Raw genomic sequence first — 55,321 nt, forward strand, 5'->3', positions numbered from 1 at the left:
CCCTGGCCCACCGGACCCACCAGCGTCGGCAACCTCCACGCCAAACACCGCCTCCACCACAACCTCAAGACCGACGACATCTGGACCTCCACCCCGACCCCCGACGACGGCCTCACCTGGACCACCCTCACCGGCCGCACCTACACCACCCACCCCAAGAACTGGCGCGACGGCCTAGCCCCACCGGCAGGACGGGGCAGCCCCACCACGTCAACCGATCACCCACCGTCGCAGGGCGATTCAGGACATCGCCACCTCGGCGCGCACGACCCACCACCCTTCTGAGTGGGCCGCGCCGCGTCAGGAACGCAGGGTCAGGAAGGCAGGGTCAGGAATGCTGGGTCGCGACATGGTCACGCGCCCGCGTGAGCCAGACGTGGCGTTCAGCGGACGGCATGCCTGCGGGGAGGCTGCGGTACGCCTTCATCCGCCGGCTGCCCATCGTCAGGACCTCGGAGCCGGGCAGGGTCTCGAGCTCGGCCCGAGCACCCGGGTCGAGCTTCACCCCGATGACGTCGTCCAGCGCGACGGCGAAGACGTGCCCGTCGACAAGCGCGGCAAGGGTGCCGAACATCGGGCGCAGCTCGACCCCGGAATCGTCACCGAGGAGCGCGCGCAGCTCCGAGCGAGTGGCCGACTCGGCATCGCCGGCATCGCCGGCATCGCCGGAGTGCCTGAAGTCGCTGGAGGCCACCGGGCTACTTCTTCGGCTTCTTGACCTTGGGCGGGAGCGTCGCGACGTGGTCGCGGGCGCGGTCGACCCATGCGGTCAGGGCAACGTCGTCGAGGCCAGGCGGCAGCGAGAGGTAGCCGCCCATGGGACGCCCGGCCGGACCGAACGGTCCGCTGCCCGGCAGCGCCCTCAGCTCCTCGAGCCCGGCCGGATCGAGCTTGACCCCGACGTCCTCGCCGAAGAGCCCGGCGAACATGTTGCCGTTGACGAAGGCCCCGAGGCTGCCGAACATCGGCTTGACCTCGACACCGGGCCCTTCGCTGACGAGACCGCGGAAGAGGGCCTTGGCCTCGTCGCTGTGCTTCGGCATGTCCATGGCTCCCATGACACCACCACCGGGGCCGCGCCGCCGCTGCTTCGGGGAGTGAGATGCGCTGACAGCGGGCGCGTAGAGTTCAGGAGTGGTCGCGGCAGGAGCCTGACCACCACCCCCTCAGAGGAGCGTCTCACCGTGCGTGACACGCCAGGGCACGCCACGGAGTCCAGCCCGGCAAGGCTGGCCTCCGATGACGGATGAGTACGTCGGTCCCGACCCCCGCCACCGCGCCGCCATGCTCGCGGCCCTGACGCGGGGCATCGCGCGCGACGTCGACCGCCTCCCCCTGCCGGCCCGCCTGTGCAACGCCTTCGTCGACGTCTTCGGCGGCGCCGGCGCCGCGATCACGCTGGGCTACCACCAGCCCGACCGCCTGACGCTCTGCGCGACCGACCCCACGGCCGCGCGGCTCGACGGACTCCAGGAGGTCCTGGGCGAGGGCCCCGGGTGGGACGCCTTCACCTCGCGCCGTGTCGTGACCGCCGACCTGCGACAGCCCACGCCGTGGGAGCACTTCTCGGCGACGGCGCGTCAGGAGCTGGGCGAGCTCTGGGTCTGTGCCGCACCGATGCGACCCGACGACCGCTCCCTCGGTGTCGTCATCGTCTACGACGAGTCGCCCGAGGCCGTGGCGGGAGACCCCGTCGTGGCCCAGTTCCTCGCCGACGCCGTGGGTGCCGCCCTGCTCGGCCACAACGCACTGCTCACCGACGACGTCGGGCCGTGGGTCGTCCGCCAGCAGGTGCACCAGGCCGTCGGGATGGTCGTCGCGCAGCTGGGGGTCAAACCGGTGGACGCCATGGCGGTCATCCGGGCCCACGCCTACGCGCAGGACACGACCGTAGAGGCGATCGCAGCGCTCGTGCTCGACCGTACTCTCGACTTCACCGACACGGGCCCGACGACCAAGGACCCCGCATGAACCCGAAATCGACCAGCCAGGTCCTCGCCGAGGCCACGGCCGCCATGGTCGACAGCCACGACGTCACCGACCTGCTGACGCGCCTGCTGCGCGACGGCTCGTCCTCCCTCGGCGTCGATGCGATGGGTCTCATCGTGCAGGCGCCGGACGACTCCCTCGAGCTGCTCGTGTCGACGTCGCACGGGGTGGCCGAGCTCGAGGCCCTGCAGGTGGGTCAGGACGAGGGCCCGTGCGTCGAGTGCCATCGGTCGGCCGCTCCGGTCGTCGCCCTCGGAGCGAGCGTCATCCAGCTGCGCTGGCCGATCGCGGGTGAGGCGATCGTGCGGGCCGGCTTCGCCGCGGTGCACGCCTTCCCCCTCCTGTGGCACGGCCGCGCCCTCGGCGCCCTCAACGTCTTCACCCGCAGCGATGCCGCGCTCGACGACGCGCAACGCGTGATGGCCCAGGCGTTCACCGACATGTCGACGATCGTCATCCTGCAGAGCCAGTCGGTCGACCAGCACCGGATCACCGAGTCGCTGCGCGAAGCCCTCCTCGGGCGGGTCGTCATCGAGCAGGCCAAGGGGGCCCTCGCACACCTGGAGGGGATCGACATGGCGACGGCCTATGAGCTGCTCATCACCGAGGCGGAGCAGCGTGGCGCGCCCGTCACCCAGGTGGCCGGCGACGTGCTCAGCCGGGCGCAGCGACAGCGGACCGGTCGCTGACCGGTCGCACGACGGCCAGGAACACCGCTGCGACGAGGGCCGTGACACCGCAGATCGCCCACACCGTGAGGTAGCCGGACAGTGACGCGTGGGCGGTCGCCTCCGCGTCGACGGTGCCCGTCGAGGCGAGCGCGATCGCGAAGACGCTCGAGGCGAACGCTCCGCCGATCGTCTTGGTCGTGTTCGTCATCCCCGTCGTCAGGCCGGTGTGGGTCGGTGGCGCCTGCGCGGCCGCGGCCGTGGGCAGCCCCGCGACGAGCGCTCCGGACCCGAGTCCCGCGATGACCATGTTCGTCATCGTCTGGGCGAGGGTGTCGTGGAAGGGCAGGAACAGCAGGTAGCCGACCGCGACGAGGACCGCCGCCACGACCATGGCCACCCGCGTCCCCGTCCGGTGCGCGAGCAGGTGGAGCATCAGGGCCCCGACGGCGAGCGACAGGACGTAGCCGCCGATGATGATCGACACCTTGCCCGCCGAGGCACCGAGGCCGTAGCCGGTGACGGCCGGGTCGGTGCGCGCGAAGGTCGACAGCGGGATCTGCGCGCCGAGCACCGAGACGCCGAAGAGGAAGGCCGTCGCCTGGACGGGCCACTGGCCACGCGCCCCGAGGATGCGCAGGTCCACGAGCGGCTCCGGGTGGGCGAGCTCGGCCCGTGCGAACGGCACGAAGGCGGCAGCGCCGAGCAGGACGAGCACCCACGGCCACGGGCTCCCCGGCCCGAGGACGCGCAGCATGACGAGGCCACCCATGACGAGGCCGAGGGCGAGGGTGATGAGCCAGAAGCCGCGCCAGTCGACGGTGCCGTGGGCGAGCACGGGAGACTCCTCGACGCCGAACCAGATCGCGACGAGAGCCAGGGTCACGACGACGGCCGGCAGCGCGAGCAGGGCGGTCATGCCGAGCGACTCGGCGAGGGCGCCACTCGTCAGGGCGCCGGCGATGACCCCGAGCTCGAGCCCGGCCACGAGCAGTCCCGCGGCACCGCGGACGCGCCGCTCGGAGCCGCCGGTCCGGCGGTGGATGATCGCGACCTCCATCGGGAGCCACACGACGTAGAAGCCCTGGATCGCCCACGCCACGAGGAAGAGACCGAAGGTCGGCGCGAAGGCGACGCCCCACGAGGCCACCGCCGTGACGACCGTCGAGAGCAGGAGCACCTTGCGGTGCCCGATGAGGTCGCCGAGCCGCGCGAGGAGCGGCACGACGAGCGCCGACACGATGAGCTGGGCGGCCTCGAACCAGTTGACGTCGGCGTCCTTGATCGACAGGTGCCGCGCGATGTCGGTGAAGATCGGGGTGTAGTAGCCCTGCAGCACGCCGCTCGCGAGCTCGACGCAGATGAGGAAGCCGACGACCTTGGTGATCGGGCTGCGGGCCACGGCCCGGGCGGCGTCGGAGACGGCCGTGCTGTCTGACATACGGATCTCGTTCTCTCTCAAGCTGACTCGACTAGAGCTGTTCGATGAGGCGGCGGTACCACGCGATGCCGTCGTGGAGGTCCGCGACGCCGATGCGCTCGTCGACGCCGTGGATCGAGGAGCGCTGCGCGTCGGTCATCCGGAACGGCGTGAAGCGGTAGACGCGCGGCCAGACGCGGTGGAAGTGGCGTGAGTCCGTGGCCGCGAGCATGACGTACGGCACCGCCACCGTCCCGGGGAACACCTCCCCCACCGTCGACTCGAGGAGGGCGTATGCCGTGTCGTCCGTCGGCGACACCGGGCTCGGCTCGTCGCCGCTGACCAGCGTCACCTCGACGTGGGGGTCCTTGACCGTGCGGCGGATCCGCTCGATGGCGCCGTCGACGGTCTCGCCCACCATGACCCGCATGTTGACGTGGGCCCGGGCGGTCGCGGCTATGACGTTCGCGCCCGGCGAGCCGGAGAGCTGGGTCACGGCGACGGTCGTCCGGGTCAGCGCCGCGGTCTCGTGCCCCAGCCGCGGGAGGACCCGGGAGAGCACCGGCCGCAGCAGGCGCGCCCGACCGAAGACCGCGGCATACGGCATACGCGCATGGGCGCCGGCGCGCTCGAGCATGTCGACGGTGGCGTCGGGCAGGTGGCTCGGGAAGGGCTTCCGCTCGAGGCGCAGGATCGCGCGGGCCAGCCGGCTCGTCGCGCCCATCCGACGCGGCGCGGAGGCGTGGCCCCCGTCGCCCCGCGCGATGAGATCGACGTCGACCGTGCCCTTCTCGGAGACGCCGATGACGGCCATGGGCGCGTCGACCCCCGGGAGCGCGCCCTGCACGATGGCGCCGCCCTCGTCGATGACGAACCACGGCTCGACCCCTCGCCCGCGCAGGATCGCGACGGCGTCCTTGGCGGCGCGCCCCGACACCTCCTCGTTGCAGCCGAACGAGAGCCACACGTCCCGGCCCGGGGTCACCCCTTCGGTGATGAGCTCCTCGATCGACTGACAGGTCGCGACGAGCGACCCCTTGCAGTCGAGCGCCCCACGGCCCCAGACGTGCCCGTCGGCGACCTCTGCCGCAAACGGTGGGTGCGTCCACACCGACGCGTCGTCGACGGGGACGACGTCGAGGTGCGCCATGAGCACGACCGGAGGCTCCCGCGTACGGCCCGGCCAGCGCACGAGCAGGGCGTCGCCGCAGATGCGCTCGACCTCGCACGCGGCGTGCAGCCGCGGGAAGCGCTCGCGCAGCTCGGCGAGGAGCGCCTCGAACACGGCACGGTCCTCGCGCGCCGGGTCCCAGTCGGAGACCGTCGGGATGCGGATCAGCGCCCGCAGCGCCTCGACGGCAGCGTCGTCCCCGTTCATGGCCCGGAGCGTATGCCACCCTGACCCATGGACTACCTGCACGACCTCCACTTCGGGGTGTTCGCGAGCCCCGACGCGTCCCGGGTGCACGAGACGCTCGAGCTGGCGCAGCTGGCCGACGTCGTGGGCCTCGACCTCTTCACGGTGCAGGACCACCCCTACAACGCCAAGCACCTCGACACCTCCACCCTGCTCACGGCGGTCGCGGCGCGCACGAGCTCGATCCGCGTCGCGGCCAACGTCGCCAACCTGCCGCTCCGGCCTCCGGTCGGGCTCGCCAAGCACATCGCGACCCTCGACGTCATCAGCGGCGGCCGTGCCGAGCTCGGTCTCGGCACCGGCGCCTTCTGGGACGCGATCGTCGCGGCCGGCGGCGAGCGCCGCACACCCGGGGAGGCCGTCGACGCGCTCGTCGAGGCGATCCGGATCATCCGCGGCGTCTGGGGCCAGGACCCCGACCAGCCGGGCGCGCGGTCGGTCACCCTGCCTGGCGAGCACTACTCGGTGAGGGGGATGCACGCCGGCCCCTTCCCGGTGCACCCGGTCGAGATCTGGCTCGGTGCCTACAAGCCGCGCATGCTGCGGGTCACCGCCGGCCTCGCCGACGGATGGCTGCCGAGCATGGGCTACGCCGACCCCGAGGCCCTCCCGGGGATGAACGCCGTCATCGACGAGGCCGCCGACCGGGCCGGTCGCGGCCCGCAGGCGATCCGCCGGATGTACAACGTCTTCGGCTCGTTCGGCACGGGCGGTGGTTTCCTCCGGGGCACGGCCGACGACTGGGCCGAGCAGCTGGCGGCTCTCGCCCTTGCTGACGGCATGAGCACGTTCGTCCTCGGCACAGACGACCCCGACGTCGTGCGGCGGTATGCCGTCGAGGTCGCCCCAGCCGTGCGTGACCTCGTCGACGCCGAACGTGCCCGCCGCGCCGCCGGCGCCGGCGTCGGTGGGGTCGGTGCGGCCGAGCCCTCGGCCCCGCCAGCCTCCGCGACCCCGATCGACGGCGCCCCACTCACGGTCCGCGCGACACCGGACGACGGGGTCCGGCTCAGCCCCACGTTCCCCTGGCGGGAGGACGACCGTCCCGTGACCGCCAAGCCCGAGCACGCGGCATACTCCGCCGCCGAGCAGGCCGTCCCGCAGCACCTCGTCGACGTGCACGACCACCTGCGGGGCGAGCTGGCCCAGCTGCGCGACATCGTCGGCCAGGTGCGCCGCGGCGCGATATCGACCGGGGCCGCACGGTCGGTCATCAACACGATGGCGATGCGGCAGAACAACTGGACTCTCGGCGCCTACTGCGAGACGTACTGCCGCCTCGTCACCGGACACCACACCCTCGAGGACCGGAGCATCTTCGTGCACCTGCGCGGCGCCGAGCCCGATCTCGGCCCGGTCATCGACCGGCTCGAGGAGGAGCACCACGTCATCTCGGACGTGCTCGAGCAGGTCGACGACGCCCTCGTCGGGCTCGTCGGGAGCGAGTCCTACGGCCGGGCCGGCCAGGACGCGCTGGACGAGATCCAGCGCGCCCTAGACCTGCTCACCGACACGCTCCTGTCACACCTCGCCTACGAGGAGCGCGAGCTGCTCCACCCGCTGGCCCGCCACGGGTTCGGCTGAGCCCCAGGCTGGGCCCTCAGGCGGAGGGTGCGGCCGTGGCGGCAGCCGAGCCGTGCTCGAGCACCTCGACGACGGCGCCGCAGAAGTCGGGCAGGTCGTCGGGGTTGCGGCTCGTGATGAGGTTGCCGTCGACGACGAGGGACTCGTCGGTCCACTCGCCACCGGCGTTGCGGATGTCGGTCTGCAGGCTCGGCCAGGACGTGAGGCGGCGGCCCTTGACGACGTCGGCCTCGATGAGGGTCCACGGCGCGTGGCAGATCGCGGCGACGGGACGGCCGGACGCGACGAAGTCGCGCACGAGCGCCACGGCGTCGGCGTGCGTGCGCAGGTTGTCGGGGTTGGCGACCCCGCCGGGCAGCACAAGGGCGTCGAAGTCCTCGACCGTCGCGTCGGCGACCGTGACGTCGACGGCCTTGGTGTCCGCCTTGTCGAGGTGGTTGAACATCTGCACCTCACCGGCCTCGGGGCTGACGACGACGGCCTCGTGCCCGGCGTCGGTCACGGCCTTCCACGGCTCGGTCAGCTCGACCTGCTCGATGCCCTCGCTCGCGACGAGGAATGCGACTCGCTTGGCCATGTGGCCCTCCTTTGCTCTGGGTGGCGTCGACCGCCACCCTCGGCTCCTACCCGCAGAGCGGCTGCCTCTCACCCGACGTTCGACAGCCCGGGCGCGCGGCACCGGTCGCCGTTAGGGTCGGCCCATGGCCAAGGACCTCGTGGTTCCCCTCGCGCCGAACGTCTGGCGCATCCCGCTCGTGCGCGACCTCGTCAACGGTTTCATCCTGCGCGACGACGACGGCCAGGTGACGCTCGTCGACATGGGCCTGTCGAGCTCGGGGCCCAAGGTCATCGCGGCCCTGGGCGCCATCGGGGCGGCCCCCGCCGACGTCACCCGCCTGCTGCTGACCCACGCCCACCCCGACCACGCGGGCGGGGCGGCGCACGTGGCCCGCGAGACGGGACGCGGCTTCACGATCCACCACGACGACGCGGCATACGCCGTCGAGGGGTCCTCGCCGCCGCGTGACCGCACCTTCCTGCTCGGTCGCCTCTTCGACCGCTTCTCCCGGCCCGGCCGCGACTTCGAGCCGCTCACCGTCGAGCGAGAGATGACCGACGGTGAGGTGCTCCCCATCGCCGGCGGCCTCCGGGTCGTGCACACTCCCGGGCACTCCCCCGGGCACGTGCCGCTGCTCCACGAGGAGTCGCGCACGCTCATCACGGGCGACGCGATCTTCAACGTCATGGGCCTGCGCTGGCCCGTCAAGTCCTTCTGCACCGACTTCCGCATGACCCAGCAGACCGCTCACCTGCTCGGCGAGCTCGACTACGACGTCGCTGCGTTCACGCACGGCACCGAGCTGCGCGACCGGCCGCGCGAGGCCATCCGCACCTTCCTCGGGAGGCACCGCCCGTCCTGACGCGACGGGCCACGATCCACAGAGCTGTCCACAACTGTGGACAGACCTTGTACACGCAGTGCCTCGAGAATGGGTAGGTCCCCTGCGTGACGAACTTCGGATACACCCTGATGACCGAGCAGAGCGGCCCCAAGGACCTCGTCCGCTGGGCGGTGCGCGCCGAGGAGGTCGGCTTCGACCTCGCGGTCTCGAGCGACCACTACTCCCCCTGGCTCACGGAGCAGGGGCACGCGCCGTACGCGTGGTCGGTGCTCGGCGCCGTGGCGCAGGCCACCGAGCGCCTCGAGCTCATGACCTACGTGACGTGCCCGACGATGCGCTACCACCCGGCCGTCGTCGCGCAGAAGTCGGCGACGATGCAGCTGCTCTCCGACGGCCGCTTCACGCTGGGCCTCGGCAGCGGCGAGAGCCTGAACGAGCACGTCGTCGGCGAGGGCTGGCCCGGCGTCGTGACCCGCCAGGAGATGCTCGTCGAGGCCATCGAGATCATCCGCCAGCTGCACTCCGGCGAGCTCGTGACCCACCACGGCGAGTACTTCGACGTCGACTCGGCGCGCATCTGGGACCTGCCGGACATCCTCGTCCCGGTGGCCGTGGCCGTCAGCGGCGACGCGTCGATCGAGCGGCTCGCCCCGCTCGCCGACCACATGATCGCGGTGCAGCCTGAGGCGGAGCTCGTCGAGACGTGGAACCGCACCGACGGCGCCGAGCGCATCGGCTCCGGCGCCCGCGCCATCGGCCAGATCCCGATCAGCTGGGACCCCGACCGCGACGCGGCGGTGGCCCGGGCCCACGAGCAGTTCCGCTGGTTCGGCGGCGGCTGGTCGGTCAACGCCGACCTGCCCACCCCGGCCGGCTTCGCCGGTGCCACACAGTTCGTGCGCCCCGAGGACGTCGCGGCCTCGATCCCGTGCGGGCCCGACCTCGACGCGATCGTCGAGGCCGTGCGCCCCTACTGGGAGGCGGGCTTCACCGACATCGCCCTGGTCCAGATCGGCGGGGACGCCCAGGCGCGCTTCCTCGACGAGGCCGCCGGGCCGCTGCTCGAGAAGCTGCGGGCCGCCGCCGGCTGACGGTCAGGCCGCCGACTGAGGGTCAGACCGCCTGCTGAGGGTCAGGCCGCCGGCTGGCGGTCAGGCCGCCTGCTGGCCCGCGCGCTCGGCGACGAGGCGCTCACGACGCTTCGTGATGTCGGCGCACTCGAGGCAGACCTCCTCGGGGATGACGCCGAGGCGCATCAGGCCCGAGAAGAGGATGCAGCCGACGCAGATGCCGAGGATCGACTCGAGCGCCGGGAAGAGCACCATGATGGCGCCGATGACGACGACGGCGACGATGACCCCCGTGGAGCCGGTGACGAGGGAGATGACCCAGAGCGCGGTCGCGGCGACCGTCATGACCGCACCGATGGCCGCCGCGAACCGCTTGGGCGGACCAGCCGTCGGTCGCTTCGGCGCGGAGACGGCGGGTCGGATCCACCGCTGCACGAGCCGGGCGATCGGGCTGACCCGGGGTCCGAGCGTGGCCCGCAGGCTGAAGTCCACGGCGAGGCCGGCGTAGAGCCACCACTGCTGGGTCGCGAGGGCGACGACGCCGATGACGAGCACGACGGCGGCGATGAGCCGGACCGTGATCTCGTCGACGACGGCGGGGAAGCGCGAGGAACTCATCCCTGCATTATGCACTACATAAGACGAGGTTATGCAACCCTGGGCGATCAGCGCGGGCGCAGCACCCGCAGGGCGATGACCGCGCAGGCCACGAAGAGGGCGGCGCCCACGCCGGACACGACGGCGAGGCTGGCCGTGAACGCCTCCTGGGCCGCGGTGACGAGGCCGCGGGCGGCCTCGGCCGACAGGGTCGTCGCCGTGCGGACGGCGCCGGCGAGGGAGTCGAGCGCGGCGGCGGCGCTCCCGCCGTGCGCGGCGGCATACGGCGCCAGCTGGTCGCGGTAGACGAACGTCGCGAGGGAGCCCAGCCCGGCGATGCCCACGGCGATCCCGAACTCACCCGACGTCTCGGACATCGAGGCGACCGATCCGGCGCGCTCCGGCGGCGCCGACTGCATCATGACGCCCATCGTCAACGTCGACGGGAGCATGATCCCGAAGGAGGTCAGGCACATGCCGAAGACGAGCAGGCCGAGGCCCTGGGCCGGGCCGACCTGCGTGTAGAGCGCGAGACCCGCGGCGCAGACGAGCAGGCCGGTGGCCATGGTGCGCGCCGTGCCGAGCCGGTGGGCGATCCGCGCCGACGAGGACGCACCGACGAGCAGGGCGATGTTGGCCGGGAGCATCGTGAGGCCGGCGCCCAGCGGGTCGAGGCCCGCGACGAGCTGCAGCCACTGCGAGCTGAGGAACGACACACCGGCCATGACCACGCCACCGACGAGCATCACCGCGAGCGCCGTCGAGAAGGCGCGGCTGCGGAAGAGCGTCAGGTCGACGAGCGGGTTGGCGATGCGCCGCTGACGACGGACGAACACGAGGCCGAGGGCGCACCCGACCGACATCGTCAGGAGGGCCGTCGTCGTGTCGCCGCCGCGGGCGATCTCCTTGAAGCCGTAGATGACCGGCAGGATCGCGGCGAGCGACAGGACCGAGCTGACCACGTCGACCGGGGCGCCGGCGTGCCGGTCGGACTCCGGCAGGACGCGACGGCCGACGACGACGAGCAGCAGCATGAACGGGACGCCGAGCAGGAACGCCGAGCCCCACCAGAAGTGCTGGAGCAGGACACCGCCGACGAGCGGACCCACGGCCATGCCACCCATGAAGCACGAGTACCAGACGCCGATCGCCGTCATCATCGCCTTCTCGTCGGTGAAGATCGTCCGGATCAGGCCCATCGTCGACGGCATGAGCGTGGCGCCGGCGATGCCGAGCATCGCGCGCCAGAAGATCAGCTGACCGGGGCTCGACGCGTAGGCGGCCGCCGCGCTCGCGACGCCGAAGGCCACCGCGCCGATGAGCAGGAGGCGCTTGCGCCCGATGCGGTCACCGACCGCGCCCATCGTCACGAGGAAGCCGGCGAGGACGAAGGAGTAGATGTCGAGCATCCACAGCTGCTGGGTCGTCGTGGCGCCGAGGTCGGCGGACAGCTCGGGCAGCGCGAGGTAGAGGACGCTGACGTCGAGCGAGAGGAGCAGGGCCGTCAGGGCCAGGACCCCGAGGGCGACCCACTGCCGGCGGGTCGGCCGCGAGGTGGACAGGGTCTGGGGCCGCGAAGTCGTCGTCATGCCCTCACGTCGAACGGGCCCGCGCCGTCTCGACACGGCCGCGCGAAATCGGTGTCGGCCGGGCGGCATACGCTGGCGACATGGCTCTACACATCGGTGCGCACGTCGACCAGGAGGACCCGATCGCGGAGGCGAAGGCGCGCGGGGCGTCACTCTCGCAGCTCTTCCTCGGAGACCCGCAGAGCTACAAGGGCCCCGTGATCCGGTATGCCGGTGGCGCGGCAGCGCTCAAGGCCGACGCCGAGGCCGCGGGCATCGACCTCTACGTCCACGCGCCCTATCCGATCAACGTCGCCAGCCTCAACAACCGCATCCGCATCCCAGGCCGCAAGCTGCTCCAGCAGCACCTGACCGCCGCGGCCGAGATCGGCGCCAAGGGCGTCATCGTGCACGGGGGCCACCTCGGCGCCGACGAGGACGCCGCCACGGGCTTCGACAACTGGCGCAAGTGCGTCGACGGCCTCGACCTGCCGGTGCCGCTCCTCATCGAGAACACCGCGGGCGGCGACAACGCCATGGCCCGCCGGCTCGAGGCCATCGCCCGGCTCTGGGACGCCATCGGCTCGGCGTCCGGCAGCGACCAGGTCGGCTTCTGCCTCGACACCTGCCACGCCCACGCCGGCGGCAACGACCTCGGCACCGTCGTCGACGAGGTGCGCGCCATCACCGGGCGCATCGACCTCGTCCACGCCAACGACTCGCGCGACGAGTTCGACTCGGGCGCCGACCGCCACACGAACTTCGGCTCCGGGCACATCGCCGGCGAGGCTCTCGCTGGCGTCATCCGCGCGGCAGGGGCGCCCGTCGTGTGCGAAACACCGGGCGGACTCGAGGGCCAGACGGCCGATATCGCGTGGCTGAGGTCACAGGTCGACTGATTCCGTCGTTTCCCAGCCCGGTCTCAGGAATTCCTGACCGTCTCTTTACCCAACGGACTCGCGCGGGCCCCTAGGTTACTCAGGGGTTGCGAACGGGTCGCCGACGATGCCGGCTCCTCGCCTCCGCACGCTTGCGCCGCGTCCCGCCATCCCCTCCTCGGTGGCGGGCCGCGGCGCTCGTGCGTTCGCCATCCGGTCCGCTAGGAGCACGGCGACCCTCAGCTGCTCCGGGGTGGGCCGCACGACGTGGGTCGACGCGGTCACCCGGAAGTGACCGACGACGTCGGTGCCGCGACGGACGACGACCGCCGTGTAACCGTCGGTGGGCAGCCCGGTGCGCTCGACAGGGAGCCGTCGTCCTCCCGTCGTCACCTGGCCGTCAGCCCCGATGACGGCGTCGTTCCAGCGGGGGTGACCCGTGTCCCACGTGCAGCGGTCGGCACCGAGCACCGTGGTGATCGCGGTCGCGATGGCTGCGGACCGGGCCTGCTCGGTCGTGTCGGGCGGCAGGTCGAGCAGCTGGGTCAAGCCGGAGATGTAGCCGTCCCGGCGCTGGGCGGCGGCCTGCTGGCGACGCCCCCACAGCGCGATCTCGGTGACGGCTAGGCCCACGACGACGAGCGCCAGGGCGAGCTCGAGGTCGTCCCGGTGGTGGATCGAGAGCGAGTAGAACGGCTCCGTGAGGAAGAAGTCGAAGGCACCGGCGGCCGCGAGCGCCGCGGCGACACCGGCGACCCGGTCGCCCGTGGCGGCGGCCGCGACGACCGTGAGGACGAGCACCATGGCGGCGGTGCTCTGGTTCATCCCGTCGCGGAACAGGCCGAGGGCGGCACCCACGACGATCGGCAGGAGCAGGGCCGCCCCTCGCGTCGGCGCGCGGTGCTCGGCGAGCCAGTCAGTGGTCATGACTCCACGCAACACCCGCCGCTCCGGGCGAGAGGCCCGGCACCGGGCGTCCTGACGCGATCTTGACGCCATCCTGACGACGCGGGAGTACAAAGGGTGAGGACGACGACCCCGAGCCAGGAGGATCCCCGTGAGCGGGACCGGAAGCACCGACGACCCATGGGTCCTGCGCACCCCGCCGGGCACCTCGGAGTACACGATGCACCGCGCCGACGACACTGAGCCGCCGCAGCTCGTCTGCCAGGTGGGCTCGACGCGACTGACCTACGACGCTCGGGTCGTCGACGACCTCCACGCGTGGCTGAGGGAGCAGGGTGACTGGGTCCCGCTCGGGGCCGCCGACGAGCAGAAGCCGGCCAAGGAAGGCACGGTGGAGGCCTGGGCGCGGTCGGAGACCAACCCGGTCGGTGGCTGGTACGGCCTGCGCAAGGGCTACCGAGGGCGCGTCGGCATGTACCTGCCTCCCCTGCTCGAGGAACTCGGTCTCGCCGAGGTGGAGCACCAGCCGCGCAACAACCGGATGCGCGCATGCTGAGCAGCTCGACCTTCACGACGTCCGACTTCGACGTCACCGACTACGTCCCGGACGTGACGACGGCCCTGCCCACCGGGCACCTGCGGATGCGCAAGACGTATGCCGGTGACGTCGAGGGGCGCAGCGTCACGCAGTTCACGTCGGCCTTCGACCAGACCTCCGGTGTCGGCACGTACGTCGCCCTCGAGTCCTTCGAGGGCACGGTCGCCGGGCGCCACGGCGCCTTCAACTTCGTGCACGCGGCCTCGACCAGCGGCGCGGACCGCGCGAACGAGTACGGCCTCATCGTCCCCGGAAGCGGGACCGAGGAGCTCGCCGACATCGAGGGCTCGGTGCGCCTCACGGTCGACTCCGACGGCACCCACCGGATGGACTTCGACCACAACCTCGGGTGAGGACGCAGCAGAGCGGCGCGGGGAGGCGTGTTCCCCGCGCCGCTCTGCTGCGGTGCCTCCGGGCTAGCCGACCGTGACGGTGAGCGAGCTCAGCACGTCGGACCGGGAGTCCGAGACGAGGACCCGCACCGTGTAGGTGCCGGCGGCGGCCCACGTGTGGCCGCCCGTGACGGTGGCCGTGCCGTCGGCCGCCGTCGTCACCGTCGCGTCCTCGGTCACGGTGCCGTCGCCCCACTGGACCCGGGCCGTGTAGCCGGTGTCCGCGGGGACGCCGCCCGACGCAGTGCCCAGCGTGACGTCGGTGTCGGCGCCGGTCGCCGCGGTGGCGTCGGAAGCGGCCGCGACGGTGAGGGCCGAGCCGTTGTCGGCGACGGCGAACACGTGGATCCGTCCGGCCGTCGTCGGGTCGCCGGTCTGCGTCGCCAGGGTCACCGACTCGACCGTCTTGCCGGCCGGCACCGTGAGCGGCGCGGTGGCGAACAGCTTGGCGCGGCAGCCGTCGGTGCCCGTGCCGTTGAGGCGGTAGGCCATCTCGATGGCCACGGTGTTGCCGAACTGCGCGGATCCGCACCAGTCGCCGTACTGCACCGGGTAGCTCGTCGTCGAGCCGTCGGTGAAGCGCACCGTGGCGGTCGTGTCCTGGTTGCGCTGCGTGCCCGTGCCGATGAGCGACAGCTTCGTCGCCCCGGGGGCCAGCGTCACGGGCAGGGTCTGACCCGCACCCGTCGCGTTGTCCTTCTCGCCGACCGGGATGCCCGGCATCGAGAACCGGAGGTCGGTCCCCGGCACCGTGAGCAGCTTGCCGGGCACGCCACCTGCGGCAGCGAGAGCTGCACGGGACAGGCCCGCGTCCTTGCCGTCGCAGTGGACGACGTCGCCGACGTTGCCGAAGCACACGGAGTCGAACCCGGCGGCATACGCCGGCGTGGACGCCTGGTGCACGGTCACGGCGCCGAGGGCGGAGCCGCTGTCGTTCGCCGTCGCGACGGTGACCTTCGGCTGGTACGGCCCGGGCTTGGCCCACGTGTGGGTGCCACGGACGGTGTACGAGCCGAGGTCGCCGGGCTCGATGGTGCCCGCCGAGCTCGTGCCGTCACCCCAGGCGATGGTCGCCGTGGCCGAGTCGGCCGGGTAGGTGCCCTGGCCGACGCCACCCGAGAAGGTGGCGACGGTGCCCGACCAGGAGGTGTCCTCCGAGACCTCGAACGGCTCGACCGCCGAGACCTTGAGCCCGGTGTTCTGGGCCTTGGAGCCGTCGGTGAGCAGCTCGAGCTCGGAGAGGTTCGCTGCCGCACCACCCGCGGTCGCCGTGACGACGAGGCGGTAGGTCGTGAACGTCCCCGTGTGCGCGATCTCGAACGGACGCGTCTGCACCCGCCACGGGAAGACCTGCGCCGTCCGCGTGTCGAGCGTCTGCCAGGTCGCGCCGTCGTCCTTGCTGCCCTCGAGGCGCCACGCCGACGGGTCGCCGGCCTTGGGACCCGAGGTGACGGTGTACCAGGTGGCGCGCTGGCCGACGCCGGAGAGGGCGAAGGTCACCGACGGCGTACCCGTGGTGAAGGCCACCGACGTCCGCGACGTGTTGTCGAAGAGCGCCTTGGCGTCGGCACCCGACGCGAGGTCGGTCGCCGTCGCGGTGCCGCGGCCGGGACCGGTCGCGTCCTTGAGCGGCGTCGGCGCCTCGGTGCCCTGCGTCAGCGACGGCGGGGCGTCCTGGGCACGGGAGCCGAAGTCGGACGGCTTGGCACCCATCGCGAAGTCGACCGTGGTCGGGCCGGTGAGCTCGTCCTGGCTGATCGAGACGCTCTTGTGCTTCTTGCCGTCGACGGTGACGCCCTGCACGTAGATGTTGTGCTCGGAGTTGCCGGGCGCGTTGACGACGAGGTCGCCCTGCGTGCGCTTGACCGTCACCTGGTCGAACTTCGGCGAGCCGATGGCCCAGTTGGCCGAGCCGACCTGCAGCGGGTAGATGCCGAGCGAGGAGAGGACGTACCAAGCCGACATCTCGCCGTTGTCCTCGTCGCCCGGGTAGCCCTGGCCGATCTCGCCGCCGACGTAGAGGCGGCGCATGATCTCGCGGACCTTCTCGGCCGTCTTCCACTGCTGGCCGGTCCAGTCGTACATGTAGGCGATGTGGTGGCTCACCTGGTTGCTCTGGCCGAGCTGGCCCATGCGGACGTCGCGAGCCTCGAGCATCTCGTGGATGACGCCGCCGTAGCCGCCGGGCTTCGTCGCCGTCTCCGGCGTCGCGAAGAACGTGTCGAGCTTCTTGGCGAGCGCGTCACGGCCGCCGTAGAGGTTCGCGAGGCCGATGCCGTCGAAGGGCGCGTGGAAGGCGAAGTTCCAGGCGTTCGTCTCGGTGTAGTCGCCGCCCCAGTCCTCGGGGTCGAAGCTCGACGGGAAGGTGCCGTCGGCGCCGCGGCCCTGGAAGAAGCCGACCTTCGGGTTGAAGAGGTTGCCGTAGTGCGTCGCCCGCTCGAGGAAGTACGTCGACTCCTCGGCGAGCTGGGCGCGGCGCGACGTCGGCGTGGCCGGGTCCTTGGCGAGCTTGGCCGCCATGGTGCCGATGCCGAAGTCGTTGACGAGGCCCTCGAGACCCCACGAGACGCTCTCGCCCGTGTCGGTGCTCGTGTAGCCGAGGAAGGTGGACGTGTCGAGACCCTTTCGACCGACCGCGCTCGACGTCGGCAGGACCGTCGCGTTCTTGACGGCGGCGTCGTAGGCCGCGAGCGGGTCGGGCAGCTTGACGCCCTTGGCGTACGCGTCGGCGAACGCCACGTCCGAGCTCGTGCCGGTCATGAGGTCGGCGTAGCCCGGCGAGCTCCACCGCGCGACCCAGCCGCCGTCGCGGTACTGCTGCACGAAGCCGTCGGCGATCTCGGCCGCCACCTCCGGGTAGAGCAGGCTGTAGGCCGGCCACACGGTGCGGTAGGTGTCCCAGAAGCCGTTGTTGACGTAGATCTTGCCGTCCTTGACGGCGGCGTTCGTCGTCGTCGCCGTGGCCGAACCGCTCTTGGCCGCAACGGGGCTCGCGTACTGGTAGCGCGGGGCCGCAGCCGCGCCGGTGTTCTCGAACTGGCTGTTGGGGTAGAGGTTGAGCCGGTAGAGGTTGGAGTAGAGCGTCGTCCGCTCGCTGTCGTTGGCGCCCTTGACGCTGACGACGCCGAGTCGGGCGTTCCAAGCCGTCTTGGCCGCGGCACGCACCGCGTCGAAGTCGCGGGCCGCGAGCTCGAGGGAGTGGTTCTTCTTCGCCTGGTCGAGCGAGATGAACGACGTCGAGAGCTTGAGGACGACCTGCTTGTTCGTGCTCGTGTCGAAGGAGGCGTAGCGGGTGCCCGCGTGACCACCCGGAGCCGTGCCCACCGCCGTGGCAGGCCGGTCGAAGGTGCCGTAGACGAACATCCGGCTCCGGCCCGCGGACAGGCCGCTGCCGTTGTCGACCCAGCCCGTCATGGTGCCGGTCGCCGCGTCGACGGTGAAGGTGCCGTTGTCGTCGATGGTGTCGACGACGAGGCTGCCCTTGCTCGCCGAGGCGGGGAAGGTGAACCGGTAGACGCCGCCGTGGTCGGCCGGGGCCGTCTCGGCGGTGAGGCCGCCGGCGAGGGCCACCTTGTAGTAGTCGGGGTGGGCCACCTCGGTCGCGTGGTCGAAGGCGAGGCCACGGGCGGAGGCGCTGCCCGTCGGGGTACCCGTCGCGATGGACGGCATGACCGACATCTGGTTGCGGTCACCCATCCACGGGCTCGGCTCGTGCGAGACCGCCAGGCCCTGCAGGACAGGGAGGTTCGCCGCGTTGTTGGCCGACTGGTAGTAGTACTCCCACGACTGCGAGTTGGCGCTCGTCACCGGGGTGAAGAAGGTGAAGCCGTTGGGCACCGCGCTGATCGGCAGGTTGTTGCCGCGCGAGAACCCGCCCGACGCGTTGGTGCCGCGCCGCACGTCGACGTAGTTCGTCAGGTCCGAGCCGTCGATGGCCGCCGGGTCGGCCTGGACCGCGACGTCGTCGATCCAGCCACCGAAGCGGGTGTCCTTCGTGGCGCCTCCGACGTTGTCGTAGCCGACGAGGACGCGGTCGATCGTCTTGCCCGCGGCGACCTTGCCGACGTCGAGCGAGACGGCGTTCCACTGGTTGGCGTAGAGGATCTTGCCCTTGCCCTGGCCGCTCGGGCTGCCCGCGACACCGTGCTGGTCGTCGGCGCCGAGGTCGGACAGGTAGGTGCCGTCGGTGAAGCGGACGTCAAGGGCGGCATACGTGGACGGGTACTCGAGGTCGCCCGAGATCATGTCGGGGAAGATCTTGTAGCTCAGCTGGGTCCTCGACGTGACCGGCAGGTCGACGTCGAAGAGCCGGTTCCACGCGTAGCCGCGGCCGTCGGCGGTGTGGCCACCGGAGTAGCGCAGCGCCTTGACACCGGTCCAGCCGACGAGCGGCTTGATGTTGAAGCCCGAGATGGGGCCCGAGCCGACGATCGTCTTCATCGGCGTCGCCGGGCCCGAGCCCGTGCTGCCGTCGGAGAGGTCCCAGTCGGCGAGCTGGACCGTGCCCCCGGAGTGGATCGCCGTGACGTTGAGCCGGTAGTACGCGTACGTCCCCGCCGTCGTGACGTCGAACGTGCGCGTGGCGAAGCGTCCCGAGAAGTCGATGCCCGTGCGGCGGTCGAGGTCGGTCCACGTCGTGCCGTCGGCCGACCCTTGGAGCGTGAAGTCCTTGGGGTCCCGCTCCGGGGAGTCGTTGGCCGACGTCAGCGAGTAGCGGACGGCCTTGGCCGGCGTGCCGAGCTGGTAGCGCACCCAGCCGCTCGAGGCGAAGGCGAGCCACTTGCTGTCGGGGTTGGCGTCGGCGAGGTTGGCCGCGACCTCGCCCGGGGTGTTCTCCGCGCTCGCGGTGACGCCGACGACCGAGCCGAGGAGGCTGCCGTTGGCGCTCGCCGTGCCGGAGACGTTCTGCTGCCGCGGGCCGGCGGGACCGGACTCGACGGTCGAGAGCGCCGGTTGCGCCTGGCCGGTCTCGAACGAGGTCGAGAAGTCACCCGCGCCCGCGACGGCGGTGGGTGCTGAGAGCGGCGCCGCGGCAGGGCTGCCGACGGCGTTCGCTGAAGCAGGACCGGCGACCGCACCCGCGGTCGACGTGGCCAGGACTGCCAGGGCGATGACGCCTCTGTGGATCCCGGATCTCATGGGCATGGGTTCCTCCGTGCTCGTCGTTGAGCCGTGCTGAATGTCAGGTCGGGGCCGGCGACCCCGAGCCGCCTCCGACCCGGCCGAGACTCGCCGTACCCGACAAAGGCCGTCAACAGCCCGAACCGATCTTGTCCGGTCAGGACATCGGATCGGACAGAACGTCACGGGCCCGGCCCTCAACGAGACCCTGGCGTTGCCATTCGAGCGCTCGCTGACCAGACTGCGGGCATGACAGCGTTGTCTGACCACCGGACAGCCACCCGCCCGACCATGGCCGACGTCGCCGCCGAGGCGCACGTCTCGGTCAAGACCGTCTCGCGCGTGGTCAACCACGAGCCGGGCGTGCGTCCTGACACGGCCGAGCGGGTGCGGGCCGTCATCGAGCGACTCGGTTTCCGGCGCCACGACGGCGCCCGCCTCATGCGCCAGGGCCGCACCTTCACCATCGCCCTCGTCGTCGAGGACCTCGCCAACCCCTTCTACTCGCAGGTCGGCGCGGCCGTCGAGCGCGAGGCGCGCATCCGCCAGCACCAGCTCATCACCGCATCGGCCGAGGGCTCGCCCTCGCGAGAGCGCGCCGTCATCGAGGCGCTCGTGAACCGCCGCGTCGACGGCATCGTCGTCGTCCCGGCCGACGAGAGCGCGTCCTCGGACGCCGTGCTCGAGGCGAGCCACACGCCGATCGTCTACATGGATCGTCCCGTCCGGGGCACCCCGCGCGACACGATCCTCAGTGACAACCACGGCGGCATCCGCAGCGCCGTCGAGCACCTCGTCGCGCACGGCCACCGCAACATCGCCTTCTACGGCGACGACCCGGCGTTCTGGACCGCCCGGCAGCGCCGCGACGCCTTCGTCACGACGCAGCAGAGCCTCGGACTGCCCACGACCCCACGCGTCTCGATGGGTCCGCACAGTCCGGCCTCCGTACACGAGTCGCTGAGCCAGTGGACGACGGGCCCGGAGCCGATCACCGCGGTCATCACCGGCAACAACCGCATCACCCTCGCCGCCCTCCTCGCCCTGCGCGAGCTGCGGCTCCCGCTGTCGCTCGTCGGCTACGACGACTTCGAGCTCGCCGCCCTCATCGACCCCCCGGTCACCGTCGTGCACCAGGACCCGGCGGCCATGGGACAGAAGGCTGCCCAGCAGCTCTTCGCCCGCCTGCTCGGCGACGAGTCGCAGGCCCAGACCGTCGTCATGCCGACGCGGCTCATCGTCCGCGCCTCGGGCGTCCGCCGCGGGACCCCCATCCGATGACCGAACCGAGGAGCGCCAGCACCGTGTCACAGACCACCGTGTCCGACCCGACCCGCCTGCCGCCCAACACGCCCCACCGGTTCTACCGGGGCGGCGAGCGCATCCTCGCCTTCCGCGGCCTCGAGGTGCCGGGGGGCTTCGACGACCACCGCCCCGAGGACTGGCTCGCGTCGACGACGCGTCTCTTCGCCGAGGGCGGTGGCGGGCTCACGGTGCTCACCGACGGGACGCCCCTGCCCGACGCCCTGGCGGCCGACCCCGACCACTGGCTCGGGGCCGATCACGTGACCCGCCACGGCATCGAGCCGGGGCTGCTGACGAAGCTGCTCGACGCCGGTGAGCGCCTGCCCGTCCACTCCCACCCCGACCGCGCCTTCGCCGCGGCCCACCTCGACTGCGACCACGGCAAGACGGAGGCCTGGATCGTCCTCGACGCGGAGCCGGGTGCCTGCGTCTGGCTGGGCTTCCGCGACGAGCTGCCTCCCGACGAGCTGGCCGAGCTCGTCGAGGCCCAGGACGATCGTCTCCTCGCCGCGCTCAACCGGATCGAGGTGTCGCCGGGTGACGCCCTGCTCGTGCCCGGCGGCCAGCCGCATGCAATCGGTGAGGGCGTGTTCGTCCTCGAGCTCCAGGAGCCGACCGACCTCTCGGTCATGCTCGAGCACCGGCGCTTCGGGCTCGAGGAGGCGCACGCCTTCCTCGGGCTCACGGTCCCGCGGGCGCTCGAGAGCGTCGACCGCGGGCCCCTGACCACCGACGGACTCGCCTCACTGCGGCGCCGCTGGGTCGACGTGACGGGTGCGGGCCACGCGCTGCCCGAGCAGGCGGCGGAGTTCTTCCGGGCCGAGGTGCTGAGCGCGACGCCGGACACCCCGGCCGGCGGCGACGCGGCGTTCGCCGTCGTCGTCGTGGTCGAGGGCCGTGGCCGCCTGACGACGGGAACGGACGCGCCCCGCACCACCGAGGTGGCACGGGGCGACGTGCTGCTCCTGCCGTACGGGGCCGGGGCCGTGCGCCTCGAGGGCGACGTCACCGTCATCCGCTGCATGCCGGCCGTCTGAACCGACGGCGGAGCCGGCGGGAGATCGCTCCCGCCCTCAGTCGGTCGTGCGGCGGATGAAGGCACGCACCGCCAGCGGGGCGACGACAGCGGTGATCGCGACCGACCAGATCACCGTCGTGAGGACCGGATGGTGGAGGGGCAGGGCGGCGCCGGGCAGCGCCTCGGGCCCGTTGCCCCACAGCTCACGCATCGCCTGGACGAGTGAGCTGATCGGGTTCCACTCGGCGATGGTGCGCAGCCAGCCGGCCATGCCCACGGTCGGGGCGAAGGTGTTGGCCAGGAACGTGATCGGGAAGATCGTCGTGAACATCAGGCCGTTGACGGCCTCGGGCGAGCGCATCGACGAGCCGACGAGGATGCCCACCCAGATCATGGCGAAACCGAAGAGCAGGAGCAGCGCGAAGGCGAGCAGCGCCTTGCCGACGCCGTTGTGGATGCGCCAGCCGATCGCGAGGCCCGTGAGCGACATGACGAAGATGCCGATGCTCGAGTGGATGATGCTGTAGATGCTGCGTCCGACGAGGACCGAGCCCCTCGAGATCGGGAGCGAGCGGAACCGGTCGATGATGCCCTTGCCGAGGTCCATGTTGAGGCCGATCGCCACGATGAACGCCGAGAAGGCCATGGTCTGGGCCATGATCCCCGGCATCAGCCACTCCCGGTAGTTGAAGCCGGGGATGACGATCGAGCCTCCGAAGACGAAGGCGAAGAGCAGCACGAACATCACCGGCTGGATCGTGACGTCGGTGAGCATCTCGGGCTGTCGCTTGATGTGCTTGAGGCTGCGCCACACCATCGTCGTGACCTGACGGACGAAGCCCGGCGGCTGGAAGTCGTGGGGCTCGACGTGGGCCACCCGCGTGGCGTCCTTGACGGCGGAGTCGGTCATCGCTGCTCCTCGATCTGCGTGCTGGGCTCGGTGGAGGACTCGGCGCCGTCGCCGGAGGGCGGCTCGGCGCGGTGGCCGGTGAGGCTGAGGAAGACGTCGTCGAGGCTGGGCCGTTGCAGGCCCAGGTCGTCGAGGACGATCTCGCTGCGCTCGAACACCGTCGCGACGCGCGTCATGTCGGACAGCCCGTCGGCCGGGGCGGTCAGCTGGCGGGCCGCCACGTCGACGTGCACCTCGGGGACGTGGGCGGCGAGCAGCGCGCGTGCTGGCTCGAGCTGGTCGGCGTGGGACACGGTGAGGACGATGGCGGCCTTGCCCGACTGGTCCTTGAGCTCGAGCGGCGTGCCCTGGGCGATGATGCGGCCGTGGTTGATGACGATGATGCGGTCGGCCAGCTGGTCGGCCTCCTCGAGGTACTGCGTCGTGAGGAGCAGCGTCGTGCCGTCGCGCACGAGGCCACGGAGCACGTCCCACAGCTCGACGCGGCTGCGCGGGTCGAGACCCGTGGTCGGCTCGTCGAGGAAGAGGACGGGCGGCGTGGCGATGAGGCTGACCGCGAGGTCGAGCCGGCGTCGCATGCCGCCGCTGTAGTCCTTGACCACCTTGTTGCCGGCGTCGGTGAGCGAGAAGCGCTCGAGCAGCTCGGAGGACAGGCGGCGCACCTCACCCCCCGGCAGGCCGTAGAGCGAGCCCATCATCCGGAGGTTCTCGCGGCCGGTGAGCAGCTCGTCGACCGTGGCGGCCTGGCCCGTGAGACCCATGCTGCGGCGGACCAGCTCGGGATCACGGACGACGTCGTGGCCGGCGACGCGGGCCGAGCCGCTCGTCGGGCGGCTCAGGGTCGTCATCATCCGGACGGTGGTGGTCTTGCCGGCACCGTTGGGGCCGAGCAGACCGAGGACCGTGCCCTGGGGCACGGAGAAGCTGACGTCGTCGACGGCGGTCATGTCGCCGAAGCGTTTGACGAGGTGCTCGGCCTCGATGGCCGGACCTGTGGACCGGTCGCGCACGGCGCGCGCGTCGGTGGTGATGGTCATGTGAAGGCTCCCCGGGTGAGTCGTGCCGGTGGGATGAGAGGTGTGAGTTGCGGCGTGCAACGACCTTAGGCGTCACCACCGACAAGCCTCATCGACGAAGTGAACGCCGTCAACATGTTTGGGGAGTTCGCCCACGGCGTACGCCGTCGGCCGCCACAGTCGGCACGATCCGAGTGCTCGCGTGCGACGCTGGACGGACGCACCGAGATCGGAGACCGCCATGACCCAGCTCGCCCCGCGCCCCCAGACCACCTTCCGGACGCCGCTGCTGCGCGAGGTCTACGGACGGCTCCTGCGCGGCCTGCGCACCCGTCAGGGACGCACCCTCGCCGAGGTCGCCGCGCGCGCCGGCATCTCGGTCGCCTACCTCTCCGAGGTGGAGCGGGGGCTCAAGGAGCCGTCGTCCGAGGTGCTCGAGGCGGTCTGCGTCGCCCTCGGCTCCAGCATCACCGGCCTCGTCGGCGCTGCCCACCGCGAGCTGCGCGACCTCACCTCCGAGGGCACCGGAGGTCGCGTCCTCGACCTCACCTCGCGCGTCGGGACGAGCATCGCGACCCCCTCGGACGCAGCGACGGGCCCGGTGCTGCTCGTCGCCTGAGCGGCACCGGGCCCGTCGTCGACGGGAGCCGGATCAGTCGATGAGGCTGCCCCACGTGTTGTTGCCCACGACCCCGTCGACGACCAGACCGGTCTTGGTCTGGTAGGCGCGCACCGCCGAGTACGTTCCCGGGCCGAACGACCCGTCCACGGTCAACGAGTAGCCGGCGTCGACGAGCTCACGCTGCAGGCCCTTGACGGCCTCCCCGCTCGCGCCCTGGCGCAGCACGGGCAGCAGCGAGTACCACGTGTTGTTGCCGACGACGCCGTCGACGGACAGCCCGTGCGCGGACTGGTAGCTGCGCACGGCGGAATCCGTTGCGGGGCCGAAGGACCCGTCGGCGGTGACGCTGCGGCCCGACGCCCTGAGCATGTACTGCAGCGTGCGCACGGCCGCCCCGCTGCTGCCGCTGCGCAGCACCGGCAGGCTCGTCTCCGTCGTGCCGCCGCCCGTGCCACCGCTGCCGTACTTCGACAGCACGTCGTTGGCGTACGCGATGCGCTGGGTCGTCGCGCACGTGCCGCAGCGCTCGAACTTCTGCATGAAGACGGTCGTGGCCGTGCTGACCGACGTCGCCGCCCTGAGGTCGGCGAGACCGTAGGAGGAGAACGTCGACAGCTCGTACCACGTGAAGTCGAGCTGGGCCGCGAGCGCGTAGCGGCTGCGCCCGCTGAGGCCGGCGTACCAGACCATGTTGTCGCGGGAGTCGGTGTCCCAGCGCCCGCCCTCGCTCCACTGGGCGATGCCCATGCCGGGGCCACCCGGCTGGTTGGCGTAGGGGTTGATCGGGCTGCCCGACTCCTGGATGAGGTTGCCGACGATGCCGGCGGACTGGCGTTCGGTCAGGCCCTTGGACACGAAGTAGTCGAAGGCGATCTCGTCGTTCGAGGCGGCCAGGGCGCTCGGCGCCGCGACGACGCCGAGCACGGCGACCGCTGCCGCGGCGAGGAGCCCCGCGAGGCCCCTGCGGGTGGTGCTGGTCTTCATCTGATCCTCCGATCTACGCGAGCAGCCTGCTCCACGTGTTGGAGCCCACGACCGCATCGGCGTCGAGGGCGTGGGCGGTCTGGAAGGACTTCACGGCCGAGACGGTGCCCGGGCCGAACGCGCCGTCGACCGTGACGGCATACCCCTGCGCGGTGAGCGCGGTCTGGACCCCGCGCACCGCGTCGGAGGTCTGGTCCTGGCTGCACGTGACCGCCAGGGGCGCCTCCCACGTCGCGCGGCCGATGACGCCGTCGGCGGTCAGGCCCTCGGACTGCTGGAAGGACACGACCACCGCCCTGGTGCCCGAGCCGAAGGCGCCGTCGACCGTGACGGCGCGGCCCGAGTGGCGCAGCAGGTACTGCGCGGTCGTGACCCGGAACCCGCTGTTGCCCTGCTGCAGCGTCGGCCACGTGCGTGTCGGCGCCGGCGGCGGGTTGCTCGTGCCGAGCCGGGCCGCCACCTCGGAACGCAGCTGGGGGAGCTTGGCGTAGAAGGCGTCTCCCGGGCACTCGGTGTCGAGGAAGTCGCGGTGCCCGTAGATGTCCTCCGGCCCCAGGCCGTACGCCTGGCACAGGTAGGCGCAGAGCGTGACGAGCGCGTTCCACTGTGCCGCCGTCGGCAGGGCCGTCGTGTAGGTGCCCTCGTTCTCGATGCCGATCGACGTCGGGTTCTGCCCCGTGCAGTGGGCGCCGAGGGGGAAGACGGTGCTCGACCCCGACCCCAGCCCCTCGATCGACCGGTGGCGACCCTCCATGGCGTAGCCGCCGCGGCTGATCGTGAACTGCTGCCCCGAGTCGATCCAGCCCCGGGCGAAGTGCCACTGCTGGATGTTGCGGGCGAGGGAGTATGCCGCCGACTGGGAGTAGTCGGTCGTGTTCGCCGAGGCCGTGTGGTGGACGAGGATCTTCTGCGGTGGCCCGGTCATGCTCACCGTGCCCGTCGCCGGCTGGGCGCCCCACGTCGCGCACGACGCGATCGTCGGGCGGGCGACGGCCGTGACGGCCGCGTTCGAGGGAGCCGCCTTGGCGACCCCGAGGGCTCCCGCCGCGCCGACGCCGAGCGCGCCGACGAGGAGGGAGCGACGACCCAGGGCGGGAGCGGGGTTCACCGTCACCAGCCCGCGCACGCGTCGGCGTCCCAGGCGATGCTCGTCCGGATGTCGACGTGGGCGTGGTCGTCGTGCGCCGGGTAGCCCGGTCCGAAGATGCCACCGAAGCCGGCGTAGCGCGCCTGCTTGGCGATGCTGCAGATCGAGGTCGCGCTGTCGCCGGGGACGAGGTCGAGGGCGCCGCCGCTCAGGTGCACGCTGTTGCTCGCGCCGCCGACGGAGGCGTTGCACGCCGAGTCGCGGTAGCCCGATGTCACCTTGAGTGGGTGGTCGCCGAGCTGGTGGCGCAGCGCCTCGGCCCGCCACAGGGCGCGCTTCATGTTCTCCTTGTTGGCCGCTGTGCCGGTGAACCCCCGGCCGCAGTTGTCGCTCGCCTCGGCGTAGGTGAAGTGGAGCGGCGTGCAGTCCGGGTCCTGCAGGGCGTAGATCTTCGAGAAGGTCGCGGGGCCGGCGATGCCGTCCGCGGTGAGGCCGTATGCCTTCTGGAAGTTGGCGACGGCCGTCTTGGTCTGTGCCCCGAAGGAGCCGTCGATGCCCATGACCTGGCCGCGCGGCACCCAGCCGGCGACGCGGATCTGCAGCTGCGTGACGTCGGCTCCCGAGGTGCCGGAGCTGAGGGTGCGGGGCCACGAGTAGCACTCGTCGGCATGGGCGGCCGGGGCCGTGGCGGTCACCGTGGCCGTCGCGACGCCGAGGCCTCCGAGAGCGAGGGCGACGGCGGCGATGACATGGGTCAGTCGGTTCCTGCGCATGCGATGTCCCTTTCGTGAGTTGCCTGTTCCTGCACGTCGAGACTGGCGGAGGCGCGCGGCAGGCGCGCGCCGAGAGCATGGGGAGCACTCCCCATCGCGCCGGACCATGCCCCTCGACGTCGCCCCTCGACGTCGCCCTCAACCTCGTCGCCGGACTCGTCGGCCTCGATCGCCCTGCGCGAGCGCGACGGATCAGCGAGCGTCTCGGCGGCACCCGACGCGCGGGGTCGCGATGGCCGCAGTCGACCTCGGCGTCATGCTGCGCGACACCGGCGAGCTCGCTGAGGCACGCACCCATCTCGAGCGGAGCGTCGCCATCTTCCACGACATCGCCGACCGGGCCGGGCTGACCGAGGCCCTGGAGGAGCCTGGGTCGCCGCGCGGAGGCCGAGCAGCACTGGCACGCGGCGCTGCGGATCCACGTGCGGCGTGGTGAGCGGCGTCGCCGGCGCTCGCGACGTACTCGCCGGCAATCCACACGATGCTGCCGTCGACCGCGGCGGCGCCGTAGTCACCCCACCGGGTGCGCGGCGGGTTGCCCTCCTGGGCCTTGTAGCTCGTGAACCCGTCGTCAGTGGCCTGGCCCGCCGCGGCGACGGAGATGGGCCCGGTGCCCACGAGGGCGTCGATGGCGGCATACCCGGCGCTCAGTACGTCGTCGCGTCGGTGTAGCTGAACGCCATGACCCCACGACCGCTCGGCGTGGCGCCGACGGCCGGGTAGGTCAGGTCGGCGCCGGGTCACTCGGCCTTGCACCCAGCACTCTGGCACCCACCCGCTGCGCCTGTCCACGAAGATCGCCCGGTCCACCTCATCCCCCGACGGGCACCACCTCCGTGGCCCGCTCGATGACGTGGTCGACGATGCCGAACTCCACGGCCTGCTGGGCCGTCAGCACCTTGTCCCGGTCGGTGTCGAGGCGGAGCTGGTCGACCGACCGGCCGGTGTGGTGGCTCAGCACCTCCTCGACCTGCGCGCGCACCCGCAGGAGCTCGTCGGCCTGCAGCGCGAGGTCGCTCACCGTCCCCTGTCCGCCCGCGGACGGCTGGTGCAGCAGGACCCTCGAGTGACGCAGGGCGAAGCGGCGTCCCGGCTCCCCCGCCGCCAGGAGCACCGCGGCGGCGGAGGCCGCCTGCCCGAGGCAGTACGTCGCGACCGGGGCCTGGACGAGCTGCATCGTGTCGTAGACGGCCATGAGCGCCGTGAACGAGCCGCCCGGGCTGTTGACGTAGAGCGACACCTCCCGGTCGGGAGCGACGTAGGAGAGGTGGAGCAGCTGGGCCATGACGACGTTGGCGACGCCGTCGTCGATCTCGGTGCCGACGAAGATGATCCGTTCCTGGAGCAGCCGGCTGTAGATGTCGAAGCTGCGCTCCCCCGCCGGGGTGCGCTCGATGACGTACGGGATCGTGTAGCTGCTCACCGCAGTCCCACCTTCCGCTCGGCACCGCCGGGGCGGACGTCCGCGAGGGAGCTGACGACATGGTCGACGATGCCGTATGCCGCCGCCTCCTCCGCACTGAACCAGCGGTCGCGCTCGCTGTCGCGGGTGATCTGCTCGACGGTCTGTCCCGTGTGCTCGGCCTGCAGCTCGTTGACCCGGCGCTTGACCGCCTTGAGGTTGGCGGCCTGGACCTCGACGTCGGCGGCCGTCCCCTGGATGCCCGCGGACGGCTGGTGCATCATGATCCGCGCGTTGGGCAGGGCGAAGCGCTTGCCGGGCGTGCCCGCGCCGAGGATGAACTGGCCCATCGAGGCCGCGAACCCCACTGCGAGAGTGGAGACGTCGTTGGGGATGAGCCGCATCGTGTCGTAGATGGCCAGGCCCGCGGTGACGGAGCCGCCGGGACTGTTGACGTAGAGGCTGATGTCGGCGCGCGGGTCGCGGGCCGAGAGCAGGAGCAGCTGGGCCGTGATCCGGTTGGCGATCGGGTCGTCGACCTCGGCCCCGAGGACGATGATCCGCTGGTGGAGCAGCTGCATCGACAGCTGGTCGTCCAGCGGCGAGGGCGTGAGTGGTTCGGTCATGCTCCCAGCGTGGCCCGGCCGCCCTCCCATGGGAGTCCCGCTCTGCCACGGGCAGATTCGCCGACAGCGTATGCCGCCCTGCCGATATCCGTTGGCGCGCGCCGTCCCCGGGCACCACGATGGGCGGCATGGCCGGAAAGACGTATCCCGACATGTGGGTCGACCCCGAGGACGACCCGCGGTCGCAGGAGTCACTCCTCGGGGACGAGCGCACGACCCTGCTCGACTACCTCGTGAACTACCGCCTCACGCTGGAGCTGAAGTGCTCCGATCTGACGGCCGAGCAGCTCGCGACTCGCTCGGTGCCGCCGTCGACGATGTCGCTGCTCGGACTCGTGCGCCACCTCGCCCAGGTCGAGCAGACGTGGTGGCGGCGCGTCATGGCCGGGGAGGACACGCCCTACCTCTATCGCCGGGCCGACGACCGCGACGCCGACTTCACCGGTGCCGTCGGCGAGGACGCCGTCGTCGCGGAGGCCTGGGCTCGCTGGCGCGAGGAGACGGCCAACGGCGACGCCTTCGTGGCCGACGCGGAGTCGCTCGACCTCGTCAGCCTCGACCCGACGAACCCGATCAACCTGCGCGAGGTCCTCGTCCACCTCATCGAGGAGTACGCCCGTCACTGCGGTCACGCGGACCTGCTCCGCGAGTGCGTCGACGGCGCCACCGGCCAGTGACGCGCTAGATGACATGATCTGACGCATGGATGCCGACGTCGTCGTCGTAGGAGCCGGCTTGGCCGGACTCGTCGCCACCGCCGAGCTCGCCGACCGCGGCAAGAGGGTCGTGCTCGTCGACCAGGAGGGCGAGCAGTCGCTGGGCGGTCAGGCCTTCTGGAGCTTCGGCGGGCTCTTCCTCGTCGACAGCCCCGAGCAGCGGCGGATGGGGATCAAGGACAGCCTCGAGCTCGCGACGCAGGACTGGCTGGGTTCGGCCCAGTTCGACCGGGACGAGGACTTCTGGCCGCGCAAGTGGGCGGAGGCATACCTCCACTTCGCCGCCGGCGAGAAGCGCTCGTGGCTCCATGAGCAGGGCCACCGGCTCTTCCCCGTCGTCGGCTGGGCCGAGCGCGGTGACGGCCGGGCCGACGGCCACGGCAACTCCGTGCCGCGCTTCCACATCACGTGGGGCACCGGCCCGGGTCTCGTCGAGCCGTTCGAGCGACGGGTCCGGGCAGCCGTGGCGAGCGGGCGGGTCTCCTTCGCCTTCCGTCACCGCGTCGACGAGCTCGTCGAGACGGCTGGCACGGTCACCGGCGTACGCGGTCGCCTCCTCGCGCCCGACGGCGTCGACCGGGGTCGGCCGAGCAGCCGCGAGGAGGTCGGCGACTTCGAGATCACGGCCCAGGCCGTCATCGTGACGAGCGGCGGCATCGGCGGCGACCACGACCTCGTGCGCCGCGCCTGGCCCGAGCGGCTCGGCTCGCCGCCGGCCCGGATGGTGGCCGGCGTCCCCGCGCACGTCGACGGCCGGATGCTCGGCATCACGCAGTCCGCCGGCGGCAACATCATCAACCCCGACCGGATGTGGCACTACACCGAGGGCCTGCGCAACTGGGACCCCGTGTGGGACAACCACGGCATCCGCATCCTGCCCGGTCCCTCGTCGCTGTGGCTCGACGCCCGCGGACGGCGCTTCCCGGCGCCCTACTTCCCCGGCTTCGACACCCTCGGCACCCTGGGCCACATCATGCGCAGCGGGCACGACTACTCGTGGTTCGTGCTGACCCAGCGCATCATCGAGAAGGAGTTCGCCCTCTCCGGATCGGAGCAGAACCCCGACCTCACGGGCAAGGACGTCAAGCAGGTCCTCGGGCGAGCCCGCAAGGGTGCACCTGCCCCCGTCGAGGCGTTCAAGCGGAACGGCGAGGACTTCGTCGTGGCCGACACGCTCGACGAGCTCGTCCGAGGCATGAACGCCCTCACCGGCGACGACCTCATCGACGTCGAGTCACTGCGGCGCACGATCGTCGCGCGTGACAACGAGATGGACAACGACTTCACCAAGGACGCCCAGGTCACCGCGATCCGCGGGGCGCGGAACTATCGCGGCGACAGGCTGATCCGCGTCGCGACACCGCACAAGCTGCTCGACCCGAAGGCGGGTCCACTCATCGCGGTGCGTCTCAACATCCTGACCCGCAAGACGCTCGGTGGACTCGAGACCGACCTCGCCGGCCGGGTGCTCCGCGCCGGCGGCGAGCCGCTGGCCGGGGTGTATGCCGCGGGCGAGGTGAGCGGCTTCGGCGGCGGGGGCATGCACGGCTACAACTCCCTCGAGGGGACCTTCCTCGGCGGCTGCCTCTTCAGCGGCCGCACCGCCGGTCGGTCGGTGGCCGCCGCACTCTGACCGAGCGGCCCGCTCGCGGCGAGGAGGACGACGAGTCCCAGCGTCGCGAAGGCCGCACCCACCCAGAGCGGGGACGTCCAGCCGAGGCCGGCACTGATGGCGAGGCCGGAGACCCAGACGCCGAGGAAGTTGCCGACGTTGAACGCGGCGATGTTGGCGGAGGACGCGAGCGTCGACGACCGTGTCGCGTGGGTGAGGACCCGCATCTGCAGTCCCGGCACCGTCGCGAAGCCGAAGAAGCCCATCGCGAGCAGCATCGCCGCCGAGCCGAGCATGCTGCTCGACAGCAGCGCGAACGCGACGAGCGACACCGCGAGGGCGAGCGTCAGCACGACCAGCGTGCGGGTCAGGGTGCGGTCGGCCCAGCGACCACCGAGCAGGTTGCCCGCGAAGAGGCCGACACCGAAGAGGACGAGCAGCCACGGCACCGCCGACTCGTCGAAGCCGGTCACCCTGGTCAGCAGCGGCTCGACGTACATGAAGGCGCCGAACATGCCGCCGAAGACGAGGACGGTCATGGCGAGCGAGAACCACACCTGGCGGTTCCGGAACGCCTCGAGCTCGGAGCGCAGTGAGGTCTGCCGTCCGTCGGACGCGCCGGTGTCCGGCACGAGCAGCGCGATGCCGGCGGCCGCGACGACCCCGACGAGGGCGATGAGGGCGAAGGTCGCCCGCCAGCCCCACTGCTGCCCGACGAACGTCCCGAGCGGCACCCCGAGGACGTTGGCGAGGGTGAGCCCACCGAACATGACGGAGATGGCTCCGGCGCGACGGTCGGCCGGGACGAGCGACGCCGCGAGGACCGACCCGATGCCGAAGAAGGCGCCGTGCGCGAGCGCCGCGACGACGCGACCGGCGAGCAGCATCCCGTAGCCCGTGGCGACGGCCGAGAGGGCGTTGCCGACGACGAAGAGCACCATGAGGGCGAGCAGGGCGCGCTTGGGCCGCCAGGCACCGAGGACCGGCGTCAGGCCGAGGGCACCGACGACGACCGCGAGGGCATAGCCGCTGATGAGGTAGCCGGCGATGGGGATGCTCACCCCCATGTCGGTGGCGACCGTGCTGATGAGGCCGGCGATGACGAACTCCGTCAGGCCGATGCCGAAACCTCCGAGGGCGAGGGCGATGAGACCGAGTGGCATGGGTTTCCGTGTCCTTCCGAACAGGATGCGGGGCCGAACCGGGCCTCCATACCCTCGCCGGTATGCCGCGTGTGCAACTACTTGACCGCGGCGACGTTAGTTGCACACGCGGCATATTGCAAACGCGCGATATGATGGTGCGCATGGGTATCGAGGACTCCGCCGTCGAGGTGCGCGCCTCCGGGTGGCGCACCCTCGCCGCACTGCACGGCCACATCGACGGCGCCCTCGAGCGCGAGCTCGTGCGCCGGCACGAGCTGTCCGTCGTCGAGTTCACCGTGCTCGACGCCCTCTCGCGCCAGGACGGCTGGCACATGCGGATGAGCCAGCTCGCCCGCGCCGCCGCCCTGTCGTCGTCGGCGACGACCCGTCTCGTCAACCGGCTCGAGGACCGCGGCCTGCTGACCCGGGTGCTCTGCGCCGACGACCGGCGCGGCATCTACACCGAGCTCACCGAGGCCGGCTGGGCGCTCTACCGCGAGGCCGCGCCGACGCACGACGCGGTGCTCGAGGAGTCGCTCCAGAGCGCAGGCGAGCTGCCCGAGCTCGCGCCACTCGTCGAGTTCCTGCATTCGCCCTCGGGCCGGCGCGGTGGCTCACGCCGCGCCCAGCCCGCCCGGGTCTGAACCGAGCTCAGTCGGTCTGGGGCCGCTCGCGCTCTTGGTCCGCGTCGTCGCCCGCGTCGTCGCCCGCGTCGTCGTCCGCGCCGTGGTCCGGACGGTCCGTCGCGGCATACCTCGGGACGTAGCGCTGCCCGAGCAGGCGACGCCACGCCGGCGGGCCGGACGCCACCGAGCGCACGAGCAGCCGGTGGGCCAGCGGTGCCAGCGCCCACGTGCCGAACCAGACGACGAGCACCCCGACCGCGAGGCCGGCGACGACGTCGTGCCAGTAGTGCGCGCCGGTGAGGACGCGCGAGGCCCCGACCGCCAGGGCGAGCGGGACGACGAGCCGCCACCACACCGGCGCCATGACGACCACGGCGGTGGCGAGGGCGCCGGCGATCGTCGCATGGTTGCTCGGCCACGACCAGTCGCCGGCGGCGGGGCAGGACGCGACGGTCCGCACCGAGAGCGTCCGGCACGGCCGCTCCTCGTGCACGAACCCCTTGACGACCTCGCTCAGGACGTAGGCCGCCACCGTCGACACCGCGGCCACCACCGCGACCGCGAGGTGCTCGAGCCCTCGTGAGCGGGCCCGCCACATGAGCACGACGGCGACACCGGCGAGGACGACGATCCCGAGCTCGGCGACCACCTCGAAGACACCACCGACGACCGACGGCAGGGCCACCGCCCCGGATGCCGTCGCACGGTAGGCGGCGTCGCGCACGACGAAGAGCAGTGCGACGACGACCACGACGACCGCGACCGTCGACAGGACCCCGGTGGCCGGCTCGCCGCCGAACCGCCGCCGGACGTCCATCGCGCTGTCATCTCGAGAAGGCATGCGGACGACCGTAGGCGACGAAGATGAGAGCGACCGACGCTCAGAGCCGACCGCGCACCGGGGTGCGCTCGACCGGGTCGCCACCGTCGGGCATGACCATCTCGGCCCGGACGCCGAGCAACCGCACCTCACGCCCGGGGTCGAGCGACGCGGTGAGGGCGACGGCGGCCGCGACGACGTCGGCGCGGTCGCTCGTCGGCGCCGGCAGCTTGCGGGCCTTGGTCTGCGTGAAGAACGGGGCGTAGCGCACCTTGAGCGTGACCCGGAAGACCGGGCGCCCCTCCTTGACGGTGTCGTCGAAGACCAGGGAGGCGAGGTCACGCACGGCGTCGCGCACCTCGTCGGGGGTCGTGAGGTTGCTCTGGTAGGTGGTCTCGCGGCTGTGCCCGCGGGCGATCCACGGGGAGTCGTCGACGACGGCGGACCCGATGCCGCGGCCCAGCTGGGAGTACCAGACGCCCATGCGCGGACCGAACTCGCCGACGAGGACGGCCTCGTCGGCATCGGCCAGCTCGCGGACGGTGTGGATGCCGTGACCGGACAGGCGCTTGGACACCTTGGACCCGACGCCCCACAGGTCGATCGTGGGTCGGTCGCCCATGACCTCGAACCACGTCTCGCGGGTCAGCCGGAAGACGCCGCGGGGCTTGCCGAAGCCGGTCGCGATCTTGGCCCTGACCTTGTTGTCACCGATGCCGACCGAGCAGTGCAGTGACGTCGCGTCGAGCACGGCGGCACGCACCCGCTCGGCGAAACCCTCCGGGTCTTCGGTCTCGACCCCGAGGAACGCCTCGTCCCACCCGAGCACCTCGACGACGACGCCGAGGCCGCGCAGCGCGTCCATCACGTGCTCGGACGCCTCGGTGTAGGCCGGGGCGTCGACGGGCAGGATCACCGCGTCGGGCACCTTGCGTGCAGCGAGGCGCAGCGGCATACCGGACCCGACACCGAACTCACGGGCCTCGTAGCTCGCCGTGGACACGACGGCCCGCTCGGTGGGGTCGCCGCGACCCCCGACGATGACCGGCCGCCCGGCGAGCTCGGGCCGGCGCAGCACCTCGACCGCCGCGATGAACTGGTCGAGGTCGACGTGCAGCACCCAGTGGGTGGGGCCCGTGCTCATCCCGCCATTGTGCCCGGAGGGTGTGACGGTGCGGTCAGCTGCGCGGCGAGCGGTCGCGCCGGTCCGGACGGTGGGAGCGGTCGCCCACGGGCTTGCCGCCCCGGAAGGTGTAGACAGCCGGCCCGTCTGACGAGCTCTGGTCCGGCTCGAAGGCGTCGGGCACGGCACCCGCCGACTCGCCCTGCGTGCGCCCGAGCTCGTCCTGCGGCTCGTCCACGAAGCGGGGCTCGGGCCCGGCTGCGGCGTCCTGCTCACGCGCCGCCAGCATGACACCGTGGAAGAGCATGGCGGCCGCGAGGGCGGTCAGGGCGAAGGCCGACACGGCGAGCGCCAACCCGGTGTGCGCGCCACCGATCGAGGAACGGAGCAGGTGCAGGCCGCCGGCGACCGCCCCCACGACCGCGGCGCCGACGAACCAGATGATCGTGGCCCGGGTCATTGAATTCCCCACGAGGTCACTGTGGCACAGGTCCGAGGCGCTCGAGAGCACCTCGATCGCGTCCGGGGACCGTGGCGCGAGGGCATACCCCCTGGGGCACGTCCCGGCGTCGACCGGTCAGCGGACCGGGAGGGCCGCGACGTCCCGGAGCGTGGCCGTGTGGGCACGCGTCCCGGGGGTCGTCGAGAAGCCGGTGACCGACGTCGTCGCCGCACCCGACCCGCCGATGCCGGCATCGGAGAGCTTGGGCTGCGGATTGGCGTTCGCCGTGCCGTCCGACGCCTTGCCGTTGGTGTTCTTGGCGCCGTTGTCCTTGCCGCCGTTGTTCTTCGACCCCGTGTTCTTCGACCCCTTGTTCTTGGCGTCCTTGGCCGTCGTGTCCTTGGAGGCCTTCGACATCTTGGGGTCCTTCGGGCTCTTCGGGGCCTTGTCGCTCTTGCCGCTCTTGCCGTCGGCGGGCGCGACCGCCGACGGGCTCAGCGCGTCGGGCTTGAGGGTGAGAGCCTCGCCACCGGTCGACGAGCCCGACGCCAGGGCCGACGCGTCGGCCCGAGGCGTGGCAGCGGGGGTGACGTCGGAGACCGGGACGACCGGCTCGTCCGACTCAGCCGACTCGGCCGACTCGGCCGGCTCAGCGGGAACGGTGGGCAACCCAGGCGTCGGCCCGGCCGCAGCAGCGGCGGACTCGGTCGAGCGGATGGCACGCGGGGTCGGCGCCGTGGACGCGACCGACGTCGCGGACGGCGTCCGGGGAACGGCGGCATCCGCCGCGTGGGTGTCGGTGACGCGGTCGGAGCTGACCGGCACGGGCGCGCTCGGCAGGACCTCGACACCGGGGCGACGGTCGTGCGTCGCGACCGAACCCAGGATGAGGGCGGTGACGGCCGCTCCGAGGAGCAGCCCGGCGCCACGCTGGCCACCGACCCGCGACAGCGAAAGGTGGCCACGAACGAGCGCCGCGCTCGCCGCGAGCAGGGTCGAGACGCCGATGACGATGAGGCCGCCGGTCAGGCCGCCGACGAGGCAGCTGAAGAGGACGAGGGCACCGAGGACCGCGAAGCCCGCGACCGCGCCCTCCGGGACCCGTCGCGCCGGACGGTCGGCGAGCAGGTCGACCCGCTCGTGGTCGACGAGGGCGCTCGGGCGGGTCGGCAGCGTGAACGAGGCATCCTCGAGAACCGCCAAATAGGGCATTTCGGACTTCACGTCCACAGTGTCGTCGATCCGGGGCCTCGTGTGCGAGTTCGACTCGTCATCGATCGGTCCGGAGTCGACAGTTCCGGCGCGTCCCGGACGTGCGGTCGAGCCGGCGGCGGCCCAGAGCTGCCACCCGCGGGGCGGCACGGGCCAGGACGGGTCGGGGAGCCAGCGCTCGTGGTCGCCGTCGGAGAGCGGCCGCGTGCCGTGGCGCAACGGATCGCCGTGCGTGGGCGTCATGCTCGTCGTCACCAGACTCACTACTCCTGCGATTCGCGGGGCCCGTTCGGGGGGCCTACGCGAGAACAGTACGTCGTAAAGTCACGTTTTGTACCGCAAATAGTAAAAGACGGGCAAAGTTCTCCTTTACCCAGTGCCGCCAGTGCCCCCAGTGCCCGTCGCCGGCCGAACCGGATGCAGCGCGCCGGCGAGCCACGCCGGCGTCTGGTCGGCGAAGTGCGGGTCGCGGGCGTCTCCGCTCGCGCCGAAGGGCACGACCCAGCGGCTCGCCTCGCGGTCGGCGAGGTCCCAGACGTAGCGCGCCACCGGTCCGCCGTAGCAGTGGTCCGTCACCCCGGGCGCGCTCGCCGCCGCGAGGACGCAGCCCTTGTCGCCACCGACGGGGTCGCGCGGGACGTGGGGCGCACGCCCGGTCGCGTCGAGCGCGTGGACCGGGTCGAGCCAGTGTCGCTCGCCCCACGTCGTCAGCGAGTCACGGTGCGCCGCGACGTGTTCGAGCGCCACGCGTACGCCCTCGCCCACCTCGATGCCGTGGGCCGGACCGAGGTGCGCCATCGAGTGCCAGCCCACCCCGATCTGCGTCACGACGTCGGTCCACGCGGCGAAGATGCGGGAGTGGCCGCTCGGCTCGTGCAGCGCGGAGAGGACCGGGTGCTCGGAGAACCACCGCACGAGCGCCGTGCGCCAGGCGGCGAAGAGCGCGGCACCGCGGCTACCGGTGTCGCTGTGCCCGTCCCAGGCGAGCAGCTCGGACCGCACGGCGGCGGCGGCCCCCGTGACCTCGGCCGCCGCGACGAGCTCGCGCATGAGGTCGGCCTGTCCGTTGCGGGTGTCGACGTGGATCGCCGCGCAGTCGTCGACGGTCAGCTGCTCCCCCGACTCGACGAGCTCGCGGATGCGACCGGCCCGGAAGGGCGTGGCGTACTCCACCCCGAGCCCGCCGCCGCTGGCCCGGTCGTTGGCGCTGACCATGACGTCGTCGACGTCGCTGCCGGGCCCCCGCCGGTAGCCGTGCCAGACGTGCCGGGGGTCCCACGCCGGGACGGGCAGCACCGCCCCGATCTCGTCGCGCTCGGGCACGCGACCGACGACGAGGTGACGGACGCGACCCGTGTCGTCGGCGACGAGCGCACTGTTGACCGGCTCGACCCAGCGCGACAGGGCCTCCTCGACGTCGGCGACCGTCCGCGCCCGAAGGAGGGGCAGGAGGGCGCCGAAGCCGAGGTCCTCCTCGACGTGGGTCGGCGTGCGCAGGCTGTGGGGGGCCGGGTGGGCCCGGCGCGGCTGGACGCTCTCGTCGGTCCACTGCGGCGGCGCCTCGGCCTCGGCGACGAGCCGCTCGATCTCGGCCTCGAGGCCGGTGACGACCGGCCCGCGCGAGGTGACGACGACGGGCACGGTCACGTCAGCCTCGCCGCGCACCCTCAGCGTCTCGGTCGAGGCGCGCACCGGCTCCCACCCGTCGATGCCGCGCGCCTTGAGCAGCGGCGATCCGTCGGGCCCGTGGCCGACGTGAGCGAGGGACTCGAGCGTCAGGTCCTGGTAGTCGGCCATGGCGTTCGTGATGCCCCACGCGACGGTGCCCGTGTGGGCGAAGTGCTGCACGCCGGGCACCCCCGGGAAGGTGAAGCCGACGACGTCGAACTCGGGGCAGGCCAGGCCGACCTGCTGGTAGCAGCCGGGCAGCTCGATCGTGCGGTGCGGGTCACCCGCGACGAGGGGCAGCCCGCTCGCCGTGCGCTCCCCGCCGATGACCCACGCGTTGCTCCCCGAGGCCTCGGCCCGCTCGACCCCCTCGGCGTGGAACAGGGCGAGGGCCTCGGCGCCGAGGCGGTCGGTGACGTGCGCGTTGAAGAGCTTGGCCGGGAAGGTCCCGAAGAGCAGGTGGATGCCCCAGAAGATGCCGAGCGGCGTCCACGGCTCCCACGGACGCGGCGCAGCGGCATACGACTGGAGCCCGAGCAGCGCGACCTCGGGCGTGCCCGCGAGCCCCTCGGCGAGGGTCTCGTTGACGCCGTCCACGTAGGCCGTCAGCCACGTCCGCGTCTCGCGGTCGAGCCGCTCGAAGCAGCGCCGCACCGTCGGCTCGAGCAGCACCTGCCGGGCGAACCGGTCCCAGGGCAGCCCGTGGGCGCCGACGTACTCGGCCGTCCGTCCTTCCATCCGCCAGCGGTGGTGCTCGATCTGCCACGCGCGGTCGAGGGCGGTGATGCGCCCCTGGAGGCGGGCCAGCTCCATCACGTCGCCGGCGCGCAGGTGCGGGACACCCAGGGCGTCACGTCGCACCTCGGCGGACATCGGAGCGCGGGGCACGGCGGATCTCCTTCGATCTGCGGGCATGTCGGACGGGAGGGCGGTGGGTCCCGGTCAGTCGTGGCGCGAGAACTTGTTCTCGATCTCGCGGAGGAAGGCGTCGGAGATCCGGCGGTACTTCTGGAGGGTCAGCGTGATGGGGGCACCGACCTCCAGGCCGAGGACGCTGCGCGCCGGGTCGAGCCGGATCTGCGGGTCGGCCATCACGGTGCCGCCGTTCTCCATGAGCGAGCGCACGAGCACCCGCACCTCGTTGAGCGCGTTGCCGTCCTCGCCCTCGACGCCGCGCAGGCGGTGGACGAAGTAGCCGTCGAGGACGATGAGCATGTTGTTGAAGTACTCGTACTCGAGCGACTCGAGCGCGCCCTCGAGGTGGGAGACGTCGGCGTCACCGTGGTCGCGTGCGGCCTGCGCCACCTCGTGGAACATCACGACCTGGGTCTCGACCCGCGACCGGCAGGCGTCGATGTAGTCCTGCTCGTAGTCCTTCACTCCCAGCATGGGGCCAGCCTAGCGAGCAGCGCGCCACTAGGTTTGGGTCATGGCAGCGCGGGAACGGAACGTGCTCGGCGGCGAGCTCGAGGCCTGCGGCACCGACCCGGTGACCGGCTTCTACCGCGACGGCTACTGCATGACCGGGCCCGAGGACCGGGGCAGCCACACCGTCTGCGTCGTCGTCACGACCGAGTTCCTCGAGCACCAGCGCAGCGTCGGCAACGACCTCGTGACCCCCCGTCCTGAGTGGCGCTTCCCCGGGCTGACGCCGGGCGACCGGTGGTGCGTCGTGGCGAGCCGCTGGCTCGAGGCCCACCAGGACGGGGCCGCCGCGCCGGTCTTCCTCGCCGCCACGCACGAGCGCGCGCTCGAGATCGTGCCGCTCCAGCTGCTCCAGTCGTATGCCGCCGACATCCCGGACGACCCCAGCTCGCTGCTCTGACGGCGCGTTTCACCGATCCGCGAACACGGGTTCGCGCCCGGCGTAGCGTCGAGGTGGCTCGACTCGAGCACGGCGGGGGATGCCCGGCCGAGGCCGCACCCTCCACTGCCGTCGCGTCCGCCAGGAGACCCGCCATGCGCGCCATCGTCCTCCACGAGTTCCACGCCACCCCGACCGTCGAGGAGATCGACGTTCCCGATCCCGGCGAGGGTGAGGTGAGGGTGCGGGTGCGGGCGGCCGCGGTCAACGGCTTCGACCTCGGTGTGGTCCACGGCTTCTTCACGGGCTACTTCGAGCACCGCTTCCCGCTCGTCCTCGGCAAGGACTTCGCCGGCACCGTCGACGCGGTCGGTCCCGGTGTCGAGGGCTACGCCACCGGCGACCGGGTCTTCGGCGTCGTGACGAAGGACTTCCTCGGCGACGGCTCGTTCGCCGAGTACGTCACGGTGCCGACGGCGATCGGCGTCGCGCCCCTGCCCGACGGCGTCGACTTCGCCCACGGAGCGGCGCTGGGGCTCGCCGGCGCCGCGGCCCTCGCGTGCATCGAGGCGGCCCACCCGGCGCCGGGCCGCACGATCCTCGTCACCGGCGCGACGGGCGGCGTCGGCAACCAGGTCGTCCAGCTCGCCTCGCAGGCCGGCGCCCACGTCATCGCGACGGGGTCCACGGAGGCGGAGCAGCAGCTCGTCCGGCGGCTCGGGGCGAGCGAGGTCATCGACTACCGCGAGGACGTCACGGCGGGTCTGCGGGCCACGCACCCCGAGGGCGTCGACGTCGTCATCCACCTCGCCGGGGACGCGTCCGCCCTCGTGCCCACGCTCCGTCAGGGCGGCACCCTCGTGTCGACCCTCGTCTTCTCGACGGAGGGCTTCCCCGAGGTGCCCGACGTCTTCGTCCCCATCGCCGCGAACCCGACGCCGGAGCTGCTCGGCCGGCTCGCCGCGAACCAGGTCGACGGCTTGACGTCGGTGACGATCCAGCGCGCCTACTCGCTCACGGACACGCCCTCCGCCCTGGCCGACTTCGCGAACGGCACGCTCGGCAAGCTCGTCGTCGACCTCGACGGTGACGGGGTGCCCGACGGCCCGTGATACTGGCGGGATGAGCGATCCCCACGTGCTCGAACCGGGCACCGCGCCGACGCCGTTCACCGCCGACGAGATCCGCGCGGGGTGTCCCGACGGACGCACGATCACCCTCCTCGTGGAGCCCGCCGAGGGACCGTCGTGGCAGCGCGTCAACCGGTTCGTCGCCCCGGACGAGGACGGAGCGACCATGCAGCGTTGGCGGATCGGGACCGACGGCCGGCGCGACGGGGAGATCGAGGAGGGGCGCACGACGTGGCTCCAGCTCCAGGGCCACGCGTCCTTCCCCGTGTCCGCGGTGACGGTCACGCCCGACACGGTGGAGCTCCCGCTCGGCACCGTCGACGCGCTGCGCTACGCCGTCGACGACGGCGCCGGCGGCGGCGTCGCGACCTTCTGGTTCGCGCCGGGGTTTCCCGGGATGCCGGTGCGCTACGAGACCCCGGCCGAGGGCGGCGGGACGGACCGCACGACGATGGTCAGCGACGAGCTGCCGTGAGCACCCCTTCCCACGGGGCGCCGGCGCTCGAGGCCGACTGCTCGCGGTGCTTCGGCCTGTGCTGCGTCGCGCTCCCCTTCGCCCGGTCGGCCGACTTCCCCGTCGACAAGGCCGGCGGTGAGCCCTGCCGCAACCTCCTCGCCGACCACCGGTGCGGCATCCACGACCGGCTCCTGGAGGGCGGGTGGCGCGGGTGCGTGACGTTCGACTGCTTCGGCGCAGGCCAGCAGGTCTCGCAGGTGACCTTCGGCGGCGTCTCGTGGCGCGAGGCCCCCGAGACCGCCCCGACGATGTATGCCGTCCTGCCCGTCATGCGACAGCTGCACGAGATGCTCGCCCACCTCGGTGACGCCCTCGCGCTCGAGCCGGACGAGGCGACGCGGACCGGCCTCGCCGCGTCCGCCGAGGAGGTCAGGACCTCGACGGCCGCCTCTCCGGACGAGCTGCTCGCGGTGGACCTCGTCGCCGTGCGGTCCCGGGTCGGTGGCCTGCTGCGGGCCGCCAGCGCGACGGCACGCGCACGGCGGAGGCGGCGTGACGGCATACGCCCTCCTCCCCGGCGGATGCGGGCCGGGGCCGACCTCGTCGCCGCCGACCTCCGCGGCCGTGACCTGCGCACGGCCGACCTCCGGGGCGCGCTGCTCATCGCGGCGGACCTGCGCGACGCCGACCTGCGGTGGGCCGACCTGCTCGGTGCGGACCTGCGCGACGCCGACCTGCGCGGGGCACGGCTCGACGGCGCGCTCTTCCTCACGCGCCCGCAGCTCGCGGCGGCGCGCACCTGACGGACGATTCGCGCATTCGGTCCCACGGCGGCGGCCCAACGATGACAATCGACCCACTGTCCACGTCGAGCACAGGAGCCGGTCGTGCGCCGAGCCAAGGTCGCCGCAGCCCTGGCGCTGTCGGCTGCCCTCGCCCTCGCCGGGTGCTCGTCCGGCAAGCCCGAGATCGACCTCAGCCAGGTGGCCGGCTCCACGGGCACGCCGGTGCCGACCGAGACGGTGACGGTGACGGAGATCGACACCCGGACCGTGACCGCGACGACGACGGTCGTGACGACGGCGACGGTCGTGGCCACCCCGACGGTCACCGTCACGGCGCTCCCGCGACCGAGCCTGACGACGAGCACCGTCTTCAACCGGCCCGCTGCGCTGGCTGACTACTCGAACCTCGTCGTCGACGTGCGGCTGCTCGACCGGATGTCGCTGTCCGGCAACGCCGCCGCGCTCCAGCTCGACCTCATGGCCCAGCACCTCGAGCGGCTCGGCGCGAACGGACCGCCGCCGGGGCTGGACGCGCCCAGCTACTACGGCCGACTGGCGTCGCTCGGACTCTTCGCCCGGGCCGCGTCCGACGAGGCGACGGCGGGCTCGCCGGTGGCCCAGAGCCGATACGCCGTCATCCGTCAGGAGACCGGCATCCTGCTCTCGCTCGTCAACGGTGCGCTGGCGACGACCTTCACCCTGCCGACGCCCGCGCCCCGACCGACGACAACGACTCCGTGAAGCCGCCCCAGGCGATCTCCCCGTCGGCGTCGTCCGCGTGGGGCCGACCGAACCAGGCGGCATAGAGCGCGACCTCGGTGAGGTCCCACCGCAGCGCCTGAGCGCGGAGGTCGTCGGTCGTGACGGTCCGACCGGTCAGCGCGGCGTAGTCGGCGAGCACCTCGTCGGCGAGGACGCCCTCGGCGCCCGCGACGTGCCAGAGGTCGCGGGCCGCGGGCGCGAGCAGGGCGGTGTCCCAGTCGACGACGTGGAGACCGTCGGCGTCGGAGAGGACGTTGCGCCAGTGCGGCTCTCCGTGGGTGATGACCCAGGAGTCGCGCTCGGCGTGGTCCCGGACGGCCCGCTCGTCCCAGACGACGAGGGCTTGCCGCACCGCCTCCGCGTGCTGGGCCAGGGCGTCCCGGGCGCGGGCTCCGTAGGGGCCGGCGCCCGGAGGCAGGTCGGCCGCGAGAGCCCGGTCGAGGAGCGCTCGACCGGGCAGCGTCAGGTCGTCGGTGCCGGCGACGCCGACGGCACGAGGAGTGGCCGCGTGCAGCCGCGCGAGCACGTCGGTCACGGCGTGCCGGTCGGCCGTCGTCTGCTCGGACGGCGACGGCAGGCGCGGCGCATCGAGCCACGGGGTCATCGACACCCACCGGTGCCGGCCGAGCTCGAAGGGGACCGCCCCGTCGCGCGCCGGGACGGGAGCGACGACGAAGTCCAGCCCGGAGTCGGCGAGGGCCCGGGCGGTCCGGAACGCCGAGCTGAGGGCGGCGCCGCGCTCGACGTCGGCCCGGGCGCCGGAGTAGTCGTCGAGCGTCACGAACCAGCGGCCGTCCTCGTGCGCGTCGACCCGCCAGTGGTGGCTGCCGAAACCGACTGGCACATAGGTGATCTCACGGACTTCGAGGACCCACATCTCGCGCAGGGCCGCGGCGAGCAGGTCGGTCGAGAAGTCCGCGGGCGGCGTCATCACGGCGTCATCACGGACTCGACGCTAGCGGGGCGGTCGCGGCTCCGCATGGATCCGGCGGCTCAGCCTCGAGTGCGACCGCGGTGCCGGCACCCGCGACCACACGGCTTTCTGGAGCGCGAGGGTGAGCCAGCCGGCGAGCGCCATCCCGACGATGTTGACGACGAGCTGGAGGCCGCTGCCGCGCACCTCGCCCCACGCCCCGAAGGCGAGCCCGAGCGCGACGTTGCCGGCGGCCGGGATCGTCGTCACCGAGATGAACACGCCACTGAGGCCACCGAGCTTGGCCGACGTCAGCGACAGCACGCCGGCCGCAGCCGCGAGGACCGCGACGATGAACGACCACTTGTCGGGCGAGTAGATGAAGTCGGTGGCCGGTCGGTCGCCGGAGATGTCGTCGAGGGTGATCCACCCGAGGGCCCGGCCGGCGAGACCGGCGAGGCACGTGACGGCGATGGCCACGACGAAGCCGACGACGAGCGCGCGGGCCGCGACCGCGAGCAGGAGCGGGCGTCGCCGCACGAGCGCGACGCCGAGGGCTGCGATCGCCCCGAACTCGGGACCGAGCACCATCGCCCCGATGACGAGGATCTGCGAGTCGAGGACGATCGCGATGCCGGCGATGAGGGTGGCGAGCGACATGAAGGACAGGAAGGTCCAGTTCAGCTCGCTGTCGTCGTAGGAACGCTGGGCGACCTGGGCCCAGACGACGGCGTCGGCGCTGCTCCCGGGCGTCTCCTCGTCGGCCTCGAAGCCGGCGCGCGAGACCCACGTCGTGACCGGCTCGATCTGGAGGGTCCCTCCCTCGTGGACCCCGAGGTCCCGGAGCCGGTCGACGAGGACGTTGGCCCCCTCCCGGGCGACGTCGGCGTGCACGACGTCGCCCACCGGGCGCACCGCCGCGCCGCGCAGGACGGACAGCGTGCTCACGGCGCTCGAGTCGGCGAGCACGGCGGTGACCTGCTCGGTCAGCTCGCTCGGGACGGTGACCGTCAGTCTCAACATGTCGGACAGTCTGCCGCCAGGTTGACGCCGGAGGGCAGATGGCACGACAGTGACATCTGATCATCCATTCAGATGAGAGGGACGACCATGAGCACCGTCACTGGACTCGACGGCTGCGCCGCCCCGTGCGTGCACCCCGAGAAGGTCGCCCTGGCCACCGACAACGCCCCGGGCGTCGAGGAGCTCGCGCGCGTCACGAGCGTCTTCAAGCTGCTCGGCGACCCGACCCGGGCCCGGATGCTCTACGCCCTCCTCGAGGCCGGCGAGCTCTGCGTCTGCGACCTCGCGGCCGCGACCGGCACCGCCGAGACCACGGTCTCGCAGGCCCTCCGGCTGCTCCGCGCCTCGGCCGTCGTCACCGGTCGGCGCGAGGGTCGCAACATCTACTACCGGCTCTCCGACGCCCACGTCCGCCTGCTCCTCGACGTGACGCGCGAGCACGCCCTCCACGACGGCGAGCGCCACCGGTGAGCCACGGGCACGGGCACGGGCACGGGCCGGCCCAGGGCGCCGCCGCGGTCCACGCCGGGGGGCGCCACCGGTGGCGACTCGCCGTCGCCTTCGGCCTCGTCGCGGCCTTCTTCTGCGTCGAGCTCGCGGCCGGTCTCGCGTCCGGCTCCCTCGCCCTCCTCTCCGACGCCGGCCACATGGCCGCCGACGTCGTGACCCTTGGCGCCGCGCTCGTCGCCACGCGCATCGCGACGCGCGCCGACACGACCGGTCGACGCACGTTCGGCTCCTACCGTGCCGAGGTGTTCGCGTCGGGGCTCGCCGTGCTGCTCATGCTCGGGGTCTCCGTCTACATCGCCGTCGAGGCGCTCGGGCGCATCGGCTCGAGCCCCGAGATCGCCTCGGGCACCATGCTCGTCGTCGGTGCGATCGGCCTCCTCGTCAACGTCGTCGCCCTCCTCCTGCTGCGCGGGGGCGCCGGGGAGAGCCTCAACGTCCGGGGCGCCTACCTCGAGGTCGTCGCCGACACCGTCGGCTCGGTCGGCGTCATCGCGGCTGCGATCCTCGTCGGGGCGACCGGGAGCGCGTGGTGGGACACCGCCGTCGCGCTCGCCATCGCCGTCTTCGTGGCGGTGCGTGCCGTCGGGCTCGGCCGCGAGGTCGTGGCCGTGCTCGGCCAGCACGCCCCGACGGGCCTCGAGCCCACCGACCTGCTGGCCGCGCTGGGCGAGGTGCCGGGCGTCACCGAGGTCCACGACCTCCACGTCTGGACGCTGACCTCCGGCATGGACGTCGCGACCGCGCACCTCGTGACGACCCGTGCCGATGCGGCGCCCGAGGTGCTCGAGGCCGCGAGCGCCATGCTGCGCGACCGCTTCCACGTCGCCCACGCGACGCTCCAGGTCGAGACGACCGACCGGTCCGAGTGCCGAGGGGCCGACTGGTGAGCACCCCGTCCCGGCCCGTCTTCTCGCTCCTGCCGCCGTCACGGCGGGCCGCGCTCGTGCGCCGGGCCCGGCTGCTGGCCGCGGCCTCGGTCGCCTACAACGTCGCCGAGGCGGTCGTCGCCATCACCTCCGGGCGCGTGGCCGACTCGACCGCGCTCGTCGGCTTCGGGCTCGACTCGACGGTCGAGGTGATGAGCGGGCTCGTCATCCTCTGGCAGTTCGGACACCCCGTGCCGGAGGAGCGCGAGCACCTGGCCCGCCGCCTCATCGCCGTCTCCTTCTTCGCCCTGGCCGCCTACGTCACCGTCGAGTCGGTGCGCGCCGTCGTGGCTCGCGAGCAGCCCGACACCTCGGTCGTCGGCATCGCGCTCGCCGCCCTGTCGCTCGCGGTCATGCCGCTGCTCTCGCGGTGGCAGCGGCGCACGGGCCGCGAGCTCGGGTCCGGAGCGGTCGTCGCCGACGGCACCCAGACGCTGCTCTGCACCTACCTCTCGGGCGTGCTCCTCGTCGGCCTCCTCGCCAACGCCCTCCTCGGCTGGTGGTGGCTCGACCCCGTCGCGGCGCTCGTCATCGCGGCCGTGGCGGTCCGCGAGGGTCGCTCGAACTGGCGAGGCGACGCCTGCTGCTGACTCGAGGAACCACGGCATGAGTCTTGACGGCGGGTCTGGCGACCGACAGTGTGACCCACCGTGACACTTCGGGCCGAGTCCTCTTCCCTGCTGCGGGCACGCCTCGCCGCCGGCACCGCCTTCTTCGTCCAGGGCCTGCTCTTCATCTCGCTCACCACGCGCCTGCCGCAGGTCCAGGAGAAGTGGTCGCTCGACGAGCTCGCCGTCAGCGGCCTGCTCCTCATGGTCGTGCTCCTCGCGGGCGTCGGCTCGGTCGTCGCCGAGCTCGTCGCCGCACGCTCGTCGAGCGCCATGGTCGTCCGCGTGGGGCTCGTCGTGGCCACGGCCGGCTTCGCGGTGCTGCTCGTCGCACCGGCCTTCGGGGTCTTCGTCGTCGGGCTCGCGACCTACGGGCTCGCGCTCGGCCTCGTCGACGCGTCGTCGAACATGCAGGCCGTCACCGTCGAGCACCTCTACCGCCGACCGATCCTGCCCTCCTTCCACGCCTTCTGGACCGCCGGCGGCATCCTCGGCACGCTCGTCACGCTGGCGACGTCGGGCGTCGACCTCGGCCCGGCCCTGCTCCCGCTGCTCGTCTTCCCCGTCGCGGCGCTGGCCGCGCCGTACGTCCGTCGCGACCGCCTCGCCGAGACCGACGCCACCGTCGACGTGCCGTGGCGGCGGATCGCCCTCCTCGGCGTCGCGATGGTCCTCTTCTACATGGTCGACACGGCCGCGACGACGTGGGGACCGGTCTACCTCGACGGCACGCTCGACGCCCCGACGGGGCTCACCGCGCTCGCCACGCTCCCCTACCTCGTCGCGACGCTCCTGGCCCGCACCGTCGGCGACCGTCTCGTCGACCGCCACGGCGCCGTGTGGCTGCTCCGGATCAGCGGCGTCGTCGCCGCCCTGGCGCTCGCCGTCATCGTCTTCGCGCCGACGTGGGTGGTCGCCGTCGTCGGCTTCACGATCCTCGGCGGCGCCGTCGCGACCATCGCGCCCCTCAGCTTCTCGGCGGCGGGTGCCATCGCCGCCGGCGACGCCGACTCCGCCGGCGAGCGCATCGACAAGACCGACCAGGTCGTCGCCCGCTTCAACCAGTTCAACTACGTCGGAGCGCTGCTCGGTGCCGTGCTGACCGGAGCCGTGGGCTCGGACAACCTGCGCCTCGGCTTCGCCGTGCCGATGGTCCTGATCCTCGGGATCATCCCGCTCGCGACGCAGTTCGCGATCATCCGCCGACGGGGCGTCCCGGCCGGCTCGAGCTGAGGACACCACGCAGCGCGGTGAGCGCCGGGCCGATGCCCGTCAGGGGTATGCCGCCGACCCCGAAGGCGAACCCGTGGCGGGCCGGCTGCTCGAGGTGCCGCACCGACAGCGGCTCGACGAACACCCCCACGGCCAGGGCGGCCACGGCGATCGCCACGTCGTCGAGGTCCGGGTCGCGCAGCAGGGCGCACAGGTGCAGGCCCGCCGCCGACGGGACGACCTCGAGCCAGTCGCCGAGGCCGTCGGGGCTCGTGAGCACCTCGAGCAGCGCCTCCCGCCGGGCGCGGTAGACCTTCGTCGCGCGCTTGACGTGGGCAGCGTGGTGCCCCTCGGCGAGGAAGTCCGCGAGCGCCCCCTGGGTCACGACGTCGCCGTCCCAGACGGTGACGCGCTTGGCCTCGCGCAGGGCGGGCGTCAGCGTCGCCGGGGCGATCGCGTAGCCGACGCGGAGCCCCGGGAGCAGCGACTTGGAGAACGACCCGACGTAGACGACCCGCCCGTCGCGGTCGAGGCTCTGCAGCGGCTCGAGGGGCCGGTCGGCGAAGCGGAACTCGCTGTCGTAGTCGTCCTCGACGATGACCGCTCCGTGCCGGACGGCCCACTCCAGCAGGGCGATCCGCCGGGCACGTGACATCGCGACCCCGGTCGGGTGCTGGTGCGACGGCGTGACGTAGACGAGTCGGGCCGCGTCCGGAAGGGCGTCGACGACGATCCCCTCACCGTCGACCGGGACGCCTCGGACGACGGCGCGATGGGTCGCGAAGAGGCGGGCCGCGGCGCTGTAGCCCGGGTCCTCGACGGCCACGACGTCGCCGGGCTCGACGAGCACCCGCGCGACGAGGTCGAGCGCCTGCTGCGCCCCCGCAGTGGTCACCACGTCGGCGCCGGACGCGACGACCGACCGGGACACGCCGGCATACCTCGCGATCTCGGCCTCGAGACGGCTCCCGCCACGGTTCGCGCCGGGGTCGTCGTAGGTGCCGGCGGACAGGCGGCCCCGGCGCAGCGTGCCGCTGACGAGACGTCGCCACGTCGCGAGGGGGAAGAGCGAGTCGTCGGGCACCCCGACGGAGAAGTCGTGGAGCGCGCCCCGCGGACCGGACGCAGGCCGCACGTCCGGCTCGGTCGCCCAGAGCGACGTGGCGGTGACGGCTCCCGCCCGGGCCCGTCGCCCGGTCATCCGAGCGGGCGGCACGCACCCGGTCGCGACGAAGGTCCCGGCCCCGCGACGGCTCTCGAGCAGCTCCTCGGCGAGGAGCCGGTCGTAGGCCGCCGTCACCGTGCCCCGCGAGACGCTGAGGCTCGCCGCGAGGTCACGGGAGGCCGGCACCCGGTCGCCCCCGCTGAGGCGGCCGTCGAGGACCGCGGCGCGCAGCTGGGCGTAGATCTGGGCGGTGAGGTCGCCCGACCCGGTGAGGCTGAGGTGCAGGTCCATGCCACCAGTCTGGATTGGCCCAAACAGTCTGGCAAGAAGTGGCGCTTCTGACCGGTCCACTTGGGCGGGAGTCTGGAGCCATGGCGACGACCGCACGCATCCCCGGGGCCACCTCGACCCCCGGCCACTCCACGACCGGGGGCACGCTCACCGTCGCACAGGGGGCTGCCCTGTCGGTGGGCGCCGTGCTCGGCACCGGCGTCATCACGCTGCCCGCCCTCGCCGCCGAGGTCGCCGGCCCCGCCTCGCTGCTCGCGTGGGCGGCGCTCGTGCTCCTCTCGGTGCCGCTCGCGAGCACGTTCGCCGCACTGGGCGCCCGGCACCCGGACGGCGGTGGCGTGTCGACGTACGTCCGTCGGGCCTTCGGGGACCGCGCGGCGGGCGCGGTCGGCTGGTGCTTCTACTTCGCCGTGCCCGTCGGGGCCCCACCCGCCTCGATGATGGCCGGCGGCTACGTCGCCGACGTCGTGGGCGGCGGACGCACGACGACCGTCGTCGTCGCGGCGGCCCTCATCCTCGGCACCGGACTGATGAACCTCGCCGGCCTGCGCTTCTCGGGCCGCGTGCAGCTCGGCCTGGCGACCGTGCTCGCCCTGCTCATGACCGCGACGATGGCCGTCGCCCTGCCGCACGGGAGCACGGCGTCGCTGACCCCCTTCGCCCCGAACGGGTGGGCCGCCGTCGCCACCGCGGCTGCCGTGCTCGTCTGGGGCTTCGCGGGGTGGGAGGCCGTCGCCTCGCTCGCCGGGGACTACCGCGACCCGCGCCGCGACGTGCCGCGCGCGACGGGGATCGCCGTCGCGGTCGTCGGGGTGCTCTACCTCGGGCTCGCGACGACGAGCGTCCTCGTGCTGGGACCGGCGACGGGCCACAGCCAGGCGCCGCTCTCGGACCTCATGGCCATCGCCCTCGGCGAGCAGGCCCGCGTCGTGACCGCCGTCGTGGCGGTGCTGCTGACGGTCGGGGCGATGAACGCCTACTACGCCGGCGGCTCGCGGCTGGGCGCGGCGCTGGCCCGCGACGGGGCGCTGCCGCGATGGGTGGCGCGGGGCGGCGAGGCCGGACAGGTCCCACGCCGCAGCATCGCCCTCGTCACGGCCGGCTCGATGCTCTCGCTCGTCCTCGCGGTCGCGCTCGACCTCGGCCTCACCCCGCTCATGCTGCTCGCGACGGGCTGCTTCACGCTCGTCTACGTGCTCGGCACGGCCTCCGCCCTGCGCCTGCTGCCCCGCGGCACCCGCGGCTGGTGGACCGCGCTCGTCGCGCACGTGTCCGTCGTCGTCTTGCTCGTCGTCAACGGCGTCCATGCGTTGTGGGCCCTCGGGCTCGTCGTCCTCTCCCTCTCCTACCAGTCCCGGTCGCGCCGCCGGTAGGGCGCTCCCAGCGCCGACCCCTAGACTTCGCCGCCGTGATCACACAGCGCGCGGAGCGCACACCCCTGATGCGGTGGTTCCTCGACGCCGAGGAGGCCGACCCGGGCGGCTACTACGAGCGCGAGCGCGAGGCGACCGAGCAGCAGCACGTGCAGCCGTGGTGGCGCGTCATGTGCCTGACGGGTGTCGACTACTTCTCGACGCTGGGCTACCAGCCCGGCATCGCGGCCCTCGCGGCCGGCGCGCTGTCGCCCGTCGCGACGCTCGTCCTCGTGCTCATCACGCTCTTCGGTGCCCTCCCGATGTACCGCCGCGTCGCGGCCGAGAGCCCGCACGGCGACGGCAGTCTCTCGATGCTCGAGCGGCTGCTGTCCTACTGGCCGAGCAAGATCCTCGTGCTGTGCCTCATCGGCTTCGTCGCGACCGGCTTCATCATCACGATCACCCTGTCGGCGGCGGACGCGAGCGCCCACCTCATCGAGAACCCGTACCTCAAGAGCACCCTGACCGGCCACCAGGTCGGTGTGACGCTGACGCTGCTCGTCTTCCTCGCCGGCATCTTCCTCAAGGGCTTCAAGGAGGCCATCGGGATCGCCGTCGTCCTCGTCGTGGCCTACCTCGGCCTCAGCTTCGTCGTGCTCGTGCGCGGCGTCGTCGAGATCGGCGACCACCCGACGGCGTTCAGCGACTGGATCACGGCGATGACCTCGGCCCACTCGGCCCCGTTCGGGATCATCGGCGCGTCCCTGCTCGTCTTCCCGGCCCTGGCGCTCGGGCTCTCCGGCTTCGAGACGGGCGTCGTCGTCATGCCCCTCGTCAAGGGCGACCCGACCGACACGCCGGAGAAGCCGGAGGGCCGCATCCGCAACGCGCGCAAGCTGCTGACGACCGCCGCGCTCATCATGAGCGTCCTGCTCATCGGCTCCTCGCTCGTCACGACCCTGCTCATCCCGGCCGAGGCGTTCCAGCCGGGAGGGCCCGCCAACGGCCGCGCCCTGGCCTATCTCGCCCACGACCTGCTCGGTGAGGGCTTCGGCACGATCTACGACATCTCGACGATCGGCATCCTGTGGTTCGCCGGCGCCTCAGCCATGGCGGGCCTGCTCAACATCGTCCCGCGCTACCTGCCGCGCTACGGCATGGCGCCGGACTGGGCCCGCTCGACGCGGCCGCTCGTGCTCGTCCTGTCGTTCATCGCCGCCGTCGTGACGCTGGCCTTCGGGGCCAACGTCGACGAGCAGGCGGGGGCGTATGCCACCGGCGTGCTCGCGCTCATGACGTCCGCCGCGATCGCCGTGTTCCTCACCGAGCTACGGCGCGGCCACCGCGCGGCAGCCGCCTTCTTCGCCGTCGTCAGCGCGATCTTCGTCTACACGATCACGATCACGATCGAGCAGCGCCCCGAGGGTCTCGTCATCGCCCTGATCTTCATCGCCCTCATCGTCGTCATCAGCGTCTGGTCGCGCATCGTGCGCTCGACCGAGCTGCGCGTGCAGCGGGTCGTCTACGACGACAGCGCGCGGGCGATCCTCGACGACGCCGCGCTCGGCCCCCAGCCGCTGCGTTTCATCGCCAACAAGATCAACGCCGGGGACCGCGACGAGTACCGCGCGAAGTCCCTCGACGTCCGCATGCACAACCACCTCAACGCCCGGCAGGGCGCGATCTTCCTCGAGGTGGAGATCAGCGACGCGAGCGACTTCGCGACGACCGTGCACGTCGGGTCCGCCGTCGTCGGCGGCCACTACATCCTGCGCGCGACCGGCCCGTCGGTGCCCAACGTCCTCGCTGCGGTCCTGCTCGACGTCCGCGACCGCGTCAGCAAGCCGCCCCACATCTACTTCGAGTGGAGCGAGAAGGCGCCGGGGCAGAACGTGCTGCGCTTCCTGCTCGCCGGCGAGGGCGACATCCCGCCCCTGACGCACGAGATCATCCGGCGGGCCGAGCCCGACGCCGACCGTCGTCCGCAGGTGCACGTCGGCGGCTGAGCCGGCCGGACGGCATACTCAGGCGCGGTTGGCCCAGCGCTCCGGGGTGGTGCGGTAGACGCGCGACTCGTCCGCGTACCACTTCTCCATGACCCCGAGGTCGTCGAGGCCGAGGCGGCGGCACACGGCCTGCGAGGGCCCGTTCGTCGTGTGGGTCAGGGCATAGACCTCGGGCAAGCCGCCGTCGAAACCGTGTTGGATCACCGCAGTCGCCGCCTCCGTCGCGTAGCCGTGGCCCCACGAGTCGGGGTGCAGGTGCCAGCCCACCTCGACCTCGCCGTCGTCGGCGTCCGGCAGGGTCAGCAGGATGACGGAGCCGGCGACGACCCCGGTCTCACGGACCTCGACGGCCCAGAAGCCGAGCGGCGGCGCCTCGCTGCGCTCGAGGTAGCGGTCGATGCGGGCGTGCGCCTCGTCGAGGTCCTTCATGAGGACCGGCTCGCCGTCGCCGAGCCACTTCACGACCTCGATGCGGCTCTGGATGTCGAGCAGCCGCTCGGCCTCGTCGTGCGACCAGGGACGGATGGTGAGGCGGGCGGTCTCGAGGTGCATGGGCGACACGCTCGCACCTACCCGCCCCGCCCGTCCACGCCATTCCCCCGCCCGGTCCGAGTCGACGCTTCCACGGCCTCCGTGGGTGCCCCCTGTGCATTGGGTCATCCCGTGACTCAGCCGAGTCAGGCAACGGGATGAGTCACCTGGCGACCCAACGCACAGGGCACGCGCCTCCCCGCCGCCCGGGGTGAGTCACCGGGCGACTCAACGCACAGCCTCCGCGACGGCACCCGGGCCCTCTGCCCTCATGGCTGTCGTCCACACCCCCCGGGCCCGCCGACCGCTCGTCCACCGGCCCGATTCCGGCGCCGACGGCGCGGGCCTGGGAGAGGGACCGTGGACCGATGACCGTCCCCCTCGGCCACGGCCCCGATGCGTTCGGCAACGCGCTGCGGCACGTGCGCCGGACCTACCTGCTGAGTCAGCGCGCCCTCGCGGAGCGGCTCGACGTCCCGCACAGCCGCATCTCCCGGCTCGAGAGCGGCCACCACAGCATCACGCTCGAGTCCGCGATCTCGCTCTACCGCGCACTCGGCTTCGGCGTCGGCCTGACTCACCTGTTCCCGTGTCCGCAGAGTGACGACGTGAGGCCGCGATGCCACGACTGGGAGGACGACGGCGCGGTCGGGCTCGTCGACGCGGCCAGGCGCGCGTTCCCGGCACATGGGGCCGTGTGGACGCAGGCGCCGACGTGGTGGGGTGTGCGGCACGGGTGGGGCGCCTCGGAGCGCGAGGACCTCTGGTGGTTCCACGACTACCGGTCGCCGCCGGTCCTGCGAGCACGGCAGGATGGCGGCATGTCCGACAGCGATGGAGCAGGCGCGACCGACGGGGCGAGCACCCCGCCCACCGAGCCCGTCGAGCCCCCCGAGACCAGCGAGGTGGCGCAGGCGTACGCCGCGGTCCGCCCCGAGGTCGAGGCCGCGACGGCGCTCTTCGTCGAGATGGTCACCGGCCTCCTCGACGAGGCGGGCATCAACTACCTCAGCGTGAGCGGCCGCACGAAGTCCGTGGCGTCCTTCGCCGCCAAGGCCGAGCGACGCCGTGACGGCGAGCTGCTCTTCCCCGACCCGCTCGCCGACATCACCGACCAGATCGGCG

At 72.5% G+C, this 55,321-nt stretch carries 54 protein-coding genes and 1 pseudogene (1 of these 55 cut by a window edge); 28 read left to right on the forward strand and 27 right to left on the reverse strand.

The features are described from left to right. Positions 1-285: pseudogene (locus ASE25_RS23585) on the forward strand (HNH endonuclease); the annotation flags it as partial. Positions 286-328: 43 nt separating this feature from the next. On the opposite strand, the gene ASE25_RS21280 reads toward ASE25_RS23585, so the two are convergent. Both ASE25_RS21280 and ASE25_RS21285 read right to left on the reverse strand, forming a co-directional pair. Beyond that, positions 329-694 carry a TfoX/Sxy family protein gene (locus ASE25_RS21280; RefSeq protein WP_056827321.1) on the reverse strand — a complete coding sequence of 122 codons (366 nt, stop codon included), beginning with the start codon at positions 692-694 and terminating at the stop codon, positions 329-331. A 4-nt stretch (positions 695-698) separates the two neighbouring features. Then, entirely contained in the window at positions 699-1,049 is a 351-nt protein-coding gene (locus ASE25_RS21285) for a TfoX/Sxy family protein (RefSeq protein ID WP_056827323.1), read from the reverse strand. A 190-nt stretch (positions 1,050-1,239) separates the two neighbouring features. Here ASE25_RS21285 and ASE25_RS21290 point away from each other — a divergent pair, with 190 nt between their 5' ends. Both ASE25_RS21290 and ASE25_RS21295 read left to right on the forward strand, forming a co-directional pair. Then, positions 1,240-1,971 (forward strand): GAF domain-containing protein, encoded by a 732-nt coding sequence (locus ASE25_RS21290; protein WP_056827325.1) that lies wholly within the window; start codon positions 1,240-1,242, stop codon positions 1,969-1,971. Continuing rightward, positions 1,968-2,678, forward strand: coding sequence for a GAF and ANTAR domain-containing protein (locus ASE25_RS21295; protein WP_056827327.1), 711 nt, complete (start codon positions 1,968-1,970; stop codon positions 2,676-2,678). The genes ASE25_RS21290 and ASE25_RS21295 overlap by 4 nt, the downstream gene beginning before the upstream one ends. Here ASE25_RS21295 and ASE25_RS21300 read toward each other — a convergent pair. Continuing rightward, complete coding sequence (locus tag ASE25_RS21300) at positions 2,644-4,098, reverse strand: MFS transporter (protein WP_056827330.1); 1,455 nt, start codon at positions 4,096-4,098, stop codon at positions 2,644-2,646. The genes ASE25_RS21295 and ASE25_RS21300 overlap by 35 nt on opposite strands. 31 nt (positions 4,099-4,129) lie before the next feature. Further along, on the reverse strand, positions 4,130-5,455 hold the full coding sequence (locus tag ASE25_RS21305) for a M20/M25/M40 family metallo-hydrolase (RefSeq protein WP_056827332.1): 1,326 nt from the start codon (positions 5,453-5,455) through the stop codon (positions 4,130-4,132). 27 nt (positions 5,456-5,482) lie between these two features. Here ASE25_RS21305 and ASE25_RS21310 point away from each other — a divergent pair, with 27 nt between their 5' ends. Beyond that, complete coding sequence (locus ASE25_RS21310; protein ID WP_056778750.1) at positions 5,483-7,078, forward strand: LLM class flavin-dependent oxidoreductase; 1,596 nt, start codon at positions 5,483-5,485, stop codon at positions 7,076-7,078. A 16-nt stretch (positions 7,079-7,094) separates the two neighbouring features. On the opposite strand, the gene ASE25_RS21315 is transcribed toward ASE25_RS21310, so the two are convergent. Next, positions 7,095-7,655: a type 1 glutamine amidotransferase domain-containing protein gene (locus ASE25_RS21315; protein ID WP_056778753.1), complete on the reverse strand. Its 561-nt coding sequence runs from the start codon at positions 7,653-7,655 to the stop codon at positions 7,095-7,097. Between the two features lie 124 nt (positions 7,656-7,779). Between ASE25_RS21315 and ASE25_RS21320 the strand changes: the two genes are divergently transcribed. Next, the gene (locus ASE25_RS21320) at positions 7,780-8,499 is read left to right on the forward strand and encodes an MBL fold metallo-hydrolase (RefSeq protein ID WP_056827334.1); all 720 of its coding nucleotides are present in this window, start codon (positions 7,780-7,782) and stop codon (positions 8,497-8,499) included. A gap of 86 nt (positions 8,500-8,585) precedes the next feature. Then, a complete protein-coding gene (locus ASE25_RS21325; protein ID WP_056827336.1) occupies positions 8,586-9,572 on the forward strand; it encodes an LLM class F420-dependent oxidoreductase in 987 nt (328 codons plus the stop codon). Positions 9,573-9,632: 60 nt separating this feature from the next. Here the strand turns inward: ASE25_RS21325 and ASE25_RS21330 are convergent, their stop codons facing one another. Both ASE25_RS21330 and ASE25_RS21335 read right to left on the reverse strand, forming a co-directional pair. Continuing rightward, on the reverse strand, positions 9,633-10,169 hold the full coding sequence (locus tag ASE25_RS21330) for a DUF4395 domain-containing protein (protein ID WP_056827338.1): 537 nt from the start codon (positions 10,167-10,169) through the stop codon (positions 9,633-9,635). Between the two features lie 47 nt (positions 10,170-10,216). Continuing rightward, a complete protein-coding gene (locus tag ASE25_RS21335) occupies positions 10,217-11,737 on the reverse strand; it encodes an MFS transporter (RefSeq protein ID WP_056827341.1) in 1,521 nt (506 codons plus the stop codon). Positions 11,738-11,817: 80 nt separating this feature from the next. Between ASE25_RS21335 and ASE25_RS21340 the strand changes: the two genes are divergently transcribed. Then, positions 11,818-12,615 (forward strand): deoxyribonuclease IV, encoded by a 798-nt coding sequence (locus ASE25_RS21340; RefSeq protein WP_056778768.1) that lies wholly within the window; start codon positions 11,818-11,820, stop codon positions 12,613-12,615. Positions 12,616-12,690: 75 nt separating this feature from the next. On the opposite strand, the gene ASE25_RS21345 is transcribed toward ASE25_RS21340, so the two are convergent. Next, positions 12,691-13,521, reverse strand: a complete 831-nt coding sequence (locus tag ASE25_RS21345) for a DUF4118 domain-containing protein (protein ID WP_056778771.1) — start codon at positions 13,519-13,521, stop codon at positions 12,691-12,693. Between the two features lie 130 nt (positions 13,522-13,651). On the opposite strand from ASE25_RS21345, the gene ASE25_RS21350 reads away from it, so the two are divergent. Further along, positions 13,652-14,056: a DUF6855 family protein gene (locus ASE25_RS21350; RefSeq protein ID WP_056778779.1), complete on the forward strand. Its 405-nt coding sequence runs from the start codon at positions 13,652-13,654 to the stop codon at positions 14,054-14,056. Further along, the gene (locus ASE25_RS21355) at positions 14,050-14,451 is read left to right on the forward strand and encodes a DUF3224 domain-containing protein (protein WP_056778790.1); all 402 of its coding nucleotides are present in this window, start codon (positions 14,050-14,052) and stop codon (positions 14,449-14,451) included. The genes ASE25_RS21350 and ASE25_RS21355 overlap by 7 nt, the downstream gene beginning before the upstream one ends. 63 nt (positions 14,452-14,514) lie before the next feature. Here ASE25_RS21355 and ASE25_RS21360 read toward each other — a convergent pair whose 3' ends face one another. Then, positions 14,515-19,635, reverse strand: a complete 5,121-nt coding sequence (locus ASE25_RS21360; RefSeq protein WP_235508791.1) for a GH92 family glycosyl hydrolase — start codon at positions 19,633-19,635, stop codon at positions 14,515-14,517. A 225-nt stretch (positions 19,636-19,860) separates the two neighbouring features. Between ASE25_RS21360 and ASE25_RS21365 the strand changes: the two genes are divergently transcribed. Together ASE25_RS21365 and ASE25_RS21370 are read left to right on the forward strand one after the other, a co-directional pair. Beyond that, complete coding sequence (locus ASE25_RS21365; protein ID WP_235508792.1) at positions 19,861-20,892, forward strand: LacI family DNA-binding transcriptional regulator; 1,032 nt, start codon at positions 19,861-19,863, stop codon at positions 20,890-20,892. A 23-nt stretch (positions 20,893-20,915) separates the two neighbouring features. After that, a complete protein-coding gene (locus tag ASE25_RS21370) occupies positions 20,916-21,953 on the forward strand; it encodes a class I mannose-6-phosphate isomerase (protein ID WP_082623035.1) in 1,038 nt (345 codons plus the stop codon). A gap of 36 nt (positions 21,954-21,989) precedes the next feature. Here ASE25_RS21370 and ASE25_RS21375 read toward each other — a convergent pair whose 3' ends face one another. Both ASE25_RS21375 and ASE25_RS21380 read right to left on the reverse strand, forming a co-directional pair. After that, complete coding sequence (locus ASE25_RS21375; protein ID WP_056827347.1) at positions 21,990-22,844, reverse strand: ABC transporter permease; 855 nt, start codon at positions 22,842-22,844, stop codon at positions 21,990-21,992. Next, positions 22,841-23,881, reverse strand: a complete 1,041-nt coding sequence (locus ASE25_RS21380; RefSeq protein WP_056778804.1) for an ATP-binding cassette domain-containing protein — start codon at positions 23,879-23,881, stop codon at positions 22,841-22,843. Before ASE25_RS21380 ends, ASE25_RS21375 begins: the two co-directional genes overlap by 4 nt. Positions 23,882-24,101: 220 nt before the next feature. Between ASE25_RS21380 and ASE25_RS23730 the strand changes: the two genes are divergently transcribed. Next, on the forward strand, positions 24,102-24,479 hold the full coding sequence (locus ASE25_RS23730; RefSeq protein WP_056778807.1) for a helix-turn-helix domain-containing protein: 378 nt from the start codon (positions 24,102-24,104) through the stop codon (positions 24,477-24,479). A 33-nt stretch (positions 24,480-24,512) separates the two neighbouring features. Here ASE25_RS23730 and ASE25_RS21390 read toward each other — a convergent pair whose 3' ends face one another. From ASE25_RS21390 to ASE25_RS21400, 3 genes are read right to left on the reverse strand one after another with little or no spacing between them, the layout of a single operon-like run. Then, positions 24,513-25,466 (reverse strand): phage tail tip lysozyme, encoded by a 954-nt coding sequence (locus ASE25_RS21390; RefSeq protein ID WP_056827348.1) that lies wholly within the window; start codon positions 25,464-25,466, stop codon positions 24,513-24,515. 13 nt (positions 25,467-25,479) lie between these two features. Further along, complete coding sequence (locus ASE25_RS21395) at positions 25,480-26,574, reverse strand: N-acetylmuramoyl-L-alanine amidase (RefSeq protein WP_235508793.1); 1,095 nt, start codon at positions 26,572-26,574, stop codon at positions 25,480-25,482. A gap of 2 nt (positions 26,575-26,576) precedes the next feature. Next, positions 26,577-27,326 carry a D-Ala-D-Ala carboxypeptidase family metallohydrolase gene (locus ASE25_RS21400; protein ID WP_056827350.1) on the reverse strand — a complete coding sequence of 250 codons (750 nt, stop codon included), beginning with the start codon at positions 27,324-27,326 and terminating at the stop codon, positions 26,577-26,579. A 232-nt stretch (positions 27,327-27,558) separates the two neighbouring features. On the opposite strand from ASE25_RS21400, the gene ASE25_RS21405 reads away from it, so the two are divergent. Then, entirely contained in the window at positions 27,559-27,762 is a 204-nt protein-coding gene (locus ASE25_RS21405; protein WP_056827353.1) for a hypothetical protein, read from the forward strand. Positions 27,763-28,137: 375 nt separating this feature from the next. Here the strand turns inward: ASE25_RS21405 and ASE25_RS21410 are convergent, their stop codons facing one another. Both ASE25_RS21410 and ASE25_RS21415 read right to left on the reverse strand, forming a co-directional pair. Beyond that, on the reverse strand, positions 28,138-28,749 hold the full coding sequence (locus ASE25_RS21410) for a ClpP family protease (RefSeq protein ID WP_056778818.1): 612 nt from the start codon (positions 28,747-28,749) through the stop codon (positions 28,138-28,140). Beyond that, the gene (locus tag ASE25_RS21415) at positions 28,746-29,354 is read right to left on the reverse strand and encodes an ATP-dependent Clp protease proteolytic subunit (RefSeq protein WP_156415640.1); all 609 of its coding nucleotides are present in this window, start codon (positions 29,352-29,354) and stop codon (positions 28,746-28,748) included. The genes ASE25_RS21410 and ASE25_RS21415 overlap by 4 nt, the downstream gene beginning before the upstream one ends. Positions 29,355-29,482: 128 nt before the next feature. Between ASE25_RS21415 and ASE25_RS21420 the strand changes: the two genes are divergently transcribed. Continuing rightward, positions 29,483-30,031, forward strand: a complete 549-nt coding sequence (locus ASE25_RS21420; RefSeq protein ID WP_056827355.1) for a DinB family protein — start codon at positions 29,483-29,485, stop codon at positions 30,029-30,031. A gap of 25 nt (positions 30,032-30,056) precedes the next feature. Beyond that, positions 30,057-31,703 carry an FAD-binding dehydrogenase gene (locus tag ASE25_RS21425; protein ID WP_056827357.1) on the forward strand — a complete coding sequence of 549 codons (1,647 nt, stop codon included), beginning with the start codon at positions 30,057-30,059 and terminating at the stop codon, positions 31,701-31,703. Here the strand turns inward: ASE25_RS21425 and ASE25_RS21430 are convergent. Then, the gene (locus ASE25_RS21430) at positions 31,619-32,845 is read right to left on the reverse strand and encodes an MFS transporter (protein ID WP_056827359.1); all 1,227 of its coding nucleotides are present in this window, start codon (positions 32,843-32,845) and stop codon (positions 31,619-31,621) included. The genes ASE25_RS21425 and ASE25_RS21430 overlap by 85 nt on opposite strands. Before the next feature lie 143 nt (positions 32,846-32,988). Between ASE25_RS21430 and ASE25_RS21435 the strand changes: the two genes are divergently transcribed. Beyond that, on the forward strand, positions 32,989-33,471 hold the full coding sequence (locus tag ASE25_RS21435) for a MarR family winged helix-turn-helix transcriptional regulator (protein ID WP_056778843.1): 483 nt from the start codon (positions 32,989-32,991) through the stop codon (positions 33,469-33,471). A 7-nt stretch (positions 33,472-33,478) separates the two neighbouring features. Here ASE25_RS21435 and ASE25_RS21440 read toward each other — a convergent pair whose 3' ends face one another. The 6 genes from ASE25_RS21440 to ASE25_RS21465 all read right to left on the reverse strand — a co-directional run bounded on the left by ASE25_RS21440 (position 33,479) and on the right by ASE25_RS21465 (position 40,107). Further along, entirely contained in the window at positions 33,479-34,294 is an 816-nt protein-coding gene (locus ASE25_RS21440; RefSeq protein ID WP_082623038.1) for a phosphatase PAP2 family protein, read from the reverse strand. Between the two features lie 40 nt (positions 34,295-34,334). Beyond that, the gene (locus ASE25_RS21445) at positions 34,335-35,417 is read right to left on the reverse strand and encodes a DNA polymerase IV (protein WP_056827362.1); all 1,083 of its coding nucleotides are present in this window, start codon (positions 35,415-35,417) and stop codon (positions 34,335-34,337) included. Between the two features lie 34 nt (positions 35,418-35,451). Further along, positions 35,452-35,868, reverse strand: a complete 417-nt coding sequence (locus tag ASE25_RS21450) for a hypothetical protein (RefSeq protein ID WP_162260629.1) — start codon at positions 35,866-35,868, stop codon at positions 35,452-35,454. A gap of 105 nt (positions 35,869-35,973) precedes the next feature. After that, a complete protein-coding gene (locus ASE25_RS21455) occupies positions 35,974-37,305 on the reverse strand; it encodes a DUF4190 domain-containing protein (RefSeq protein ID WP_157623570.1) in 1,332 nt (443 codons plus the stop codon). A 114-nt stretch (positions 37,306-37,419) separates the two neighbouring features. Then, positions 37,420-39,606: a penicillin acylase family protein gene (locus ASE25_RS21460; RefSeq protein ID WP_235508794.1), complete on the reverse strand. Its 2,187-nt coding sequence runs from the start codon at positions 39,604-39,606 to the stop codon at positions 37,420-37,422. Positions 39,607-39,660: 54 nt separating this feature from the next. Next, on the reverse strand, positions 39,661-40,107 hold the full coding sequence (locus ASE25_RS21465; protein ID WP_157623572.1) for a hypothetical protein: 447 nt from the start codon (positions 40,105-40,107) through the stop codon (positions 39,661-39,663). Positions 40,108-40,147: 40 nt separating this feature from the next. Here ASE25_RS21465 and ASE25_RS21470 point away from each other — a divergent pair, with 40 nt between their 5' ends. From ASE25_RS21470 to ASE25_RS21490, 5 genes are all read left to right on the forward strand, one after another. After that, the gene (locus ASE25_RS21470) at positions 40,148-40,543 is read left to right on the forward strand and encodes a DUF2237 family protein (RefSeq protein ID WP_056827372.1); all 396 of its coding nucleotides are present in this window, start codon (positions 40,148-40,150) and stop codon (positions 40,541-40,543) included. 134 nt (positions 40,544-40,677) lie between these two features. Continuing rightward, positions 40,678-41,634 carry an NADP-dependent oxidoreductase gene (locus tag ASE25_RS21475; protein WP_056827374.1) on the forward strand — a complete coding sequence of 319 codons (957 nt, stop codon included), beginning with the start codon at positions 40,678-40,680 and terminating at the stop codon, positions 41,632-41,634. 10 nt (positions 41,635-41,644) lie between these two features. Beyond that, positions 41,645-42,127: a hypothetical protein gene (locus ASE25_RS21480; protein ID WP_056827376.1), complete on the forward strand. Its 483-nt coding sequence runs from the start codon at positions 41,645-41,647 to the stop codon at positions 42,125-42,127. Continuing rightward, positions 42,124-42,912, forward strand: coding sequence for a pentapeptide repeat-containing protein (locus ASE25_RS21485; RefSeq protein WP_056827378.1), 789 nt, complete (start codon positions 42,124-42,126; stop codon positions 42,910-42,912). The genes ASE25_RS21480 and ASE25_RS21485 overlap by 4 nt, the downstream gene beginning before the upstream one ends. An 84-nt stretch (positions 42,913-42,996) precedes the next feature. Beyond that, the gene (locus ASE25_RS21490; RefSeq protein ID WP_056778876.1) at positions 42,997-43,635 is read left to right on the forward strand and encodes a hypothetical protein; all 639 of its coding nucleotides are present in this window, start codon (positions 42,997-42,999) and stop codon (positions 43,633-43,635) included. Here ASE25_RS21490 and ASE25_RS21495 read toward each other — a convergent pair. After that, the gene (locus ASE25_RS21495) at positions 43,589-44,587 is read right to left on the reverse strand and encodes a phosphotransferase (protein WP_056827380.1); all 999 of its coding nucleotides are present in this window, start codon (positions 44,585-44,587) and stop codon (positions 43,589-43,591) included. The two genes, ASE25_RS21490 and ASE25_RS21495, sit on opposite strands and share 47 nt — an antisense overlap. Positions 44,588-44,611: 24 nt before the next feature. Continuing rightward, complete coding sequence (locus ASE25_RS21500; RefSeq protein ID WP_056778884.1) at positions 44,612-45,592, reverse strand: DUF389 domain-containing protein; 981 nt, start codon at positions 45,590-45,592, stop codon at positions 44,612-44,614. Between the two features lie 87 nt (positions 45,593-45,679). Between ASE25_RS21500 and ASE25_RS21505 the strand changes: the two genes are divergently transcribed. Genes ASE25_RS21505 through ASE25_RS21520 form a run of 4 tightly spaced genes read left to right on the forward strand, consistent with a single transcriptional unit; the run spans position 45,680 to position 48,869 of the window. Next, the gene (locus tag ASE25_RS21505; RefSeq protein WP_020141942.1) at positions 45,680-46,063 is read left to right on the forward strand and encodes a helix-turn-helix transcriptional regulator; all 384 of its coding nucleotides are present in this window, start codon (positions 45,680-45,682) and stop codon (positions 46,061-46,063) included. After that, positions 46,060-46,989: a cation diffusion facilitator family transporter gene (locus ASE25_RS21510; RefSeq protein ID WP_056827383.1), complete on the forward strand. Its 930-nt coding sequence runs from the start codon at positions 46,060-46,062 to the stop codon at positions 46,987-46,989. The genes ASE25_RS21505 and ASE25_RS21510 overlap by 4 nt, the downstream gene beginning before the upstream one ends. Continuing rightward, complete coding sequence (locus tag ASE25_RS21515; RefSeq protein WP_235508795.1) at positions 46,986-47,618, forward strand: cation transporter; 633 nt, start codon at positions 46,986-46,988, stop codon at positions 47,616-47,618. Before ASE25_RS21510 ends, ASE25_RS21515 begins: the two co-directional genes overlap by 4 nt. 60 nt (positions 47,619-47,678) lie before the next feature. Continuing rightward, entirely contained in the window at positions 47,679-48,869 is a 1,191-nt protein-coding gene (locus ASE25_RS21520) for an MFS transporter (protein WP_056778891.1), read from the forward strand. Here ASE25_RS21520 and ASE25_RS21525 read toward each other — a convergent pair. Next, a complete protein-coding gene (locus ASE25_RS21525) occupies positions 48,832-50,304 on the reverse strand; it encodes a PLP-dependent aminotransferase family protein (protein WP_056827384.1) in 1,473 nt (490 codons plus the stop codon). The two genes, ASE25_RS21520 and ASE25_RS21525, sit on opposite strands and share 38 nt — an antisense overlap. A gap of 80 nt (positions 50,305-50,384) precedes the next feature. On the opposite strand from ASE25_RS21525, the gene ASE25_RS21530 reads away from it, so the two are divergent. Beyond that, on the forward strand, positions 50,385-51,677 hold the full coding sequence (locus ASE25_RS21530; protein WP_056778898.1) for an APC family permease: 1,293 nt from the start codon (positions 50,385-50,387) through the stop codon (positions 51,675-51,677). Between the two features lie 68 nt (positions 51,678-51,745). After that, complete coding sequence (locus ASE25_RS21535) at positions 51,746-53,665, forward strand: APC family permease (protein WP_056778901.1); 1,920 nt, start codon at positions 51,746-51,748, stop codon at positions 53,663-53,665. Positions 53,666-53,683: 18 nt separating this feature from the next. Here ASE25_RS21535 and ASE25_RS21540 read toward each other — a convergent pair whose 3' ends face one another. Further along, the gene (locus ASE25_RS21540) at positions 53,684-54,217 is read right to left on the reverse strand and encodes a GNAT family N-acetyltransferase (protein WP_056827387.1); all 534 of its coding nucleotides are present in this window, start codon (positions 54,215-54,217) and stop codon (positions 53,684-53,686) included. A 347-nt stretch (positions 54,218-54,564) separates the two neighbouring features. Here ASE25_RS21540 and ASE25_RS21545 point away from each other — a divergent pair, with 347 nt between their 5' ends. Beyond that, positions 54,565-55,321, forward strand: partial view of a helix-turn-helix domain-containing protein gene (locus ASE25_RS21545; RefSeq protein ID WP_082619953.1) — the 5' portion only. Its footprint extends 752 nt past the window's final position; only the first 757 of its 1,509 coding nucleotides appear in the window; it begins with the start codon at positions 54,565-54,567; its stop codon lies off the right edge, out of view.

Origin of the sequence: Terrabacter sp. Root85 (assembly GCF_001429185.1) — a bacterium.
Lineage (GTDB): Bacteria > Actinomycetota > Actinomycetes > Actinomycetales > Dermatophilaceae > Terrabacter.

Excerpts from the sequence above, each read along its gene's own strand:
- ASE25_RS21425 (WP_056827357.1), top strand. The coding sequence starts at position 30,057 with ATGGATGCCGACGTCGTCGTCGTAGGAGCCGGCTTGGCCGGACTCGTC.
- ASE25_RS21505 (WP_020141942.1), top strand. The coding sequence starts at position 45,680 with ATGAGCACCGTCACTGGACTCGACGGCTGCGCCGCCCCGTGCGTGCAC.
- ASE25_RS21295 (WP_056827327.1), top strand. The coding sequence starts at position 1,968 with ATGAACCCGAAATCGACCAGCCAGGTCCTCGCCGAGGCCACGGCCGCC.
- ASE25_RS21290 (WP_056827325.1), top strand. The coding sequence starts at position 1,240 with ATGACGGATGAGTACGTCGGTCCCGACCCCCGCCACCGCGCCGCCATG.
- ASE25_RS21355 (WP_056778790.1), top strand. The coding sequence starts at position 14,050 with ATGCTGAGCAGCTCGACCTTCACGACGTCCGACTTCGACGTCACCGAC.
- ASE25_RS21405 (WP_056827353.1), top strand. The coding sequence starts at position 27,559 with ATGGCCGCAGTCGACCTCGGCGTCATGCTGCGCGACACCGGCGAGCTC.
- ASE25_RS21345 (WP_056778771.1), bottom strand. The coding sequence starts at position 13,521 with ATGACCACTGACTGGCTCGCCGAGCACCGCGCGCCGACGCGAGGGGCG.
- ASE25_RS21390 (WP_056827348.1), bottom strand. The coding sequence starts at position 25,466 with ATGAAGACCAGCACCACCCGCAGGGGCCTCGCGGGGCTCCTCGCCGCG.
- ASE25_RS21400 (WP_056827350.1), bottom strand. The coding sequence starts at position 27,326 with ATGCGCAGGAACCGACTGACCCATGTCATCGCCGCCGTCGCCCTCGCT.
- ASE25_RS21380 (WP_056778804.1), bottom strand. The coding sequence starts at position 23,881 with ATGACCATCACCACCGACGCGCGCGCCGTGCGCGACCGGTCCACAGGT.
- ASE25_RS21465 (WP_157623572.1), bottom strand. The coding sequence starts at position 40,107 with ATGCTGGGAGTGAAGGACTACGAGCAGGACTACATCGACGCCTGCCGG.
- ASE25_RS21330 (WP_056827338.1), bottom strand. The coding sequence starts at position 10,169 with ATGAGTTCCTCGCGCTTCCCCGCCGTCGTCGACGAGATCACGGTCCGG.
- ASE25_RS21415 (WP_156415640.1), bottom strand. The coding sequence starts at position 29,354 with ATGACCGAACCACTCACGCCCTCGCCGCTGGACGACCAGCTGTCGATG.
- ASE25_RS21470 (WP_056827372.1), top strand. The coding sequence starts at position 40,148 with ATGGCAGCGCGGGAACGGAACGTGCTCGGCGGCGAGCTCGAGGCCTGC.
- ASE25_RS21310 (WP_056778750.1), top strand. The coding sequence starts at position 5,483 with ATGGACTACCTGCACGACCTCCACTTCGGGGTGTTCGCGAGCCCCGAC.
- ASE25_RS21335 (WP_056827341.1), bottom strand. The coding sequence starts at position 11,737 with ATGACGACGACTTCGCGGCCCCAGACCCTGTCCACCTCGCGGCCGACC.
- ASE25_RS21525 (WP_056827384.1), bottom strand. The coding sequence starts at position 50,304 with ATGGACCTGCACCTCAGCCTCACCGGGTCGGGCGACCTCACCGCCCAG.
- ASE25_RS21315 (WP_056778753.1), bottom strand. The coding sequence starts at position 7,655 with ATGGCCAAGCGAGTCGCATTCCTCGTCGCGAGCGAGGGCATCGAGCAG.
- ASE25_RS21445 (WP_056827362.1), bottom strand. The coding sequence starts at position 35,417 with ATGAGCACGGGCCCCACCCACTGGGTGCTGCACGTCGACCTCGACCAG.
- ASE25_RS21440 (WP_082623038.1), bottom strand. The coding sequence starts at position 34,294 with ATGCCTTCTCGAGATGACAGCGCGATGGACGTCCGGCGGCGGTTCGGC.
- ASE25_RS21365 (WP_235508792.1), top strand. The coding sequence starts at position 19,861 with ATGACAGCGTTGTCTGACCACCGGACAGCCACCCGCCCGACCATGGCC.
- ASE25_RS21435 (WP_056778843.1), top strand. The coding sequence starts at position 32,989 with ATGGGTATCGAGGACTCCGCCGTCGAGGTGCGCGCCTCCGGGTGGCGC.
- ASE25_RS21495 (WP_056827380.1), bottom strand. The coding sequence starts at position 44,587 with ATGACGCCGCCCGCGGACTTCTCGACCGACCTGCTCGCCGCGGCCCTG.
- ASE25_RS21530 (WP_056778898.1), top strand. The coding sequence starts at position 50,385 with ATGGCGACGACCGCACGCATCCCCGGGGCCACCTCGACCCCCGGCCAC.
- ASE25_RS21430 (WP_056827359.1), bottom strand. The coding sequence starts at position 32,845 with ATGCCACTCGGTCTCATCGCCCTCGCCCTCGGAGGTTTCGGCATCGGC.
- ASE25_RS21320 (WP_056827334.1), top strand. The coding sequence starts at position 7,780 with ATGGCCAAGGACCTCGTGGTTCCCCTCGCGCCGAACGTCTGGCGCATC.
- ASE25_RS21475 (WP_056827374.1), top strand. The coding sequence starts at position 40,678 with ATGCGCGCCATCGTCCTCCACGAGTTCCACGCCACCCCGACCGTCGAG.
- ASE25_RS21500 (WP_056778884.1), bottom strand. The coding sequence starts at position 45,592 with ATGTTGAGACTGACGGTCACCGTCCCGAGCGAGCTGACCGAGCAGGTC.
- ASE25_RS21375 (WP_056827347.1), bottom strand. The coding sequence starts at position 22,844 with ATGACCGACTCCGCCGTCAAGGACGCCACGCGGGTGGCCCACGTCGAG.
- ASE25_RS21535 (WP_056778901.1), top strand. The coding sequence starts at position 51,746 with ATGCGGTGGTTCCTCGACGCCGAGGAGGCCGACCCGGGCGGCTACTAC.
- ASE25_RS21420 (WP_056827355.1), top strand. The coding sequence starts at position 29,483 with ATGGCCGGAAAGACGTATCCCGACATGTGGGTCGACCCCGAGGACGAC.
- ASE25_RS21360 (WP_235508791.1), bottom strand. The coding sequence starts at position 19,635 with ATGCCCATGAGATCCGGGATCCACAGAGGCGTCATCGCCCTGGCAGTC.
- ASE25_RS21285 (WP_056827323.1), bottom strand. The coding sequence starts at position 1,049 with ATGGACATGCCGAAGCACAGCGACGAGGCCAAGGCCCTCTTCCGCGGT.
- ASE25_RS21340 (WP_056778768.1), top strand. The coding sequence starts at position 11,818 with ATGGCTCTACACATCGGTGCGCACGTCGACCAGGAGGACCCGATCGCG.
- ASE25_RS21480 (WP_056827376.1), top strand. The coding sequence starts at position 41,645 with ATGAGCGATCCCCACGTGCTCGAACCGGGCACCGCGCCGACGCCGTTC.
- ASE25_RS23730 (WP_056778807.1), top strand. The coding sequence starts at position 24,102 with ATGACCCAGCTCGCCCCGCGCCCCCAGACCACCTTCCGGACGCCGCTG.
- ASE25_RS21540 (WP_056827387.1), bottom strand. The coding sequence starts at position 54,217 with ATGCACCTCGAGACCGCCCGCCTCACCATCCGTCCCTGGTCGCACGAC.
- ASE25_RS21300 (WP_056827330.1), bottom strand. The coding sequence starts at position 4,098 with ATGTCAGACAGCACGGCCGTCTCCGACGCCGCCCGGGCCGTGGCCCGC.
- ASE25_RS21305 (WP_056827332.1), bottom strand. The coding sequence starts at position 5,455 with ATGAACGGGGACGACGCTGCCGTCGAGGCGCTGCGGGCGCTGATCCGC.